Annotated in this window: 46 protein-coding genes and 3 pseudogenes (1 of these 49 running past the window's edge); 17 read left to right on the top strand and 32 right to left on the bottom strand. The window is 63.9% G+C overall.

The genetic code is table 11. The features are described from left to right. Positions 1-46: the final stretch of a cache domain-containing protein gene (locus tag WS46_RS02870; protein ID WP_059528996.1), read on the top strand. 1,334 nt of this gene lie to the left of the window's left edge; only the last 46 of its 1,380 coding nucleotides appear in the window; its start codon lies off the left edge, out of view; its stop codon occupies positions 44-46. Between the two features lie 31 nt (positions 47-77). Continuing rightward, positions 78-722, top strand: coding sequence for a response regulator transcription factor (locus WS46_RS02865; protein WP_059689224.1), 645 nt, complete (start codon positions 78-80; stop codon positions 720-722). A gap of 108 nt (positions 723-830) precedes the next feature. Here WS46_RS02865 and WS46_RS02860 read toward each other — a convergent pair whose 3' ends face one another. Then, positions 831-1,427: a phospholipid-binding protein MlaC gene (locus WS46_RS02860; RefSeq protein ID WP_059529002.1), complete on the bottom strand. Its 597-nt coding sequence runs from the start codon at positions 1,425-1,427 to the stop codon at positions 831-833. Positions 1,428-1,754: 327 nt separating this feature from the next. Between WS46_RS02860 and WS46_RS02855 the strand changes: the two are divergent. Both WS46_RS02855 and WS46_RS02850 read left to right on the top strand, forming a co-directional pair. Beyond that, a pseudogene (locus tag WS46_RS02855) lies at positions 1,755-4,386 on the top strand (MMPL family transporter); the annotation flags it as partial. Beyond that, on the top strand, positions 4,382-5,374 hold the full coding sequence (locus WS46_RS02850; RefSeq protein ID WP_059689222.1) for a VacJ family lipoprotein: 993 nt from the start codon (positions 4,382-4,384) through the stop codon (positions 5,372-5,374). The pseudogene WS46_RS02855 and the gene WS46_RS02850, both read left to right, overlap by 5 nt. Positions 5,375-5,484: 110 nt before the next feature. On the opposite strand, the gene tssM is transcribed toward WS46_RS02850, so the two are convergent. The 15 genes and pseudogenes from tssM to WS46_RS02800 form a co-directional block, all read right to left on the bottom strand. Continuing rightward, positions 5,485-9,438 carry a type VI secretion system membrane subunit TssM gene (tssM, locus tag WS46_RS02845; RefSeq protein ID WP_059689221.1) on the bottom strand — a complete coding sequence of 1,318 codons (3,954 nt, stop codon included), beginning with the start codon at positions 9,436-9,438 and terminating at the stop codon, positions 5,485-5,487. A 28-nt stretch (positions 9,439-9,466) separates the two neighbouring features. Further along, complete coding sequence (gene icmH, locus WS46_RS02840; RefSeq protein ID WP_059689220.1) at positions 9,467-10,390, bottom strand: type IVB secretion system protein IcmH/DotU; 924 nt, start codon at positions 10,388-10,390, stop codon at positions 9,467-9,469. A gap of 48 nt (positions 10,391-10,438) precedes the next feature. Next, positions 10,439-10,693, bottom strand: a complete 255-nt coding sequence (locus WS46_RS33310; RefSeq protein WP_082725247.1) for a PAAR domain-containing protein — start codon at positions 10,691-10,693, stop codon at positions 10,439-10,441. 227 nt (positions 10,694-10,920) lie between these two features. Continuing rightward, positions 10,921-11,121 (bottom strand): hypothetical protein, encoded by a 201-nt coding sequence (locus tag WS46_RS35030; protein ID WP_156443067.1) that lies wholly within the window; start codon positions 11,119-11,121, stop codon positions 10,921-10,923. 505 nt (positions 11,122-11,626) lie between these two features. Next, entirely contained in the window at positions 11,627-12,439 is an 813-nt protein-coding gene (locus tag WS46_RS02835; RefSeq protein WP_059689219.1) for a hypothetical protein, read from the bottom strand. Positions 12,440-12,949: 510 nt separating this feature from the next. Continuing rightward, entirely contained in the window at positions 12,950-13,183 is a 234-nt protein-coding gene (locus WS46_RS35910; RefSeq protein ID WP_179949112.1) for a hypothetical protein, read from the bottom strand. Positions 13,184-13,506: 323 nt separating this feature from the next. Further along, positions 13,507-13,700: pseudogene (locus tag WS46_RS36845) on the bottom strand (RHS repeat-associated core domain-containing protein); the annotation flags it as partial. A 46-nt stretch (positions 13,701-13,746) separates the two neighbouring features. After that, positions 13,747-14,202, bottom strand: coding sequence for a hypothetical protein (locus WS46_RS35025; protein WP_156443066.1), 456 nt, complete (start codon positions 14,200-14,202; stop codon positions 13,747-13,749). Then, complete coding sequence (tssI, locus tag WS46_RS02830) at positions 14,171-20,242, bottom strand: type VI secretion system tip protein TssI/VgrG (protein WP_059689218.1); 6,072 nt, start codon at positions 20,240-20,242, stop codon at positions 14,171-14,173. The genes WS46_RS35025 and tssI overlap by 32 nt, the downstream gene beginning before the upstream one ends. 70 nt (positions 20,243-20,312) lie before the next feature. After that, a complete protein-coding gene (gene tssF / locus WS46_RS02825; RefSeq protein WP_059689217.1) occupies positions 20,313-22,190 on the bottom strand; it encodes a type VI secretion system baseplate subunit TssF in 1,878 nt (625 codons plus the stop codon). 375 nt (positions 22,191-22,565) lie between these two features. Continuing rightward, on the bottom strand, positions 22,566-23,222 hold the full coding sequence (locus WS46_RS02820) for a phosphorylase (protein ID WP_059689356.1): 657 nt from the start codon (positions 23,220-23,222) through the stop codon (positions 22,566-22,568). Positions 23,223-23,276: 54 nt separating this feature from the next. Next, complete coding sequence (shc, locus tag WS46_RS02815) at positions 23,277-25,250, bottom strand: squalene--hopene cyclase (RefSeq protein ID WP_059529011.1); 1,974 nt, start codon at positions 25,248-25,250, stop codon at positions 23,277-23,279. Positions 25,251-25,261: 11 nt separating this feature from the next. After that, positions 25,262-26,515 carry a hydroxysqualene dehydroxylase HpnE gene (hpnE, locus tag WS46_RS02810; protein WP_059689216.1) on the bottom strand — a complete coding sequence of 418 codons (1,254 nt, stop codon included), beginning with the start codon at positions 26,513-26,515 and terminating at the stop codon, positions 25,262-25,264. Positions 26,516-26,519: 4 nt separating this feature from the next. Further along, positions 26,520-27,368 carry a presqualene diphosphate synthase HpnD gene (gene hpnD, locus WS46_RS02805; protein ID WP_059529130.1) on the bottom strand — a complete coding sequence of 283 codons (849 nt, stop codon included), beginning with the start codon at positions 27,366-27,368 and terminating at the stop codon, positions 26,520-26,522. Positions 27,369-27,625: 257 nt separating this feature from the next. Next, positions 27,626-27,958: a hypothetical protein gene (locus WS46_RS02800; RefSeq protein ID WP_059529016.1), complete on the bottom strand. Its 333-nt coding sequence runs from the start codon at positions 27,956-27,958 to the stop codon at positions 27,626-27,628. A gap of 207 nt (positions 27,959-28,165) precedes the next feature. Here WS46_RS02800 and WS46_RS02795 point away from each other — a divergent pair, with 207 nt between their 5' ends. Then, positions 28,166-29,050: an alpha/beta fold hydrolase gene (locus WS46_RS02795; protein ID WP_059529019.1), complete on the top strand. Its 885-nt coding sequence runs from the start codon at positions 28,166-28,168 to the stop codon at positions 29,048-29,050. 38 nt (positions 29,051-29,088) lie between these two features. On the opposite strand, the gene WS46_RS02790 is transcribed toward WS46_RS02795, so the two are convergent. Genes WS46_RS02790 through WS46_RS02780 form a run of 3 tightly spaced genes read right to left on the bottom strand, consistent with a single transcriptional unit; the run spans position 29,089 to position 31,023 of the window. Next, positions 29,089-30,039 (bottom strand): GGDEF domain-containing protein, encoded by a 951-nt coding sequence (locus tag WS46_RS02790; protein WP_059689215.1) that lies wholly within the window; start codon positions 30,037-30,039, stop codon positions 29,089-29,091. Next, positions 30,036-30,662 (bottom strand): chemotaxis protein CheC, encoded by a 627-nt coding sequence (locus tag WS46_RS02785; protein ID WP_059689214.1) that lies wholly within the window; start codon positions 30,660-30,662, stop codon positions 30,036-30,038. The genes WS46_RS02790 and WS46_RS02785 overlap by 4 nt, the downstream gene beginning before the upstream one ends. Next, entirely contained in the window at positions 30,655-31,023 is a 369-nt protein-coding gene (locus WS46_RS02780) for a response regulator (protein ID WP_011548759.1), read from the bottom strand. Before WS46_RS02780 ends, WS46_RS02785 begins: the two co-directional genes overlap by 8 nt. Before the next feature lie 442 nt (positions 31,024-31,465). Here WS46_RS02780 and WS46_RS02775 point away from each other — a divergent pair, with 442 nt between their 5' ends. After that, positions 31,466-33,709, top strand: a complete 2,244-nt coding sequence (locus WS46_RS02775; RefSeq protein WP_059529027.1) for a hybrid sensor histidine kinase/response regulator — start codon at positions 31,466-31,468, stop codon at positions 33,707-33,709. 45 nt (positions 33,710-33,754) lie between these two features. Here WS46_RS02775 and WS46_RS02770 read toward each other — a convergent pair whose 3' ends face one another. Next, positions 33,755-34,309 carry an NADPH-dependent FMN reductase gene (locus WS46_RS02770; RefSeq protein ID WP_059529029.1) on the bottom strand — a complete coding sequence of 185 codons (555 nt, stop codon included), beginning with the start codon at positions 34,307-34,309 and terminating at the stop codon, positions 33,755-33,757. 372 nt (positions 34,310-34,681) lie between these two features. On the opposite strand from WS46_RS02770, the gene WS46_RS02765 reads away from it, so the two are divergent. After that, positions 34,682-35,278 (top strand): RNA polymerase factor sigma-70, encoded by a 597-nt coding sequence (locus WS46_RS02765; RefSeq protein WP_059529031.1) that lies wholly within the window; start codon positions 34,682-34,684, stop codon positions 35,276-35,278. Next, positions 35,259-35,513 (top strand): zf-HC2 domain-containing protein, encoded by a 255-nt coding sequence (locus WS46_RS02760; protein WP_059689213.1) that lies wholly within the window; start codon positions 35,259-35,261, stop codon positions 35,511-35,513. Before WS46_RS02765 ends, WS46_RS02760 begins: the two co-directional genes overlap by 20 nt. A 217-nt stretch (positions 35,514-35,730) precedes the next feature. Here WS46_RS02760 and arsC read toward each other — a convergent pair whose 3' ends face one another. Next, complete coding sequence (gene arsC / locus WS46_RS02755) at positions 35,731-36,087, bottom strand: arsenate reductase (glutaredoxin) (protein ID WP_059689212.1); 357 nt, start codon at positions 36,085-36,087, stop codon at positions 35,731-35,733. 904 nt (positions 36,088-36,991) lie between these two features. On the opposite strand from arsC, the gene parA reads away from it, so the two are divergent. Continuing rightward, complete coding sequence (parA, locus tag WS46_RS02750) at positions 36,992-37,654, top strand: ParA family partition ATPase (protein WP_040138954.1); 663 nt, start codon at positions 36,992-36,994, stop codon at positions 37,652-37,654. 23 nt (positions 37,655-37,677) lie between these two features. Continuing rightward, positions 37,678-38,739, top strand: a complete 1,062-nt coding sequence (locus WS46_RS02745) for a ParB/RepB/Spo0J family partition protein (protein WP_059689211.1) — start codon at positions 37,678-37,680, stop codon at positions 38,737-38,739. A 90-nt stretch (positions 38,740-38,829) separates the two neighbouring features. On the opposite strand, the gene WS46_RS02740 is transcribed toward WS46_RS02745, so the two are convergent. Then, positions 38,830-40,194 carry a replication initiation protein gene (locus tag WS46_RS02740; RefSeq protein WP_059689210.1) on the bottom strand — a complete coding sequence of 455 codons (1,365 nt, stop codon included), beginning with the start codon at positions 40,192-40,194 and terminating at the stop codon, positions 38,830-38,832. A 1,821-nt stretch (positions 40,195-42,015) separates the two neighbouring features. Between WS46_RS02740 and WS46_RS02735 the strand changes: the two genes are divergently transcribed. Next, positions 42,016-43,197 (top strand): DNA-binding protein, encoded by a 1,182-nt coding sequence (locus tag WS46_RS02735; protein ID WP_059529045.1) that lies wholly within the window; start codon positions 42,016-42,018, stop codon positions 43,195-43,197. Positions 43,198-43,336: 139 nt separating this feature from the next. Here the strand turns inward: WS46_RS02735 and WS46_RS02730 are convergent, their stop codons facing one another. The 3 genes from WS46_RS02730 to WS46_RS02720 form a co-directional block, all read right to left on the bottom strand. Beyond that, on the bottom strand, positions 43,337-44,350 hold the full coding sequence (locus WS46_RS02730; protein ID WP_059689209.1) for a tyrosine-type recombinase/integrase: 1,014 nt from the start codon (positions 44,348-44,350) through the stop codon (positions 43,337-43,339). Positions 44,351-44,452: 102 nt separating this feature from the next. Beyond that, entirely contained in the window at positions 44,453-44,830 is a 378-nt protein-coding gene (locus WS46_RS02725; RefSeq protein ID WP_059689208.1) for a DUF2471 family protein, read from the bottom strand. Positions 44,831-44,959: 129 nt separating this feature from the next. Further along, a complete protein-coding gene (locus WS46_RS02720) occupies positions 44,960-45,571 on the bottom strand; it encodes a helix-turn-helix domain-containing protein (RefSeq protein WP_059689207.1) in 612 nt (203 codons plus the stop codon). A gap of 161 nt (positions 45,572-45,732) precedes the next feature. Between WS46_RS02720 and WS46_RS02715 the strand changes: the two genes are divergently transcribed. Then, positions 45,733-46,932, top strand: a complete 1,200-nt coding sequence (locus tag WS46_RS02715; RefSeq protein WP_059529057.1) for a glycine C-acetyltransferase — start codon at positions 45,733-45,735, stop codon at positions 46,930-46,932. A gap of 13 nt (positions 46,933-46,945) precedes the next feature. Next, positions 46,946-47,974 (top strand): L-threonine 3-dehydrogenase, encoded by a 1,029-nt coding sequence (gene tdh, locus WS46_RS02710; RefSeq protein ID WP_059529060.1) that lies wholly within the window; start codon positions 46,946-46,948, stop codon positions 47,972-47,974. Positions 47,975-48,498: 524 nt separating this feature from the next. On the opposite strand, the gene WS46_RS02705 is transcribed toward tdh, so the two are convergent. Next, a complete protein-coding gene (locus WS46_RS02705) occupies positions 48,499-48,900 on the bottom strand; it encodes a hypothetical protein (protein ID WP_059689206.1) in 402 nt (133 codons plus the stop codon). Then, a complete protein-coding gene (locus tag WS46_RS02700) occupies positions 48,897-49,535 on the bottom strand; it encodes a GNAT family N-acetyltransferase (protein ID WP_059689205.1) in 639 nt (212 codons plus the stop codon). Before WS46_RS02700 ends, WS46_RS02705 begins: the two co-directional genes overlap by 4 nt. A gap of 191 nt (positions 49,536-49,726) precedes the next feature. On the opposite strand from WS46_RS02700, the gene WS46_RS02695 reads away from it, so the two are divergent. Beyond that, on the top strand, positions 49,727-50,341 hold the full coding sequence (locus WS46_RS02695) for a TetR/AcrR family transcriptional regulator (protein ID WP_059689204.1): 615 nt from the start codon (positions 49,727-49,729) through the stop codon (positions 50,339-50,341). Positions 50,342-50,396: 55 nt separating this feature from the next. Next, positions 50,397-50,876: a nuclear transport factor 2 family protein gene (locus WS46_RS02690; RefSeq protein WP_012365039.1), complete on the top strand. Its 480-nt coding sequence runs from the start codon at positions 50,397-50,399 to the stop codon at positions 50,874-50,876. Between the two features lie 514 nt (positions 50,877-51,390). On the opposite strand, the gene WS46_RS02685 is transcribed toward WS46_RS02690, so the two are convergent. Continuing rightward, entirely contained in the window at positions 51,391-52,476 is a 1,086-nt protein-coding gene (locus tag WS46_RS02685) for a tartrate dehydrogenase (RefSeq protein ID WP_059689203.1), read from the bottom strand. 117 nt (positions 52,477-52,593) lie between these two features. Here WS46_RS02685 and WS46_RS02680 point away from each other — a divergent pair, with 117 nt between their 5' ends. Then, entirely contained in the window at positions 52,594-53,517 is a 924-nt protein-coding gene (locus WS46_RS02680; RefSeq protein ID WP_059689202.1) for a LysR substrate-binding domain-containing protein, read from the top strand. Between the two features lie 151 nt (positions 53,518-53,668). Here the strand turns inward: WS46_RS02680 and argC are convergent, their stop codons facing one another. After that, entirely contained in the window at positions 53,669-54,625 is a 957-nt protein-coding gene (gene argC / locus WS46_RS02675) for an N-acetyl-gamma-glutamyl-phosphate reductase (protein WP_059689355.1), read from the bottom strand. Between the two features lie 118 nt (positions 54,626-54,743). Here argC and WS46_RS02670 point away from each other — a divergent pair, with 118 nt between their 5' ends. Then, complete coding sequence (locus WS46_RS02670) at positions 54,744-55,628, top strand: LysR family transcriptional regulator (RefSeq protein ID WP_059680146.1); 885 nt, start codon at positions 54,744-54,746, stop codon at positions 55,626-55,628. 61 nt (positions 55,629-55,689) lie between these two features. Here WS46_RS02670 and WS46_RS02665 read toward each other — a convergent pair whose 3' ends face one another. The 3 genes and pseudogenes from WS46_RS02665 to WS46_RS35020 form a co-directional block, all read right to left on the bottom strand. Further along, positions 55,690-56,154: a hypothetical protein gene (locus WS46_RS02665; protein WP_059689201.1), complete on the bottom strand. Its 465-nt coding sequence runs from the start codon at positions 56,152-56,154 to the stop codon at positions 55,690-55,692. Between the two features lie 60 nt (positions 56,155-56,214). Beyond that, positions 56,215-57,432, bottom strand: a complete 1,218-nt coding sequence (locus tag WS46_RS02660) for a patatin-like phospholipase family protein (protein ID WP_059529084.1) — start codon at positions 57,430-57,432, stop codon at positions 56,215-56,217. Positions 57,433-57,561: 129 nt separating this feature from the next. Then, positions 57,562-57,671, bottom strand: a pseudogene (locus tag WS46_RS35020) (3-hydroxybutyrate dehydrogenase); the annotation flags it as partial.

Genomic DNA, 57,671 nt, shown 5'->3' with positions numbered 1-57,671 from the left:
CGGCCACACCGTCGTGGCCGCGCGCGTGCCGCTGCGCGCCGCCTGAGCACGCGCCCCATCACCGGAGACCTTTGCCCATGAGCGCCCCCGATACCGTCCAGCCCGCCGCCCGACTGCTGCTCGTCGACGATCACCCGCTGGTGCGCGACGGCCTGCGGATGCGGCTCGAGGCGGCCGACCTGTCCGTGGTCGGCGAAGCCGGCAACGCGGACGAGGCGCTCGCGCTCGCCGCGTCGCTCGAGCCCGATCTCGCACTGATGGACGTCGGCATGAACGGGATGAACGGCATCACGCTCGCCGGCGTCTTCCACGAGCGCTTTCCGGGGATTCGCGTGCTGATGCTGTCGATGCACGACAACATCGAATACGTGACGCAGGCCGTGCGCGCAGGCGCGAGCGGCTATCTGCTGAAGGATTCGCCCGCGAGCGAGATCGTGCGCGCGATCGGCGCGGTGCTCACGGGGCAGACGTTCTTCAGCGAAGGGCTCGCCGCGCGGATGATCCAGGCGAGCGCGGCCGCGTCGCCGCTCGACCGCCTGACGCCGCGCGAACGCGACATCCTCGACGCGCTGGCCGAGGGGCTGTCGAGCAAGCAGATCGCGCAGCAGACGGGGCTGTCGGTGCGCACGGTGGAAACGCACCGGCTCAATCTGAAGCGCAAGCTCGAGATCGAAGGGCAGGCGGAGCTGATCAAGTTCGCGGTCGAGCATCGGCTGCGGTAGCGCCCCGACACGGGTGCCGCGTCATTCCGAACCCGCAACGAAAAAGGGCGCCCGAGGGCGCCCTTGATGCATGCCGGCATGCTGAACATGCCGGCCGACCGGCGGCGATCAGTTCGTCCGCGCGTTGTGCTTCTGCAGATACGCGATCAGGCCGTCGATGCCGCCCGACGCGAGCTGGCCCTTGAACTGGCCCTGGTAGACCTGGATCAGCCACGCGCCCGACATGTCGATGTCGTAGATTTTCCAGTCGTTGCCGACCTTGCCGAGGCGATAGCCGACCGACTGGCTGTCGCCCGGCGTCGTGACCGTCGATTGCACCAGCGCATCGGCGCCCGACGCGCCGCCGGCCTTGAACGAGAACTTCGCGTCCTGGCCGCCGAGCTGCGCGAGCGACGCGGCATAGGTGCGCGTCATCAGCAGCTTGAACTGCTTGTACAGCTCCTGCTGCTGTTGCGGCGTCGCCTGCTTCCAGGCATCGCCGACCGCGATGCGGGTCGTGCGTTCGAAGTTCGTCGCGGGCAGGAAGCGCTGCTCGACGACTTGCGTGACTTTCGCCATGTCGCCGCCGCGCGCACCCGGATCGGCCTTCATCGCGTTGACGGTGCCTTCGACCGCATTGCGGACGATGTCGACGGGCGCGCTCTGCGCGAAAGCGGAAACCGACACGGCGGCCGCCGCGACGAAAGCAAACAGATGACGTTTCATACGGATATCGCACTCGATGAGAAAAAACGGCCGGCGGATTGCATCGGTGGCATCGGCCGGTGGGTCGAAGTATAGCGGCCCGGCGGCCGGCCTGCCGCGCGGTGACCGACTGTTACCTTTCAACCCCTTTTGTCACAGGCCCCGCCACGGCACGATGCCGGTCGATTATGTAAGTATCCCCATACGAATCGCCGGGCGCTGGGAGCCGATTCCTGCGCCGCGGAGCAAATATCCTTCCCGCCCCTTTACGCTCCATCGTCGCGACCGACGCCACGTTGCGCCGGTATACTCGTTGTTTTGTCCTTGCCAGCCCCTCCCCACCGCCACATGGTGACATCTCTCATCGTCCGACTCGTCGCATGGTCGGTACGCCGCCCCGTCTGGGTCGTCGTGCTGTCGCTCGTCGTCGCCGTCTTCAGCGGCGTCTACGTCGCGCAGCACTTCAAGATCAGCACGGACATCAGCAAGCTCGTCGACGCGGAACCCCAGTGGGCCGCGCTCGGCCAGGCCGTCGATAAGGCCTTCCCGCAACGCAACGGCACGATCCTCGCGGTGGTCGAGGCCCCGGCGCCCGAATTCGCGACCGCCGCCGCGCATACGCTCACCGAAGCCCTGCAGAAGCAGGCCGACGCCGGCCGCATCGGCCAGGTCGCCGAACCCGGCGGCGGCCCGTTCTTCGAGCACAACGGGCTGCTGTTCCTGTCGCCGCAGGAAGTGACGGACACGACGACGCAGCTCGCAAGCGCACGGCCGCTCGTCAACGAGCTCGCGAAGAACCCGAGCCTGACCGGGCTCGCGACCACGCTGTCCACGACGCTCGGCCAGCCGCTCCTGACCGGCCAGGTGAAGCTGCCCGCGATGGCGAAGCTGCTTGCGCGCAGCGCCGCGACGGTCGACGACGTGCTGGCCGGCAAGCCCGCCGCGTTCTCGTGGCGCGGGCTGGTCGACAGCGATGCCGCACGCCAGCCCGCCCGCGCGTTCGTGACGGTGCAGCCGGTCGTCAACTACGGTGCGCTGAAGGCCGGCGCCGAAACGACCCAGGTGATCCGCGACACCGCGAAAGCGCTCGGCCTCGAGCAACGCTACGGCGCGGTCGTGCGCCTGACCGGCGAACAGCCGCTCGCCGACGACGAATTCGCATCGGTGGAAGACGGCGCCGCGCTCAACGGCGCGCTCACGCTCCTCGCCGTGCTCGTGATCCTGTGGCTCGCGCTGCGCTCGAAGCGGATGATCGGCTCGGTGCTGGTCACGCTGTTCGTCGGCCTCGTCGTGACCGCGGCGCTCGGCCTCGCGATGGTCGGCTCGCTGAACATGATCTCGGTCGCGTTCATGGTGCTGTTCGTCGGCCTCGGCGTCGACTTCTCGATCCAGTACGGCGTGAAATACCGCGAGGAGCGCTTCCGCGATCCGCGCATCGATCACGCGCTGATCGGCGCCGCGCACTCGATGGGCATGCCGCTCGCGCTGGCCACCACGGCGGTCGCGGCGAGCTTCTTCTCGTTCATTCCCACGGCCTATCGCGGCGTGTCCGAGCTGGGCCTGATCGCGGGCGTCGGGATGTTCGTCGCGCTGCTGACCACGCTCACGCTGCTGCCCGCGCTGCTGCGCCTGTTCGCGCCGCCGGGCGAATCGAAGACGCCGGGCTTTCCGTGGCTCGCGCCGGTCGACGACTTCCTCGATCGCCATCGCAAGCCGATCCTGATCGGCACGCTCGCGGTCGTGATCGGCGCGCTGCCGCTGCTCGCGTTCCTGCACTTCGACTTCAATCCGCTGCACCTGAAGGATCCGAACAGCGAATCGATGGCGACGCTGCTCGCGCTGAAGGATTCGCCCGAAGCGGCCGTCAACGACGTCACGCTGCTCGCGCCGTCGCTCGCCGAGGCCGACGCGGCCGCGAAGCGCCTCGATGCGCTGCCGGAAGTCGGCCGCACGACGACGCTGTCGACCTTCGTGCCGGCCGACCAGCCGGCCAAGCGTGCGGCGATCGCCGCGGCCGCGAGCGACTTGCTGCCCGCGCTGACGCAACCGGCCGCGCCGCCCGCGACCGACGCGCAGCGCGTCGCCGCGCTCAAGCGCGTGTCGGACCTGCTGAGCTACGCGGCGGAAGATCACCCGGGCCCGGGCGCGGCCGCCGCCCAGCATCTGTCGGCATCGCTCGCGAAGCTCGCCGCCGCCGACAGCGCGACGCGCGACCGCGCCGAACGCGCCTTCTCCGACACGCTGCGCATCGCGCTCAATCAGCTCGCGACGCTGCTGCAGCCGCAGGACATCACGCGCGACGCGCTGCCGCCACAGCTCGTGCGCGACTGGATCGCGCCGGACGGTCACGCGCTCGTGCAGATTTCGCCGAAGGTGCCGAAGGGCGTCGACCCGAACGACGACACGATGCTGCGCCGCTTCGCGAAGGCGGTGAAGGCCGCTGAGCCGGGCGCGATCGGCGGCCCGATCTCGATCCTGCATTCGGCCGACACGATCATCAACGCGTTCCTGCACGCGGCGCTGTGGTCGATCCTGTCGATCACGATCCTGCTGTGGATCACGCTGCGCCGCTTCGGCGACGTGCTGCGCACGCTGGTGCCGTTGCTCGTGTCGGGGCTCGTCACGCTCGAGATGTGCGTCGTGCTCGGCATGTCGCTGAACTTCGCGAACATCATCGCGCTGCCGCTGATGCTCGGCGTCGGCGTGGCGTTCAAGGTGTACTTCGTGATGGCGTGGCGCGCGGGCCAGACGGGCCTGCTGCAGTCGAGCCTCACGCACGCGGTGCTGTTCAGCGCCGCGACGACCGCAACCGCCTTTGGCAGCCTGTGGCTGTCGCATCATCCGGGCACGTCGAGCATGGGCAAGCTGCTCGCGCTGGCGTTGACCTGCACCCTGATCGGCGCCGTGGTGTTTCAGCCCGTCCTGATGGGCAAACCGCGCGTCAAACGCGCCAAAGAACCAATCGCAAGGAAATAATGAACAAGGTGCGAATCATTGCGGCGACCGTCGCTGCCAGCGCGGTGCTGAGCGGCTGCGCGACGGGCCCGAACCGCAACCCCAACGACCCGCTCGAGCCAATGAACCGGGCGATGTACAAGTTCAACGACACGGTCGACACGAACATCGCCGTGCCGATCGCGAAGGGTTACCAGAAGGTCACGCCGACGCCCGTGCGCACCGCGATCAGCAACTTCTTCTCGAACCTCGGCGATCTCGGCAACATGGCCAACAACCTGTTGCAGCTGCGCATCACCGATGCGACGCAGGATCTGATGCGCGTGGCGATGAACTCGGTGTTCGGCGTCGGCGGCCTGATCGACATCGCCACGCCGGCCGGGCTGCCCAAGCATCACCAGGATTTCGGGCTGACGATGGCGCGCTGGGGCGTGCCGTCCGGCCCGTACCTCGTGCTGCCCGTGTTCGGGCCGAGCACGATCCGCGATGGCGTCGGCCGCGCGGTGGACGTCCGCTTCAACCTGCTCAACTACATCGAGCCGGCCGCGCGCAATCCGATGTACATCGCGCAGTTCATCAGCGCGCGTTCGGACCTGCTCGGCGCGACCGATCTGCTGAAGCAGGCGGCGCTCGATCCGTACTCGTTCGTCCGCGATGCGTATCTGCAGCAGCGCAAGTCGCTGACGTATCGCGGCCAGTCGGCATCGGCCGCGCCGCCGAACTACACCGAGCCGGGTGAATCGGGTGCGGTGCCGGCGGCCGCGCCGACCGTGCCGGGCTTGCCGAATTACGAGGATCCGGGCGAGTCGGGCGGCACATCGGGCACGGCACCGGGCAATGCGCCGGCCGCGCCGGGGTTGCCGCAGTACGAGGATCCGGGTGCGGACGGGGCGATGCCGGCGAGTGCGCCGGCGGCTGCGTCGGCCGGGGCGACGACTGCGCCGGCTGCCAACGGCGCACCGATCGCGCCGGCGATGCCGACGGTGCCCGCGAGCGGTCCGGCCGTGCAGTAACGCCAGCGGCCCCGGATCTGGCGCGCAGCACTCCAGCCCTCCAGGAGCGGGCCCGAAACCTCGAATCGGAAGAACGTGAGCGAATCGACTCCTGACCGCTCACGGCGCATTCAAAGCCTGCTCTTACTCGCTACTGGCAACGCGCCTTGTGGCAATCCCGGCGGCGGACCACTATCTGGCAGATTGAACGCAGGCATCGAGCCGGGACACCGGAACGTCGTCAGGACATCGCTCGTCAGCGGGTTCGCGACGCTTCCCGGGCTCGCGATGTCGAGTGCTGCCTCACGACCATCAAAGCTGAACGCGACTCGCGTGCGGCCCGGTGTGGCAGCCTCGACCACACGACCTTTCCGGAGCAACCGCATCAACGCCCACGGCCCGTCGGCAGCAATCGTCGACGTGTCCGGCCGGATGCGCGGGCTCGCGCTGATCTGAGCGTGGTTGCCACCGCGCGGTCCCGGCCATGTAACTGCGAAGGGCGCGACCGGGCCATGTCGATAGAGCGTTGTCTGTCCGTCGATATCGAGCGACAAGCGCAAAATCGTCGGGTCGAGTTCAGGAATTCGGATATCCGCTTTCCAGCTCGGCCGCCTGCGATCGGGATCGGTGAAGAAGATGTCGCGAATCGCCTTCGCATGCTCGAATGGCTCGAGGTCCGGCCCCTGAACGGGTTCGGTCGCGCCCGGCAGCGTCCGGTAGCGCCATGGCTTGGCGGCAGTGTCGACGAACGGTGCAAGCGTCTTCGTGAAGAAGTCATCGATCACACCGCCTGGCGCGAACATGCGCGTGAAATCGTCAATGCCGACGTCGCGCTTGCTGTCGGGTGAGAACGGGTAGTTTCCTTCGATCGTCATTCGACACGTGTCCACGACTGCCGTCTGCATCTGGCGTGACAGTAACTGGCCGATACCCTCATTCACCCCGCGCGAGCCATCATCAGCGAGTTGCCGCAAGACTGCCCGGAAAGGCGCGGGCATCGTGTCAGCCGTCATCTTGAGCTTCGCAGCGTTCTCGCTTACCGGTGGCATATTGTTGTTCAGTAGCGCATTGTCGGAAATCGTGAGCGTTTTGTAGTAATCATTCAACAAACCAGTGATGCCCTCCAGGCCCGATTTGCCCGCCGACGTCCCGGCCAGCGGCGCGTCCGATCGTGCATCAGCATGGCCCATCACCACTTCACGCAATGCCGCGAAATGGCTATCGACCAACTCGCGCTCAACGTGCTCCAATGCACGCGCGCCCAACATCTTCTCGGCCTTTTGGTTGACAACCCCAGTCGCTTTTTCCAGCAAGGAACCGTCCGGTCTCGTCATCGGCTGCGTCAGCGTCGTTTCGTTTGCCGCCGCCCGCACGAGACGGATCAGCGGCGAATCGGGTGCAGCGAGGGTTCGCAGTACCGTCAAGTTAAACGCAAGGCTCGTTCCGCTCACGACGCGAATGTCGTCAAGAAATGCGTCCCATTGCCGAGCGTATTCGGTCAGGTACTGACGCGTGATCGCTGTCGACAGCGCGTCGCCGTTTCGGATCGACACGTTCAATGCGCCAGCTGCATTTTTGGCGGAATCATCCAGCGTCCGGCGCCCCATCACCCAGGCATCGTCTTCGCTTGCCGTCTGAAGGAATTCTGGCAAGCGCTTGCTGAACACCGCCCGATAACCCTTCAGCGTAAAGATTCCCGGCACGCCACTGGATAACGGCGCTCCGCTGGCTCGAGTAAACACCACGCCCGCTCGTGGCCCCACCGCATGCAGTAGCGAAAACTCGTCCGGCGCATCGTTGGACATCGCCGCTTTAGCGCGCTGGTAAAGACGATCAATCGAATTACTGCCATCGAGAAATGCCCGCGCCTGCTGGATCAACCGCTCGTTACGGGACAGCGGCGACTGAACGACGTGTCCTTCGGAAAACAATCGCTGTACGTGGTCGATCATTGCGGCACGCCCTCCGAACATCGCCGCGCTGTCGTGCCGCGCCCAATCTTCCAGCACCCACATCTTGACGTCATTCGCGTGGAACCTTGCCCTGTCGAAAAGCATCAAGTACACGCGCAACGCGTCGTAAGCGGCCTTGGCATCACCGCTCGCAGCAGCATCTGCAATCACATGCTCCATCCGGCGGGCAATTTGCGGCAACACAACCTGCTCCGACAGGGCCTCGTACGCATGGCGGCTGTCGGACTCGATCATTTCGAGACGGTCTGCTCCGACACGAAGGGCGACGTCAGAATCGGTGGCGAGGCGCGTCGTGTCGCGCAACAGTTCATGCGCACTTTCCAGCGCCGTCGGCACACGCTCCGGATAAGTGGAAAGATCGCTTCGTGCCAGCAAAGCGGCCAGTGTGCGTACCTTTTGCCCCAGCGTGGCAAGGGATGTCCGTTGCGCAACGAAGCCATTCCAAAGATGCGCACACAACCCCGCCGCGATCAGCCATGCGAGCGAGTGTCCCAGCCACCGCTGCAGTCGCGCGCGATGCTCCCGATTCCGGTTCGGGTGTGCGAGATGCCCTTCACGAAATACGACCCCGAAAAACAAATCGCGCAGGAAGTAGCTGGTTTCTCCAAGGTCTCGTCTGGGGGTACTCCGTTGCACGCCGAATGCGCCAATCATGCGTTGCAACAGCGTTTGACGTTCCGCAGCAACCTGCCGGCCGGTCTGTCCCGCGCTCGTCAGGTAGACGCCGCGGAACATCGGATGCGGTGCGCCGGGGGAACCGTTGGCGGCTCCGGCGAACACTTGTTCGATCAGGTCAGCCAACGGGTTCGTGAGGGCGGCAAACGCCTCTGGCAGCATTGCCAGTTGGCGGCGACGCGTCACATCGGTTTCGTTGCGAAGCAGGCCACTCACTCCATCGGCAAGACGCGTGGCCAGCAGGTTCAGTTCTGTCCTGATCGCATCGTCCGCGCACACTTCCGCGTCGGATCGCAACGTCACGCCCCATATCTGCGCACGCTCCGGCTCCCCGAGCGAAGCGAAATAGTCAGTGAAGCCCGGAAGCCGGTCCGATTTCGTGACAATCAACCAGACGGGAAATCCGGTCCCGAACTCGGCTTGCATCTCATCGAGACGTGCCCGCAATGCACGGCCCTCGGTCGCACGTACGGTGAGATCGGCATGCGTCAAGGCAGCGACATTGACCGTCAACAGCACGCCATTCAGCGGCAGGCGGGGCCGGATACCGCGAAGCAGCCGAAGAAATCCTTTCCACTCCGCGGTATCAGCCTGCTCGCGAACGGCGCTCACGTCGGCCGATCGCTCGTGCCGTTTCCCGTCAATCGACATATGCGATGACTCAGCCGTCAGCGAGTAGCACGACGTACCGTGCTGTACGTAGTGGCCCGGCGTATCAATCAGCATCGCTTCGTTGGTCAACCGCCAACCCGGCAAGGTCCGAGCGTCATCCGGTGCGAGCGAATGCTGAAGTTGCGCATCGAGCGGAAAAGCCAGACCCGCGTTGAGCAGCGCCGTGGTCTTGCCTGCCCCCTTCGAGCCCAGCACGACATACCACGGCACGTCGTAGAGATACGCGGCTCCTCGAAACAGCCGCGCCAGCCTCCCGGCGCCTCCGCGCCGGGCCTTCAACTGCGTGATCGCCGCGCGACACATGTCTTCGATCTCCGCCAGACGCGATTCGGCCAATGGCCGATCGCCCCGCTTGCCGAGTCGAAGCAACCGTCTGAGCTGGCTCGGGTGCCGATGCATGCGCCTCCACCACCGAATCAACATAGAGGCCGCATAAACGAGCACAACACCGGCCACGGCAAGAATGCGGATCGTCACGGATGCGAATACCGGCTTGCCAGCCAGCGTCAGCAATGGAAAGACATGCCAGATCGCAAGGCAGAGCAGCGCGACGATCACGATGCTCGTCGACCAGTCGATCAACCACAGGATCCATGCGGAGAAAACCAATACGACCAAAGTCAGCCGAATGCCGGTCGACTCGAGCGGCTTCAGCCCACCGAAACTCAGCAGCGGGCCCGCAAACCAGATCACGACAGCGGCAACGATCACCGTCGCGATTGCCCATGGATGACGCGAACGTAGAAACGAGAGAATCTTCTTCATGTGTGCAGTGCATGGCGCCCAACTCGCACTACCGTGCTGGACTGGCCTTCGGCGGATCGATCGCGCTGCTTGTCGCTACGCGTGCAATGTTGGCGAGTTGTCGCTGCACGTCGTCCGCTTGCGCGCCCAACTCAATGCGACAAAAGGCATACAGTGCGCAGAGCGTCACTGACAGAAATGCCACCGACATCCACACCGGAATTTCGAAACAGGAAGTTCGCCGATCCGTTGAGATAGATTGCGCGTGGGGTGAAAGCGCATCGGGAACAGGTGGCAGATGAACGGCAATCGCGTTGTAAATTCGCTCTCGTACGCGGTCGTGCGCGCCGAACGTCCTGCCATGCGGATACCGACCTTCAAATCCCAGGCTGAAAATCCGGTAGATCACTTCGAGCAACGGCCAGTGGTCGGCGTCATCTTTCAACAAGCGTAGCGACAGCGCGTAGATCTTCGACCCGCCATGGTTGTCCTCACCGATTCGTTGAGTCAGCGCGTCTGAAGCCCATATGACACTCCTCGACGTGTCGCCTCGCGCCGCAAGTTCACGCATTGCAGCTTCGTCCAGCGCCGTGCATAGGCAATATCGTGCGCCGATCATGTGTTCATCGCGAATGCTGGCCCGCACACACAGGCGCTCGAACACGCGAACCTCGTCCATCAGCAGGTCGCGCAAGCGTTCGTCCTGGCCGATGCTAATTAGCGCTGGCATATCGACAAACGCTCGAAGCAACACTCTGCTTGCCTCCAGCAAGGCATTACGGTGACCAATTACCGTTGCCAGCCTCGTCTGCTCGTCTTCGGGCGGCGAAAGCGGTCCCAATAGGCGACCGCGGCGCGAGTTGGTGCGCCGGTCCAAATTCTTGTCGGAGAGAAAGGTGCCGTTCGGTCGTCGCGGTGGTGCGAGCGCGCGTCGAGCCGACACGATCCTGGGCATGCTAATGGCCTGGGTCATGCTCGGGTGAATTCAAAAGTCGATTCATTGCACTCAACATAAGGAAGATCAAACCGTAGGGCCGTCGTCGGACACCACCAGAGTCGCGCCGCAATTCGTGTCGCTGCCATGATGAGCAATTTGACGGCCGTTGATCGTGCCAAAGCCACCGTTGGTAATGACGCCCGGGCCATGCAGCGGGCACGACACGGAATCGCCCACGCATGCCGCGGGACGACCATTGATCGCGACACCAGCGCTAGCTGACGTGACTTCGCCGCCATGGGTAGTCAACGTGCCGAGGGTTGCAACGAAAGTTGACATTCGTAAACACCTCAAAATAAATTGTCCGCGGACAAAATTTCACACTTCAAAAACATAACGCTACTCACGCCCTCTGGGTTTCCCCAAAAAAATCGCCAAAACAGAACAGATACACATATAAATAACGGAGCAAATAACAAACAACACCCCACCCCCAAAATATCTCTTCACCGGATCATAAAAAAATGCAAGCGGCGCAAAAAATAATATATACAACCACATCCCATCTATTCTTTTTCGCACTTTTTCTCCTCACCAAACATACACTTCCCACCCTGCTTGATTCCCTGCCACGCTGCCTGCACAGTCAATTCTCGTTTGATCGATGCCTTTTTAGGGTCTACACGCGCCTTCAATTTTGTCGCACGATTTATCGCATAATCCGATTTTGCAGATAGAGTTTTAATAGCCTTGATGGATCCAGTCACGCTTTTTCTGGTTACCCCCAAGGATCCATGAGGCTTGCACGATCACCTTCCGCGTACGACAGCGACCTGACGGTCGCGAGGCGATGCTGCGGTGGAACTATTCATGGAAATCTAATTGGTGAACAACCGTTAACGGGCGCCGTGTGCTGACGAGACGCAGTTCAAAAATGTGGGGACACGCCCTACCCGACTGGCCACTCGAGGCGGAATCGCTTTATTCAGTGACGGCAAGCAGGCCCCGACCCTGACTGCGTTCCTTGCAAGCGGCTATCCCATCCCGAAGAGCGAATCAATAACGTTCTTTATCCATGCCTTGAAATCTCTCCACGTGAGTTTATTTTGATGCCAGCCATTCCTCAAAAAAAACAAATGAACACGCGACAGCAAAACTAATGGCCATACATATGCTGATGAATGAAAATATGCTCATTATAAAATCGTTTCGACATCCTTTATGATTTAAAGTCGCTTCTCTTTCGACTTGATGGCCCCGTTCTTCGACTGTCTACGGTTTCAGTTGCACGGGGGCCAGCAAGCCAAAATCAAGCCCCTTCGCCACGAGTTGCTGGACGATATCCTTCAAAAGACCTTTATCGTTAGTCAGGGAACCGATCGCCATCACAGCCTCGCGACATTTCTCGGAATCGGTAGCACAACTATGATCAGCAGGTAATCTGCTGGCGCGCGCCGCGATATTGACGGCCATCGTGACCACCATGATGTTCGGGACATATTTGCCTTGATAGAAATCGGCAAACCAAGTATCCAGGCGATCCCATTCGCGCCGGGCAACGTTGTCCGCGTTCTCGCAATCGTCAAAGGTGACGGCACGGGAGGTCCCACCGGCGCCAGTACAAACCAGCGCAACCTTGCCCCCCACCTGCCATGCGGTCATGCGCGATGTTTGTTCACCGTGGGCAATCGCGCGCACTTGCGTTGCCCCGGTGTCGGCATAGGCGAGCACCGTGCGATCCGGACCGTCGGCCCACACCGCCTCGATCGTGCCCGACACAAGCACACGCCTGCTCAGAAACCGTTGATTGGTTTTGGCGTCGTCTCCACTTTCGTAGAAGCGAGCAATTTCCGGTGCTGTCGCAACGTCGATATTGAAGGCCTGCGCGGCGTAGTTCTTTTGCCCCTCTGCGAAAGCACGTACATCGTCCCGTCGGATAAGCGTTAGAAGAGCAGTTTCACCTTCACTTGGAACATAACCTTCGGCAGCGCAGAGCGACGGAGCAAGCGCCGCAATCAGCACCGCGCAGAATTTAGCTCGAAGGCTCGCCTTCGTGGATTGAAACGAGGAAATGATGCCGAACATTGCTTCACCTAAATCGATTGACTTACCGCGCCTGATTTCTAGAAAGAGGAAATTCGCACCCGTTTCCCACACCCCATGCAGTAAGCGCAAATACCGTTAGAATCAAAATGGCCGAACCATACATACAAACCAAAATAGCTATGGAGAACGCCTAGCTCTCAAACATGAAGACGCGGCGATACATCTCAAACATGCCAGAGAATGTATTCATGTCGCCCCCCGCCTCTTACAAAAGTGAAACGCCAAAATAACGCCACCAACTATCATCACCGCGCAAACCACGAAGATAAGTACTCTGACGAACTGAATCAGCTCACACATAGACACCTCAAAATATCGGCACGGAAACAGCCGGCGATACCGGTGTCTTGATTTCTGGCCCTGCGCCAATGGTGGGGCCAATGTAAAGCTCGGGCCAGGTTGACGTTTGCCCAATTTCAATCCTGGCGATCCGTTACGCAGTGCTATGCACCTATCTGCCGACTGCTTCGGTGGATCTTCATGATCCCCTCAATAACATTTGCACTTGTAGTTTGCAGCGGTATTTCTAGTCGAATTTGGAAAAGGCGCCTCTAAAACCCCAAACATGCCGCGATCGCCGCAAGCCTTGAGGCATTGATCCTCTAGCTCGTTTATATTTGGCTCACTACATTTTGCCAACACAAACAACACCACCAAAACAGAAAGAAAAATATATACAATAACCTTCACCACCCGCTTCATCTCAGAGCCTTTTTCGTACAAATGAATTTCCTCTTATCCGCCCCCTTCACTGAGAATGTCTGCGTCAAATTTCCCCTCCTCACCTTACAAGTCAAATTTGAATCATCGGTCGGCTTGTTATTCCAAAATTCGTCGCCTTCGTAATATCCCGAAGCACAATACGTCTGCGGCTCCTGCCAAGGAAAATTCACGCCCACCCATTGTCCAGGAGGAAGTACCTCTGATGGAAAAGGAAGATTCGTTATGTTGTTAAGCGCACCCGCCAGATTGGAATTTTGCGTTATCGTTACTGACGGAAGAATTACATCTGATCGATATAGGTTTCCCATTCCCAATAACACGGGTCCCGTTGCCTGCAATCCAAGCGGATCAATCCAGATAAGCGGATTCTTGACGTAAGCGTAGACATTGATCCCGCCGCGCAGTCCGATGGGATCTTGAGATATGTACCGCCCGACCTCGAGTCGTAGTACCGAAATCGGTTGTAATGCGGCCCCGACTCCTCATCGTAGTACTGCCCCGGAAACCGAATCGGATTGCCAGTGGCATACACTCGCCTCTAGGGTCCGCACGTCCATACACACTCAGATCCGATTCTCCACAAATCTGATAACCGCATTCAAATCATTATGGCTATATAATTTTGCATTTAATACCACATCCCCACACCCAGAAACAAATACCAACCTAAACATCGGCTTAAATCTATCCACATATTTTTTCACCCCAACCTCCAATCTGACATCAGTCAACTCGGAAATCGATATCCTCCTGACGGAAAACATAGTTCTTACTACAATCGCATTATTCCCCAACGCAATTGAATTTCTCCTAATATAAACAAATAACACAAACTCAATTGCAATCGATAGCATCATGAATTTGTATGCCTGCCAGCCGCCAACAAATATTACACAGAAAGCGGCAATTAAAAACAGCCACCCTCCCACGAAAATCATTAATGAAATATACGCCGATCTATCTGGCACAATTTCGACAGTACAGTCATCAGTAGCACCTCTTTGGACATGCAGTTGCATCACCACTCCCGATTCCAAGCTTAGAAGCCCCCAAGCCCGCAACGGCCCCGGCGCCTACGCCTGGGAGCATCGCGGTATCAACAGCGCGCCCTGCAAACATCTTCATCGCTGTGGCACCCGAGATACTGGATGCAGTTCCATTTCTGGCCTTGGTGACCATTTGCCTAAATACCGAATTAAAACTACCTCTCCCAGCAGTAATCCCCGGGATTCTTACACCTGGGATAAAACCCGTTAGCGCACCAATGCCCGCATCAGAGGCCGTGGAAATGAAATCAAAACAACATTGCTTTCCAGTTAGATATTTCAGGCCCTGTTTTGATGTATTCGTTACCAAACCACCAACAGCACCAGCCGCCAAGGGCCCCGTATAAAGCAAAGCCTCCCCTCCCGCAGCCCCCCCGATAGCAGAACCCGCATAATCCTCCCAACCACTTAGCTGCCAGCCAAGAAGATCACTAACACCCTGCCCCACTCCCCCAACGACCGCTCCGCCGACGGAAAAGACCAAATCATCCAGTCCAAACCACAAACCAAAATAATCGGATTCTTGGTTAGGCAACGCACCAGCATATGCGTATATATTTATCCCTCCAGCCAATCCAATCGGATCCTGATTGATATACCGCCCCACCATCGGATCGTAGTACCTGAACCGGTTGTAATGCAGCCCCGACTCCTCATCGTAGTACTGCCCCGGAAACCGTATCGGATTGTCAACGGCATGCGCCAGTCTCCGGGCCGTACGCCCATACGCGCTCAGATCCGCCGCCCACACCACCTCCCGCTGTTCGTCGTACAACTCCTGCGGCGTTCCCAGATGATCCGTCACGTAATGCCATGCCTGCCCGTCCGCCAGCCGCGTCAACGGGCCTTCATGGTCCGGGTGCGGCACGTAGGTCACGGCGTTGTCCTCATGCGACGTGCGCCCCGTCCGCACTTCCTGCATCATCCAGTCGCCGTCCCACATGAACAGCGTCGTCTGTCGCGCGCCGCCCGCCTGCGTGTGATGCTTCGCCACCCGCCGCCCAAGCGCGTCGTATTCGTACTCGCTCCTCGCGCCATCCGCGTGTTCGATCGCGATCAACTGATGGCTGCCGTCGTACCGATACCGCGTCACGTCGGGCGCTTCTGTCGGCTCCTCGTACTTCGGCGTCCCCGTCAGCACTTCCATCACGCGCAGCAGGTTCTCCGTCCCGCGCTGGCTGCGCTGCTCCGCCTCCGTTAGCTCCGGCTTCGCCGGCAACGGCACCGTCCGTGCGATGCGGTTGCCGTGCCCGTCGTACGTAAAGTCCACCGGTCGATCCGGACGCGTCTGCGGCGCAAACCGCAGCAAGCGATCGCCGCTCGCCTTCCACGCCTGCACCCCGTCCAAACTCGGGGCAGCGCCCAGCAGGTTCCCGGCCGGATCGTAATGAAACGCTTCCGTTCCGCTTGCCGCCGTGACGTGCGTCAGCCGGGAAAGTGCGTCGTACCGATACGCCTTCTTGTCCCGCCACGCATCGTCCAGTGCCGTCAGTTGACCGGCCGCGTCATACGCCCACGCCCGCCACGGCCGCGGACGCTCCAGCGAGCGCCCTCGTTCATCGAGGTTCTGCCAGCGATGCGACGCCAGCAAACCATTCGCGCCGTAACCAAAGTGATGCGACGCCGGCCCCTGCGTTCGCTGAATCTCACGATGCAGCGCATCGCGCTCGAAGCTCGCCAGCGGATGTTCGTCCAGCAGAATGCCGTGCACATGCCCCGAGCCGTAGCGTTGCCACACCAGCGAGCCGACCTCCGGCACATGGGTCCATGACCGGTTGCCAATCTCGTCCAGCCCGTGCGTCAACCGCCATACCCGGCCGTGATGCGCCTGCACCTCCGCCGTGCGGCGCCCGGCCGCGTCATATTCGTAAGTGACCTGCACCGGCGCATGCCCCGGCGAAACCGCCTGCGCCTGCGTCAACAGTCCTCGCGCGTCGTACCGATAACTCGCCTGACTGCCGTCGCTCGATCTGCGCTCCACCGGGCGGCCGAGCACATCGTAGGTCACCTGCGTGGTGATCTGCCCATCCTGGCCGTGATCGATGCGCTCGACCAGTTCCCCCGCCGCGTTGTACCGATAGCTCTGCCGACGGCCGTCGAAACCGGTCTGCTCGATCAACCGGTTTCGGCTGTCGTAACGGAACGTCGTCGCTTCCTGGTTCGCATTGGTCAGCTTCGTCAGACGGCCAATCGCGTCATACCGGAACCGTTGCGTGCCGTCCGCCGGATCGACGACTTGCGTTCGCTGCCCGTATCCATCCCAGTCCACGCGCGTCACGCGTTTGAGCGGATCCGTATGCGCGACCGCCCGGCCCGCTTCATCGTATTCGACCTTCCACCAGCCCATGCCGGCCGGCTGCACCGCCGTCACGCGCGCGGACAGGCTGCCGCTGTGGCGGCTGACCTGACCCAACGCATCCGTGGTCTCGATCAACTGGCCGAATTGATCGTACTGGTAGGTCGTCGTGTGCCCCGAGCAATCGATACGCGCCACAAGCTGGCCAGCGTCGTCCCATTGCATCTTCGTCACGTTGCCCAGTGCGTCCGTGCGAGCGACCGGCAAGCCGTTTTCGTATGCGTAACGCGTCACGTTGCCGAGCGGATCGGTTTCGCTCGTCAGGTGGCCTTGCGCGTCGTAGCCGCGCTGCCAGATTTGGCCTGCCGGATCGGTGATCTGTTCCGGCAGGTTCCGGTCGTTGTAGCTGATGCGCGTGACCTGGCCGGCCGGGTCGATGATCGACGTCGGATTGCCCCGCGCATCGTTCACCATCCGCGTCGTGCGGCCGAGCGCGTCCGTATGGCCCGCGATGCTCCCCGTCTCGTCGAAATGCGTCTGCTCGATGCTGCCGTCCGGATGCACGATCTTCTCGACCGCCCACAGACCGTTGTAGTGGTATTCGGTCGTGTGCCCCAATCCATCCGTTACCCGTGTCGCACGCAGCGACGGCAGGTAATCGAAACGCGTCTCGCGCGTGACGACCCGCTGCCCGTCGGCGTTTTCGGTATAGGCGTAGGTACGCAGGCAATACGCATTCGGCGTGTCGTCGCTCCACTCCGATACGTGCGTCGCGCCTGCCGGCGTACGGTAGGTCGTCAGCAGATGGGTGTCGTAGCCGTAGCGCCACGTCAGGTTCTCCCGATCGGTGGCCTCGATCAGATCGCCGTGCTCGTCGTAGACGTAGCTCGTCAGGTGCAGCGGCTGATTCCCGAAACCCTGGTCGAGCAACACGCTCGTGATCCGGCCGGCTTCGTCCAGTTCGCAGCGTACGGCATGCCGATTGTTGCGAACGGTTTCCAGCCAGCCCTGTGCCGTATAGCCGAGCGTCAGACTCTGCCCGTCGCGTGTCGTGATGCGCTGCAACTGCCAGCGCGTCTCGTCGACCGGGTGACGGCCATAATGCTCTTCGACGCCGTTGCCGAAGCACAGCACATAGGTACGGCCCGAGGCATCGTCCTCACCGCGCGCCAGTGTGATCTTCTCGATCGGATGGAAGTGTTCTTCACCGGGGTTCAGCGCCGGAAACTGCAACTGCCGCCCGTCCGCATCGAAGTAGACCAATCCCGCCGAACTCGTGCGCACCTCGGTCGCATACGGCAACTTCCACGCCACGCCCAGACTGCCCTGGCGCTGGTCCGCACTTCGGTAGCTTCGGCTCCAGTGAATCGATACGCGGCCCGGCAACGTAAAGTCCGTATGCGACAGCACCTTCTGTCCCGTCGCCAGGTCGACCGGGTTCGCGCTGACGGTCTTCTTCGCACATTCCGCGCAATCGGCTTCGGTCACCGGCGCGAGGCCGCCGGCATCGCCGTTCGTCATGCTGATCGTCGGCGCTTTCAGGTAAATCGCCGTGCCTTTCAGGTGAATGCCGGACTCGTCGATCGTCACCGTCCCGCCCGGGCCCGTCAGTTGTGCCTGTTTCGCGCCCGACAGGCTGCTTTCGCCCGTGTCCGCGATGCGCAGCTGGTTGGCGTTCGAGCTCGATACCGGCGCAGGCAGCTGCGGCGCGAAGTCGGGCGACGGCTCGATCGGGTTCGCCTGATCGGCGCTCACCGCGTCGCCCACTGCCTTGCCGCGCACGGTCACCGTGTAGGTGTGTCCGACATCGGCCGTCCAGTCCCGCACGACGCGGTCGGTCCGGCTCCGGCCCACGGTGCTTGCCATGTGCAGCCCGACGTTACGCAGGTACAGCCCGCCCACGTTGACGTTGTATGCCATCCCGACGTTGAGCATGGCCCCCATGCCCACGCTCTTCACCGACGCGAGCGTCACCGTCTCGAACTTGTAGCCGCCGGTCGACAGCTTCCAGTGACGTCCGATCTGGTCGGTTTCGTCATGGCCGACCCGCTTCGTGCGGTCATGTCCCACGGTGTGCGTCTCGTCGGCCTCGATCACCGCATCCAGATTGCGCTCGGCCTGGATCCAGACCTGCTCCGCGCCTTTCTTGTCCTCGAAACGGATCGCATTGGCGTTGCCGTATCCGCCGCCCTTGGTCGAGCGCGTCAGGATCCCGCTTTGCGTCGCGTGCGCCGGCAACGACCACGGGGGCATCGTCATCGCGTTATAGACGCGCCCTGTCACGATCGGTCGATCCGGATCGCCGTTTTCGAAATCGACGATGACCTCGGTGCCCACACGCGGAATATGAATGCCGCCGAAGTTGCTGCCGGCCCACGGATACGACACCCGCACCCAGCAGGATGAATTCTGGTCCCTCACGTCGGACCGGTCCCAATGGAACTTGAGCGTCACCTCGCCGTTCTTGTTGGTCCAGATCTCCGCGCCAGCCGGACCGGTCACGATCGCCGTCTGCGGGCCGCGCGTGCGGGGTTTCGCGATGGTGCGCGGCGGGCGGAACACGGTGTTCGATGGCTGCACGGTGAACGTGCTGCGAATCGCGTAGGCGGAGAATCCCGTCGTCTCCCCGGTCTCCTTCACGTCCAGTTCCGACGCGATCACCAGATATTCACGGTTGGCGCTCGCCATCGGATGGCCAGCCAGTACAAACGTCGTGCCGCACACCACGTTGCGCAGCTTGCCCTCGCCCGTCGCGCGCTCGCCCTGCGCGTGAATCTCCTCCATGCGCACCTGTGCGAATGCGTGGCCGTCCTCCGTTTCCGTATAGTCGCCCGGCCACTCGTATCGTTCGAACTGGTTGTGCGCCGTGTCACGCGGCAAGCTGTTCCGCGCGGTCAGCGTCGCACCCGGCTTCTCGAAATCGAAATCGTCGGTGGTCCAGACACCCGACCGCAGGCGCTCCGTCGCTTCGAAGCGATCCACGTGCTCCCGGTCGATCTTCTGGCCAGGCGGGTAGTAGGCGAGCGTCTGGTACGCGACGCTTTCCACGGTCCGATAGGCGCCTGGACCGTCGACCAGCACCAAGCGATGCACGCCTTGCGAATGTTCGAAGAACCACGTGATGCCGTGTTCCTCCATCAATCGCTGGGCAAACGCGAAATCCGACTCGCCGTACTGGACCTGATAGCGCAGCGGCTTGTAGGTGCGGCCAACGCGCGTCTCGAACGAGTACAAGTACGGACTGAACACCTCGCGCAGAATGTCCAGCACGCTCTTGCGCTGGAAGATGCGATAGTCGGTTCGCTCACGCGCCAGTGCGAACCAGGGCTCCAGCACGACCCGGTAACGTGACTGTCGATTCAGTTGATCCACGTAGCTGGCTGCCGTCACGACGCCGCTGATTTCTCGCGTGCCGGCCCCCAGATTGGCCGCCCCCGTCTGCCCTGCCATCCCGGCAACGAAACTGCCCATGCCGTCGAGCTGGATCGTGACGGTCAGTTCCTTGCCGAGCATCGCCTTGAGATCGAGGTTGGCCAGCAAGTCGCCTGGCAGCAGCGGATCGACTGGAGTCGTCAGCCAAAGTTCGTACGCGTACAGCGTGGAGAGCTGTTCGGTGCCCCGGATCGCGCTCAGGTGCAGCACCGATGCAATGCCTTCCAGCTCCGGCAATGCCGGGCCGCTGACCGAGAACGTCCGGTTTGTCTTGAAATTCAACATGCGTGTTGGCCCTCGTACGCTTGATTGTTGTTATGTGTCACCGACTGCATGAACCGCTTTCCTCCGTGCGTCAGACTGCGCTACGCGTCCCGGTTCGAACCGGCCAGCGCATCAACTCGCCGCGCTGCGGCGAGCGCAGCACGGTCTGCATAAAAGAATGTGTCGAAACGTGACGAGCTACGTAATGCTCCAGAATCACCCCGAACAGATACGGGCTCATGCCATCAAAGCCGGCCTCATCCACCGTGAGCACGCACTCGATACCCCGACCGAACTGCAACTGGCTCCGGGTGGGCCGTTTCCTCGTCACAGGATGCGCATCAACCTGGATCAGGCTGTCGATCTGGCGGCGGTAACGCACATCGTCGGCGGCCGCGAACAAAGCCAGAATGTCGCGCAGTCCGCTTCCATCCTGAGCCTCCAGGATGCCGTGACCGAGATTCAACTGGCCGATCAGTCGCCAGGCAGCGTCCCGCTGTGCAAGCGGCGCACGAGCGACGCTCGGCGTGCGAATCAATCCGGTGCTGCGTACCGGCGCACTGATACCGACAGTCAGGTCCGTCGCGCCATCAAGTGCCAACAAGCTCGGCAGGTCGCCATTCGTCAACCACGCGTCCACCGACAGATATTTCATGGCCGGTGCATAAGGCTCCTCGTCCTGATCGACCAACGAAACGAAAACATCGGTACCGATGTACGGGGCACGAGCGCCATAGCGGCGATATGACGCCACCGCCATGCGATGTTGGCGGCGAGTCGTGAAATAGCGCCCGTGATTGGTTTCGTCGTTCGTCAGTGCTCGATACAACGGCCGAAACTCGAGCGATGCGACGCCTCTGCTCACGAAACCATGCAACGCCTCCACCGCGAACACCTCGTAGTCCGAGCCGTTTTGCTTGTCGGGCTGCAACAAAATTTCACCGCCCATGCGTGGAATCTCGGCGGGATCGGTCTTGCGACGAAACAGGTTGATGACTGGCGTACAGAAGAGTGCAAAGCGTGATGCGTCGACGTGCTCGACCAGGGTACTGTCGAAGCGATCCAGCAACACCACGATTTCGGCTTCACGATCGGTCACGTGTCGCAATCCCGCATGCAGACCGGTCAGCGTGAAAAACCAGAAGCGCGCTGGACACGCCGCATATTCGTGCAACAGGTTATGGCCATGAAACTTCGATCCGGCCAGTGGCAGCAAGGCTTCGTCGGTAGCCAGTCCGGTGTATTCGATCGCCCGATCCGAGACGATCCCAATTGCCTGACTGGGATCGGCAAAGCGGTTCGGCACCCCCGTCACGGATGACACGGCGCCGGCGTGGATCAACTCGAACAGACGTGACGCCACGCGTTCGTCGCCTGCCAGATAAACGGGCAATCGATCCAGGCCGCGCAACTCATCGAAGCGCGCCTCGCCCGTTGTACGGAGCCTGAGACGCAGCGCACCGCGAATCGGCCGATGTGCGACGCCGTATCGCTCTATCGATGGAATGTCCGGTGGAATCCCCGTCAACCTCGCGGAAACAATCTCCAATGGATACAACATCACGTCCAGACCGCTACGAAACGTGCAGGACGTGCGTTCGCCGTCCGGCACACGGCTCGCGAACTCGGTGCCTCGAGGCACACAAAACCCCTCGAGCAAATTGCCTTCCCGCTCATCGGGATGGAGGCGAGCTACCGCAATCGAAGGTGTCGGGGCGACGTAATTCGGGTAGACAGTTTCCAGCAGCCGACCGGTAAGCAAGGGAAATTCAGCATCCAGTTTCAATTGCAGTCGAGCGGTTGTGAAACTCGCTGCCTGCACCAGCCGCTCGACAAAGGGGTCGGCGATCTCGCCGGCATGCATGCCCAGCCGCCGCGCAATTTTTGGATGCGCCTGGGCGAACTCCTCCATCAGCTCCTTGAAATAGAGCAATTCCCGATTGTAGGCATCAAGAAGATGAGGGTTCATGTTAAGAGAAAATTCCGGATCCCGTACTAGACATTCGACAGCTTCACTGTCAGCAATGCGCTAAATGCTAGCGTCAAAGACCATCTCAAAAAATACCAGACAGAATTGAGAGGCCAGATCTACATACCGTATCCGCAAGCTTGTTTTTGAGATATGTGTCGTTATCCTTATCATTGACAAAACGATCCACCACTGGCTGCGGTGTCATGACGGCGCTAATTGCCGGGAAGGCGCACGAATCTCATTCTCCATACCGTCGTGCCGCTTGTGTCGGTCGGGAATGGTCAAAAGCGCTGCATCATGCAGCGCTCTTTTTTTGCGCGTACGCGAAACGAAAAGGGAAGGGGGGGAGAAGCGGAAAGCGGCGAGCGCCGCTCAGACGATCCGCATCGCGCCGGCACGCTCGAATGCGTGCCGCGCCTGGATCAGCGTCGTGCGCGCCGCGCGCGCGTCGCCCGCAACCTGCAGCAGCGGGCCGAGCTGCGACGGCTGCTTCAGCAGTTCGCGCAGGATCGGCAAGATGGCCGTGCTGCCGTCGTCGCGCAGGCCGGCCGTCGCCGCGCGCGGCAACGTGCGCCACGCAGGGTCGACGATCGCGCGGCACACCGCGAACGGCACGCCGCGCGACGCCGCGAAGGCCGCGGCGATATGCGACTCCATGTCGACGGCGAGCGCGCCCTTCGTGCGATGCAGCGACGTCTTTTCCTGCTCGCTGACCACCGGCGCGCCGACCGCCGCCATCGTGCCGCGCGTGACGCGCGCCCACACCGGCGTGTCGTGCAGCGCGGCGACGAGCCGCGCGCTCCAGCCCGGATCGGTCTGCACGCGGCCGAACGGCCCGTCGATCGCGTCCGCGATCACGAGTGCGCCGGGCGCGAGATCGGGTGCGAGCCCGCCCGCCGTGCCGAAACTCACGATGCCCGCGCAACCGCGCGCGGTCGCCTCGGCCAGCGCGCGCTCGAGCCGGTCGGCCCGCGCGGCGAACACGGCCTCGACGCCTTGGCCGCGCGCGATGCGTGCCTCGAACGCCATCCCCGTGACGGCGATGACGGGCAACGTGCCGTTGTGCTGCGCCGGTGCCACGCGTTACATCCCGACCGTCACGCGCGTCGCATTGGCGCGCTTCAGGTTGCGATAGCGCGCGAGCGCCCACAGCGGGAAGAACTTGCGATAGCCGTGATATCGCAGGTAGAACACGCGCGGGAAGCCGGTCGCGGTGAAGCGCGTCTCGTCCCACAGGCCTTCTTCGTTCTGCTGCGCGATCAGGTAGTCGACGCCGCGTGCAACGGCCGGGTTGTTCACCTCGCCGGCCGCCATCAGGCCGAGCAGCGCCCACGCCGTCTGCGACGCGGTGCTCGGCGCCTGCTCGAAGCCGCGGTAATTCAGCTTGTAGCTGTCGCCGTCCTCGCCCCAGCCGCCGTCCTTGTTCTGGATCGACAGCAGCCACTGCGCGCCGCGCTTCACGCGCGGATCGTCCGGCGTCAGGCCGGCTGCGTTCAGCGAACACAGGGCCGTCCACGTGCCGTACACGTAGTTCATCCCCCAGCGGCCGTACCAGCTGCCGTCCGGTTCCTGCTCCTTCAGCATGTAGTCGAGCGCACGACGGGCCGGCTCGCTGTTCAGCGCACTCTCGCCAAGCTGCGACAGCATCGACAGGCAGCGGCCCGATACGTCCGAGGTCGGCGGATCGAGCAGCGCGCCGTGATCCGAGAACGGAATGTTGTTCAGGTAGTACTGCGTGTTTTCCGGTTCGAACGCGCCCCAGCCGCCGTCGCTGCTCTGCATGCCGACGACCCATTCGCGCGCGCGCGCCATCGATTCGCGATACGTATCCGTCTGCTTGAGCTTCTGCGCACGGTCCATTGCCATCACGACCACGGCAGTATCGTCGACGTCCGGATAGTGCGCGTTCGCATACTGGAACGCCCAGCCGCCCGGCCGCACGTTCGGGCGGCGCGAGATCCAGTCGCCGCGCACGTCGAGGATCTGCAGCGGGCGCAGCCAGTCGAGGCCGCGCAGCACCGCTTCCTCGGCACGCGCGTCACCGGTTTCGAGCAGCGCATGCGCGACAAGCGACGTGTCCCACACCGGCGACAGGCACGGCTGGCAATACGCTTCGTCCTCGTGCACGACGAGCAGCTTCTCGACCGACTTGCGCGCGATCGCGCGGTTCGGATGATCTTCCGCATAGCCGAGCACGTCGTACATCATCACCGCGTTGGCCATGGCCGGATAGATCGCGCCAAGGCCGTCCTCGCCGTTCAGGCGCTCGTCGACGAACGACACGGCCTGGCGGATCGCGCGTTCGCGCGTGTAGCTCGGGAACAGGCCGTCGACCGCGCGCAGCGCGTGGTCGACCACGCGGAAGAACGCGAACCAGCCGGGGCTCTGGTGGCCCTGGCGCGGCAGGAGACCGGCGTTGACGGGCGGGTCGATGAACAGCTCGTCGATACGCACGCCGCGCGGGTTCTTCGCGATCGGACGCTTCGCGTTCAGCACCAGCAGCGGCACGATCACGGTGCGCGCCCAATACGACACCTTCGACAGGTGGAACGGGAACCACTGCGGCAGCAGCATGATCTCGACCGGCATCATCGGCACCGCGCGCCACGGGATCGCACCGTACAGCGCGAGCTGGATCCGCGTGAACACGTTCGACATCTCGGCGCCGCCCATCGCGTGGATCGCGCGGCGCGCACGCTGCATGTGCTCGGCGTTCTCGTCGTCGCCGATCACCTTCAGCGCGAAATACGCCTTCACGCTCGCGCTGATGTTCGGCGCGCCGTCGGTGAACAGCGGCCAGCCGCCGTCGGCCTGCTGGATGCGACGCAGATAGCGGCCGATCTTCTGTTCGAGTTCGAGGTTCGGCGTCTCGCCGAGATAGTGGACGAGCAGCACGTATTCGGCGGGAATCGTCGAATCGGCTTCGAGTTCGTAGACCCAGTGTCCGTCCGCGTTCTGCGCGGCCAGCAGCGCGTCGGTCGCGCTGGCGACGGCCGCGTCGAGCCCGGCCGGCACGGTGCCGGCGGACAGGGTAGCCATATCGGTGAGATCGTTCATCGGTCCCTCTCTTATTGTGTCTGGAGCACGTCCGCGGCCAGCTGGCCGGAACGGATCGCGCCCTCGATCGTGGCGGGCAAGCCGGTGGCAATCCAGTCGCCCGCCAGCACGAGATTGGTCCAGCGCGTACGCACGGCCGGACGTTTCATTTCCTGCGACGGCACCGCCGCGAACCCCGCGCGCGGCTCGACGACGAGCTGCCACGCGGGAAGGGTTTCCGGGTTCGCGCCGGTCACGCGCGCGACGTCTTCCCAGATGCGCCGCGCGAGCGCATCGCGCGGCATGTCGAGCCAGCGGCCCGCGTCGCGGATCGTCGCCGCGAGCGGACCATCGCCGGTGCGCACCGCGTCGACGATGCCGTTGACGACGGCCGTCTGCAGCGGGCTGCCGGCCGGTGTATCGACCGCGAAATACGCGGTCACGACCGCGCTGAACGTGTCGGGCGCGGTGAGATCCGGAACGAGCGGCTGCGCGACCTCGGGCGGCACCGCCAGCACGACCGCGTCGCCCGGCGCGAGATCGACGCGCTCGCCGCCGATCGCGACCGCATCGACCGCGTTGCCGTGCGCGCCGAATTCGAACGCATCGAGCCGCGAATTCAGCTGGATCTGCGCGCCGCCGTGCTGCAGCATCCGCAGCGCCGGTTCGACGAATGCGCTGCCGAGCCCGTGGCGCGCGACGAGCGGGCGCCAGCCGGGGCCGCCCGCGGCAAACATCCCGCACAGTGCCGCGCGCGCGAGCTCGGCGCTCGCGTGGCGCGGTTCGACGTTCAGCACCCCGAGCCAATACGGCCGCAGCCAACGATCCCACAGCACGCCGTCGCATCGCATCGTCTGTGCGAGTGAACGGCCGGTGCGCGCGAACGCGAGCGACGCCAGCGCGAGGTAGTCGAGGGGCGTGGTGCCCGGCGCACGCGATGCCGCGTCGAACAGCCACGACGGCCAGCGCCCGTTGCCGAAGCGCAGCGTCCAGCGCTGCTGCGACGCGACGTCGACCACCGGATATTCAGGCAGCGCAGGGCCCGTCAGCTGATCGGCCGCGCCGATCGCACGCAGGTAGCGCTGCGTCGCGGACTGCCCCGCGAAGACCTGGTGCAGCCCGCTGTCGAGCGTCGTGTTCAGCGTCCCGTCGAACCACGAGCGGCAGCGGCCGCCCGCATGCGCATGCGCGTCGTGCAGCACGATGCGCCGCCCGCGGCGTTGCAGCTCGACGGCGGCCGACAGGCCCGCGAGTCCTGCACCGATCACGTGGACGGTTCTGGGCATCGGCTCAGAACAGCGCGTAGCGCGCGGCGATCATCAGCATGCGCGCCTTCGGCTTGCGCAGCGGCACGCGCGGGGCGGCGAAGCCACGCGCGATCGCGGCTTCCAGAATGCAGCGGTACGCGCCCGACATGATGCGCGGCGCCTTGACCTGCGCGCGCGTGCAGCGATCCATCACGGCGTCCGCCGCGCGGAAGTGTTCGAGCGCGCGCTCGACGAGCGTCGCGCACACGCGCGGCAGCGCCGGGTCGCGCACGATCGTCGCCGGATCGGTGATCGCGATGCCTTCGCGCGCGAGCAGCTCGCGCGGCAGGTAGCAGCGGTTGATCGCCGCGTCGTCGTCGATGTCCCGCAGGATGTTCGTCAGCTGCAGCGCGCGGCCGAGGTGGTGCGACAGCTCGATGCCTTCCGCCTCCGGGATCCCGAAAATCCTCACCGACAGACGGCCGGCCGCGCTCGCCACGCGATCGCAGAACAGGTCGAGCGTCGGTTCGTCCGGCGCGCAGATGTCCTCGGCGGCGTCCATCGCCATCCCGTCGATCATCGCGTGGAAGTCCTCGCGCTTCAGGTCGAATGCGCGGATCTCGCGCTCGAGCGCGACCAGATGGCGCGGCGGCTGGCCGGCGAAGCACGCGTCGATGTCCGCGCGCCAGCGATCGAGGCCCGCGTTGCGCTCGGCGCGCGGCAGGTCGCTGTCGGCGATGTCGTCGACCGCGCGGCAGAACGCGTAGACCTGGAACATCGCGTCGCGCTGCACTGCCGGCAGGATGCGCATCGCCAGATAGAAAGAACTGCCCGATGTGACGGCAGCGGCGTCGGTTTCTTGTTCGTCCACGACGAGATTGGAAACGGCCAAGACGAGCTCCACGGAGACACCCACGCGGGGCGATTGAAGAGGCCATGCCCGGCTGGGTTGGTCAGGGCGTCAAATGCGTGCGAGATATGCGAACGATCGACGCAGACAGGCACAAATTACCGGCCGGAAGCCGGAATTGGGCGAAAGTATAGCAATCTTTGAAGTTCGATGGCGGACACACGCCGCGCCCGGCGGGCCGCCTCGGGGCCCGGTGCCGGCGTGGCCGGCCGCGACGGGGAACGGCGTCGCGCCGCCCGTCAGCCGTAGACGATGTCGCGCTGCAGATCGAGCGCGATGAGCCCCATTTCGCGGGTCAGCTGCAGCATCGAGCGGCGCTCGAGGCGCGAGCCCATGAAGCTCGTCACGCGCCCGTCGGGCTCCGCCGTGAACTGGAACGACGGGCCGCCGGTGCCGAACCACGCGCCCGGCACGTCGGGCGATTCGTGCCAGTCGATCTGCTCGAACACGCGCGCGATCCCCGCGCGCACCACGTCGCTCGGACCGATCGGCGGCGCGATCTCGCCCAGATCGTCGAGCGAATAGGGGCCAGGCTTTTCCGGCCGCCGGTAGAAGAGGTAGTCGACGTTCATGGAGCGCAATCGGTAACAAAGCGTCAAATTAGCGCGCTTCGGCGCAAATTCAAATCAGATCTGGACGAAATGTGGCCTGAACGAGACAAAAGGGCCTGATCGCGACAGCCGATCCGGGCGCGCGCACGGTCGGGCCGCGCGTTCATGCTTGGACGCGCGCGGCTTCGTCTAAGATGAACATCTTTCTCGAAAAAAGACACGGACACCATGGAGACGAACGTAACCGCCGCCGCGCAATCCGACCATCCCGTTTTCGTGCTGGTGCACGGCGCGTGGCATGGTGCGTGGTGCTACGCGCACGTCGCGGCCGCGCTGGCCGCGCGCGGCTACCTGTCGATCGCGCGCGACCTGCCCGCGCACGGCATCAATGCCCGCTTTCCCGCGTCGTATCTCGAACGGCCGCTCGACGAGGACGCGTTCGGCGCCGAGCCGTCGCCGGTTGCGAACACCACGCTCGACGATTACGCGACGCAGGTGATGCAGGCGGTCGACGACGCATATGCGCTCGGCCGCGGCAAGGTCGTGCTCGTCGGCCACAGCATGGGCGGCCTCGCGATCACGGCCGCGGCGGAGCGCGCGCCGGAGAAGATCGCGAAGATCGTCTATCTCGCGGCGTTCATGCCCGCGTCGGGCGTGCCGGGCCTCGACTATGTGCGTGCGCCCGAAAACAAGGGTGAAATGCTGGGCCCGCTGATGCTCGCGAGCCCGCGCGTCGCGGGCGCGCTGCGGATCGATCCGCGCAGCGGCGATGCCGCGTATCGCGAGCTCGCGAAGCGCGCGCTGTACGACGACGTGCCGCAGGCCGACTTCGAGGCGGTGGCGAACCTGATGACCTGCGACGTGCCGGCCGCGCCGTTCGCGACCGCGATCCCGACGACCACCGCGCGCTGGGGCGCGATCGATCGTCACTACATCAAGTGCCTGGCGGATCGCGTGATTTTGCCTGCGCTGCAGCAGCGCTTCATCGACGAAGCCGACGCGTTCGTGCCCGGCAACCCGACGCACGTGCACCAGCTCGACAGCAGCCATTCGCCGTTCGTGTCGCAGCCGGCCGTGCTGGCCGGCGTGCTCGCGGATATCGCGAAAAGCTGAACGGTGCGCATCGCGCGCGGGAAGCGGCGGCGCGGCGGTTACGCGTAGGCGATCGACCGATCGCGCCCGAGCCGCTTCGCGCGATAGAGCGCGGTGTCGGCCTCGTTGACGAGCGCGTCGAACCCCGACGCGCCCGCCGTCGCGCACGCGCCGCCGACGCTCGCCGTCACCGGCACGCTGACGCCTTCCGCGTCGACCGGCGTGCTGCCGATCGCGTCGCGTACCTTGTCGGCAACCCGCATCGCCTCGTCGAGATTCGTGCACGGCAGCAGCAGCGCGAATTCCTCGCCGCCGAAGCGGCCGAACGTATCCTGCGCGCGCACGATGGACGCGACGCGGCGCGCCGTCTCGCGCAATACCGCATCGCCGGCCGCGTGTCCGAACCGGTCGTTGATCGTCTTGAAGTGGTCGAGGTCGAACAGCAACACCGACAGGTCGCCGCCGTAGCGCTGCCAGCGCGCGAATTCGTCGCCGAGCCGCGCCTCGAAGAAGCGTCGGTTCGCGATGCCGGTCAGGCCGTCGCGATTCGCATGCTCGCGCAGCTTCGCGACCGCCTCCTCGCGCTCGCGCTGCATCACGCTCACGTGCGTGACGTCCGAGATCGTCACACAGACGGCCTCGACTTCGCGGCCGCGCGTGAGCGGCATGAACGTGCAGTCCTGCTGCATGTAGTCGACGCCGCCGGTGATCGGCCGGTCGTGCTCGAAGCGAAACAGGTAAGGCCGCTGCTCCCACGAACTGAATGCGAAGCTGCCGAGCTGGAACACGCTCTCGAGCTTGCGTTCGAGCCATGCGCGCGGCAGTTCCGGAAAGCGGTCGAACAGGTTGCGGCCGATCACGTCGGCAGCCGGGATACCGCTGTGGTCCTGCATGAAGCGATTCCACATCAGCACGTTCATCGTGCGGTCGAGCACGAACAGGCCGAAGCCGACGCGCTCGATCACGAGGTCGCTCAGCGACGCGGCGGTGGTGGTCGGGGTAGCGGTCATAGCGCGGACAGCAATGCGTCGAGCGCGTCGCCCATCAGCCGGATCGAATCCTCGGCCATCAGCATCACGAAATGTGCGCGGAATGCGTGATCCTCGAGGCCGAAGTTCACTTCGAGCAGCAGCGCGACGCTCCATGCGAGCGCGTTCGGCTGGAACACGTCGTCGAACGACACGTTCGCGCCGAGCAGCCCCGGCGGGAAGAACACGGGCTTGCGGCCGAGCTCGTCGAGAATCGATGCGACGCACGCGCTCATCAGCACGTTCGCGACATCGAACACGAGTTCGTCCTGCGTGGCCATGCCGGCGTACACGCCGTCGCCGAACGTGCGGTCCATCAGCGACATGAGCCGCGCGACGCCCGCGCTGCGGCACAGCACGATCGCCTCGCCCTTGATGTCGGAACGGAATCCCTGGCGCACGGCCGTCACGTTGTCGTGGATGCCCGTCATCTCGCGCAGCGCGTCGCCCGCATCGGCGGCCTTCACGACGCGCACGCGCGGTACCGACAGCTCGATGAAATGCCCGAGCAGCAACGCGAGCCGTGAGGCGGCGCGGCCCATCGCGAGGTTGGCGATCTCCTGCAACGCGTCGCGTTGCTCCGCCGTGAACACCGATTCAGGCATACAACCCATACTCCTTGAGAATGGGCAGCAACGCCTCCGACGTCACGGGCTTGGCAACGAATGCGATCGCGCCCAGCTCGCGCACGCGTGCTTGCGCCTGCGGCTGAATATCGGCGGATACCACGATCACGAACGTGTTCAGATCTTCGTGGCGCAGTGTCTCGAGCACCTGATAGCCGCTCATGTCGGGCATCGTCAGGTCCAGAAACATCACGGAAGCTTTGCCGTCACGATAGAGCGCCAGAGCCTCGCGACCATTCGCCGCATACGCGACGTCGACGTCCCAGTCTCCCGGCAGCGCCTTTGTCAGAAGTTTGCGAGCGAGCAAGGAGTCGTCGGCGATCACGATCGGCAAAGGCATGGCGGCGAAGCGGTATACGGAATGGTCTCTCTCGCGTTAACGACCGCGCGGCGCGCTTCTTGAGGCGCCGTGCAATCAAGCGCGGGCGGCGCGGCGCGAGGCACGCGACACACCGCGCCGCGAACGCCGGCGGGCGCATATATCTGTCATAGGGAAAGCAAGGCGCGATTCTCTGAGTAAACCGAAGGCAGTGCAACTCGCCATTTTCACCATTTCGAACAAAATCGGTTCGATCGGCCGGCATTCCGAAAACAGGCGCGACCATTTTCAAGATAAGCACGCAAAATTTTTCTTTGTGTACGTTTGCGCTGCCGGATTCATAGCGTTTTCAAACTTTCACTTCGCCCTGTCGGAACCATCAGGTTGCACATCCGCGCGCGGGTACGGCGAGCAAGCGCAACTCGTTTATGATTGAACATCTCAGCTTGGCCCGCCTTCCTCGATGACGTCCGAACGTCCCGCCGACTCCCGTACACCCGTCTCCCCGCCCGCCGACGACTGGCAGGACGACGGCAGCTATGCGTCCGGCGCACCCGAGCACGATTTCGCGGTCCGGCGCGTGACGCTGATCGTGCTGCTGGTCGCGGCGATCGTGCTGCCGTGCATCTACGTGTCGGTCATGGCGTACAACGACCTGAAGGCACGCGAGGCCGCGGCGAGCGACGTGACGATGCGCACGGTGCGCGTCGCCGAGGAGCATGCGCTCAAGGTGTTCGACCTGAGCGAGACGCTCGACGCGCGCATCGTCGACCTCGTGCAGGACATGGACGACGCCACCGTGCGCCGCCACGAATCCGACATCCACGAAGCGCTGAACACGATCGGCGGCGGCTATCCGCAGGTGGCGGCGGTGTCGATCTTCGGTGCGAGCGGGATGCTGCTCGCGAACAGCCTCTACTATCCGGCGCCCTATGCGTCGATCGCGTATCGCGACGACTTCGCCGGCATCCGCGACGGCAAGGTCATCGAACACATCTCGAAGCTGATGATGGGGCCGCTCAAGCTCGAGAATATCCCCGTGTTCAACACGGGCGTCGCGCGACGCCACAGCGACGGTTCGTTCGCCGGAATGGTCTCGATCGCGCTGAAGTCTTCGTATTTCAATGCGTTCTACCGCGACCTGCTCGGCGGCGCAGCCACGCCGATGACGATGGCGCTCGCGCGCTCCGACGGCGCGGTGATCGCGTCGTATCCGCCGCCGCCGTCGCTCGCGCACACCGATCTCACGGCCACGTTCGGCAACGCGCGCAACGATCCGCGCGCGGGCGTCGTGCGCGTGCGCCACGACGGCGCCAGCAGCGAGATCGTCGCGTACCGCCAGGTCGGCAGCTACCCCGTGTACGTGACCTGCGCGTACCGCACCTCCGCGATCTGGCATGAATGGTACGAACACCTGAGCGTGCTGTTCATCTCGATGTTCGCGCCGTCGATCGCGCTGTGGTCGGTGATCTGGCTGTCGCTGAAGCGGCTGAAGGCGGAAGAGGAGGCGTGGGACCGCTGGCAGGCCGAAGCGTCGATGCGGCGCTCGATCGAATCGGCATACCGGCAGTCGCGCAAGATGCAGGCGCTCGGCAACCTGGTCGGCAGCGTCGCGCACGACTTCAACAACCTCCTGATGATCATCTCGAGCAACGTGCAGATCGCGCGGCGACGCGGCGTCCAGCATCTCGACAAGGAACTCGGCGCGATCGAACGCGCGCTGAAGAACGGCCAGTCGCTCACGCGCCAGTTGCTCGGCGTCGCGCGCAAGCAGCCGCTGCACAACGAGACGATCGACGTCGGCCAGTGGCTCGGCACGTGTCGCGAACTGCTGAAGACGTCGCTCGGTTCGAAGTCGTCGCTGGTCGTCGCGATCGAGCCCGGCATTTGGCCGATCCGGGTCGATGTCGCCGAGCTCGAGCTCGCGGTGATCAATCTCGCCGTCAACGCGCGCGATGCGATGACGGCGGGCGGCCGCTTCACGGTCGGTGCGCGCAACGTGACGCTGCGCCGCGAGGACGGCTTTCCGCTGATCGGCGACTTCGTTCAGATTTCGCTCGACGATACGGGCTCGGGCATGGCGCCCGACGTGCTCGCGCGCGCGTTCGAGCCGCTGTTCACGACGAAGGCGCAGGGGATGGGAACGGGGCTCGGGCTGCCGCAGGTGTTCGCGTTCTGCGAGCGCTCGGGCGGCCTCGCGACGATCGACAGCGCGGTCGGCGCCGGGACGTCGGTGCGCCTTTACCTGCCGCGCGCACGCGTCGAGGACATCGTCGCGCGCTCGCAGCCCGTCGCGCACGACACCGGCGCGCTCGCGGGCCTGCACGTGCTGCTGGTCGAAGACAACAGCGAAGTCGCGGCCGGCACCGAAGCGCTGCTGACGCTGCTCGGGCACCGCGTCACCTACGCCCCCACCGCCGACGACGCGTTGCGCCTGATCGAGGGCGCGGCCGCGAACGACGCCTTCGATCTGGTGATCTCGGATATCCACATGCCGGGCCGCCTGAACGGCATCGATCTCGCCGAAGCGATCGACAAGCGGCCGGGGAAGCTGCCCGTGATCCTGGTCACGGGATATGCGGAGGAACTCGACCGCACGCGTACCGTCAACGTGCGCGTGCTGTCGAAGCCGTTCGACATCGCGCTGCTCGACGAGATCCTGCTCGGTATCCGCGAAGCGCGCGATGCGCGGCATGCCGGCGCCTGACCCGCGGCATGCGGGCCGGTGCCGGCGGCGGGAAGGGGACGGCGCTCAGGCCGCCTTCAGCACGCGCACCCAGTCGACGTAGCGGTCGACGAAACCCTGCAGGAACTTGCGGGTGTCCTCGCTGACGATCTGCCCCTCGTCGTCGATGCGCGCCGGGTCATGCTTGATGAACATTTCCGGCTGCCCGAGCGTCTTCACGTCGAGATACGCGAGCACGTTGCGCAGGTGCTGCTGCGCGAGCGCGGTGCCGACCGCGCCCGGCGACGTGCCGAGCACGGCGCCCGGCTTGCCGGACCACGAGTTGTGACCCCACGGGCGCGAGCCCCAGTCGAGCGCGTTCTTCAGCACGCCCGGGATCGACCGGTTGTATTCGGGCGTGACGAACAGCAGTGCGTCGGCGGCTTCGATCGACTGCTTGAAGCGCTTCGCGACTTCCGGAAAATCCGCGTCGTAGTCCTGGCTGTACAGCGGCAGTTCGCCGATCTCGACGAATTCGAACGAGAAATCGGCGGGGGCGAGCGAAATCGCGGCATGCGCGAGCGCGCGGTTCCAGGAACCGCGACGCAGGCTGCCGACGACGACTGCAACACGATAGGACATGGCTTTCTCCTTCCGGTGGGTGAGGAATCGGATCGATTGATTCCGAACAGGCGACAAAGGTCTGTTTATAGGCAAGCCAGCCCACGAGCCGTCCCACGGGGCCGACCGGCCGACTTTCCACAAGGTTTTCCACAGAAATTGTGGATAACTTGGCCGCTATGATCTGATGTTACAGACCGCCCGCGTCGCGATTTCACGACGCGCGGTGCGGGGCTCCGGCAAGCATAGCGCAGCGCGCCGGCCGGCTTCGCGAATTCGTGACGGAACATCCGTTGCAGCGCGGCGTCTCGACCAGTAAGCTGCTCGCACCGCGATGCGCCCGCCCGACGGCGCGCCATGATCGCCTCTGCTCCGTAAGGCTCCCGACCCGCCATGCCGTCCGCATACGACGACCCCACCTATCTCGCGCAACTGCGCCGCGACCTGTTGCGCTTCGCGCGACTCCAACTGCGCGATGCCGATGCGGCCGAGGATGCCGTGCAGGAGGCGCTGACCGCTGCGTGGACGCATGCGGGCGAGTTCGCGGGACGGTCGGCCCACAAGACCTGGGTGTTCGGCATCCTGCGCAACAAGCTGATCGACATTCTGCGTGCACGGCAGCGGACGGTGAGTCTGTCCGCACTCGATGCGGAGCTCGACGGCGAATCCGTGCTCGATCGCGAGTTGTTCAAGGAAAACGGGCACTGGGCCGCGCACACGAAGCCGCGACCATGGGCACGCCCCGAAACGCTGCTGCAGCAACGGCAGTTCTGGACGCTGTTTCAGGTCTGCCTCGACCACCTGCCGGAACACATCGGACGCGTATTCATGATGCGCGAATTTCTCGACGTCGAGATTGCCGATATCTGCAGCGAACTGACATTGACGACGAATCATTGCAGCGTGCTGCTGTATCGGGCGCGCACGCGCCTGCGCACCTGCCTGAGCGAAAAAGGACTAACGACCGAAGATGCTGCCGGGGAAATGTAGAGACGTGACGCGACTGCTGTCGGATGCGCTCGATCGAGCGTTGACGCTCCATGAGCGCATGCAGGTGCACGTGCATCTGCCGGCTTGCAGCGGATGCCGCGCATATCGCGGGCAGATCGCGATGCTGCGGACGGCGGCGCATGCAGCGGCGGCGCATGCAGCGGCGGGGCGGGGGATGGTGGATGAGGCGAGGGGTGATCGGGACGAGCCGTCGGGCGACGCGCCGAAGGGCTAAGTTGCCGATGTCAGTCTGTGGTTGCGCGTCGCAGTTGGCGATGGCGTTGTTGACGTCGTAGGGGCGACGCTGGAGGCGGCTTGTGGGGCGAGCGCGCCGAGTACGGGCTGTCTGCTGCGTGGCGTCGGGGATCGGCTGGCGGTTGCGAATTCTGTCGGTCGATCCCGGCGCGCTCGCGCCGGGATCGATCCGATAAGAAAAATACGCCGAACTAAAATTATTCGAACAGCGCCCGCACCGACTCGGGCGGGCGGCCGATGGCGGCCTTACCTCGATACACGACGATCGGACGCTGCAGCAAAATCGGATGCGCCGCAATCGCTTCGTAGGCTTCCGCGTCCGTCAGGTTCGTACGGGCCAGATCCAGCGTCTTGTACGGCTCCTCGCCGTCGCGAAGCATGTCGCGCGCCGAGCGCCCGAGCTGACGATGCAGCGCTTCCAGTTCTTCGACCGTCAGCGTCGTCTTCAGGTATTCGACGACGTTCACCGGCGTGCCGGTGGTGTTCAGCGTCTCGACCAATGCGAGCGTCTCGCGGGACTTCGAGCAGCGGGGGTTGTGGTAGATCGTGATCATCGTTCGGGCCTGGATGAGAAAGGCCCGTATTGTAGCCAGTCTGGTTGCGGGTGTTTCGGCGGGGTGTCGGTACACGGGTGGAAGGGGATTGGAATCTCGGGGTGGCGTGCAGGGGCGAGTGAGTTGCGCCGACGAGTGCCTAGTCCGCTTGGTGCGTTTATGCGCATAAAGTGAGTGCGCTGCATGGGCAATCTTGCGACGCCATCTTCGGTGGAGAACAACTCAGGGGATCAGACTCATCGTCATGTCGTGTTGACGGCGCCGACGCAGAGCCACCACCTCATGTATCCGTCGGGGGGGTTATGCGCATAAAGCTATCGCGTCCCCTAATGGAAAGGACCGCGGATATCACGGTCGGCGCGGGCACTTCGATGCGCCGAACGATCATCAGCGCAATGCGAGATGGAGTCTGGGGCGTGTGACCTCCGAGAACGGCCGAGCCTCCCGGTGGTTTATGCGCATAAACACAGTGGGGACGGCCAGCGCGCTTCGTCACTGAACATGGCATGTATCGCGTCGCATCGGTCTGAGCCGCGCAGCGTTTGTCATCGGGGAGCACGCTCAAGCGAGAACTCAGAGTCGTCGGTGCTCTCCGGCACTGCCGAAGTTTATGCGCACAAACTCCGCGACACCACGGCAGCGCCCCCTTCAACGATGAATAGGGCAGTGCCGATCAGTGTGCCAAACGTGGAACCGAAGCCGCCCGTCGTCACGAGCATCACCATTCATCATCCACCGCAGCGACCTCGCTTCCTCCACCGGCACCAGCCATCCGACATCCCCAGCTCGTTTATGCGCATAAACCAATCGCCCGAATGGCTAACGCGTAGTTGGCGAACGACAATTTCATTGAAATATAAATATCGTCCTGTAGAATTCCAACGACCAAAAACAGGAGTGAAAATTGGCCGCGGAAATCATTGCAGTCACTCAACAAAAAGGTGGCGTCGGCAAAAGCACGATTGCCATGCACCTCGGCGCGGCATTCCATGAGAAAGGGAAGCGCGTCCTCGTCATCGACGCAGACGGTCAAAACACACTGGTTCACTGGTCGAGCGCATCCGGTGACAGCGACGCCGGGATCCCGTTCCCGGTCGTCAACCTCGCCGAAGCCGGCGGCCAGATCCATCGCGAAATCAAGAAGTTCATCAACGACTACGACATCATCGTCGTCGATTGCCCGCCGTCGATCACCGAGAAGGTCTCCGGCGTCGTGCTGCTGGCCGCATCGATCGCCGTGATCCCGACTTCGTCGTCGCCGGCCGATTATTGGTCGAGCGTCGGGCTGGTCAAGCTGATTCAGCAGGCGCAGGTGATGAACGAAGATCTCCGCGCCGTCTTCCTGCTGAACAAGACCGAAGAGAAGCGCATGCTGACCCGCGAGCTCAAGCGCGCGCTCGAGGAACTCGGCTTCCCGTTGCTGAAGACGCAAATCCCGACCCGGGAAGCGTACAAGCAGGCGATGGCGCTCGGTCAGACCGTGCTGCAGATGAACGATCGTGGCGCGAAGCTGGCCGCCGCGGAAATCCGCGCATGTGCCGACGAAATCGTCGCCATGCTGCCCTGACTTTATGCGCATAAAGGAGTCGCATGAAACCCTCCCAATTTGCAAAAGGATTCCAGGCGCGCCCGGATATCACGACGAGCGAGAAGCGCACGGCGCTTGATCGGCTGAATGCCATCGACGGCATCGTCAAGTCCGAGACGGCCACGCCGGCCCCGACGAAATCCGCCAAGAAGGACATCGCACCGCCACCGGCTCCGGACGTCCTGCTCGATCCGTCGACCGACGAGTCGCCGCAATATCGCGCGTGGCGCCTCGAGAACCGCTATGCGCCCGGCCAGGTGATCGAGCTGTCGCTGAAGGCGATCAAGCATAGCCCGTTCAACCCGCGGCACTTCTATCTGAAGTCGTCGATTGCCGAACTCGCGGTCAACCTCGCGAAGCAGGGGCAACAGCAGGCGATTCACGTGATTCCGGACTACGACAATCCGGGTTCGTATTTCGTCAGCGACGGCGGCCGTCGTGTGCGTGCGTTGAAGGAAGCGAACAAGGAGTCGGTGAAGGCGATCGTGATCGATGTGCCGATCGGAATCCAGAGCTACAAGCTCGGCTACGACCTGAACGTGCAACGCGATTCGCAGACGGTGTTCGACAACGCCGTCGTATGGCGCCGTTTCCTCGACGACAAACATTTCCAGAGTCAGAAGGAACTGTCCGAGCATCTCGGCCTCGACGAGTCGACGGTCGCGGTTGCGCTGTCGATCGGCAAGCTGCCGGAAAGCGTGATGCAGGAGATGGTCGCGCGCCCCGATCGCTTCGGGTCGAACATGGCGTATCAGGTCGGCCGTTATCACAATGCGCGCGGCACCGAGGCGACGCTGCGGCTGATCAACAAGATCGTGTCCGACGATCTCAGCACGCGCCAGGTGTCGGACATCGTGAAGGGCCGCGTCGCGGCGCAGGAAACGCCGAAACCGGCAGGTCGCCAGCGCTATGCGCAGCGTCTCGAGATCAAGCTCGGCGGCAAGTCGGTCGGCGACCTGAAGTCGTATGGCGAAGACCGCATCGAACTGCGCCTGCGCGGCCTCCCGAAGGACAAGCGCGACGCGATCCTCGAGCAGCTCGAGCGGATGCTGTTGTCGGAGTGATGGAAACGGCCGGCAGGGCCTGGTGAGGCGCCGGGCCCGCCCGATGGCGGGCGGCCGGCGACGGCCCCGTCAGAGGGGCCTGAACGGGCCTCAGGCGGCCCGAGATTGATTCAGGGTGAACGACAGCAGGTCGCCGTCGGTCGGCTCGCCCCAGGTCTTCTGGGCGAGCCAGTCGAAAAAGGCCGTCTCGGCCAGCTTCGAATCGAGACCGCGCTTGCGCCAGTCGTCGCGCAAGTGCGAGCCCATCGTCGGCAACACCTCCGACTCGAACGACTCGCGCGCCACTTCGCGCTCCGCGTCGCCCTGCTCCTCGTACAGCACCTTCGCTTCCTTGCGGCGGAACGCCGCGAATTCGCTCAACAGACGCGCCTTCAGATCGTCCGGCTGCGCCGAGACGGCCTTCGCGGCAGGCATGCCGGAAGGCAGCGCGTCGACGGACTCGACCGGCGGCGCATAACCCTTCTTCAGCGCGTCCTTGAACAACGCGGGCGCGCTGCGCACCGGCGGCAGCGTCGTGCTGCGCATCCGCTGCTCGGTCATCTGCAGCGCGGCGCGAATCCGGTTTTCTTCGCTGTCCGCGTAGAGCGTCTGCGCTTCCTTGAGCGGAATCCCGAGCTTCACCATCCGGTCGACCAGCGTGCTGTCGAACACGTTCGGATGCTCGTCGAGCGCGAGCATCGGCTGCTTGCGCTCGGTCACGCGGAACTGGATCTCCGCGACCCGCCGCCCTTCACGATGCTCGATCAGCTCGACGAAGATGTTGGTGACCGCGTTGACCTCGGCGATCGCCGGACGCAGGTAGTCCCGCTTGAAGTACTTGTACTCGCGCTTCGCCTCGTCGCCGGCTTCCGTATCGGGCGTGCCCGACAGGATCGGCCGCCACCATTCCCACGGCTCGCGCATCGTCAGGTGGCTCGGGTTCGTCAGGTAGCGCACGCAGATTTCGTAGAGTGCAAGACCAGCGCTGCTACGCAGCTGGCTCTGGAACTGCAGGCTCAGACGCGCGTACTGGACCGGGTCGAGCAGCTTCTTCTTGATCTTCGGTGCAAATGAAAATTCGACCCACACGCGGCGGGTGGCCGGATCCTCGAGAATTTCGGCATCGGCGATCAGCGTCGAAATCCCCCACTTGCGGCCCGGCTTCTGGCTCGACGTCCCCGTGCTCCATTCGACCTGGACCGACACCATACGGCGCAGGTGTTCCTTCACCAGAGCGGTGTCGTTCGAATCGAAGGCGGAGTTGGCGACGATGTCCGACAGCAGCGCGCGATAGGTATCGCCCGAGTCGTCGGCCTGCTGCGCGACGGCGAGCAGGACGTTGAACAGCTTGCGGGTCAGGAGCGTGATCTTGCCGCTCTTCGGCTGAATTGCGATCGCCTCGACGGCCTTACGCAATTCGGCTGAACTGGCACTCACCACATCCACATCGGTTTTCTTGGCGCGCTTCGTGGCCATGCGTCTGGTCGGAGGAGAAGTTTCACGGAAGGATAGCGCCTGTGGTGATGTGCGTCCAGAACGACATGCTCACCATAGCCGGTGAAGTGCGCGCGCAAAACGGCACTCACCCCAACCCTCTCCCGAAAACCCTCACCGGTCCGAATTTAAAGCGTTTCGGACTCGTCCAGACGTGTCGCGGGATGCGCGGATTCACAGATTTTTGCCTGTGCTCGATACGTGCGAAATTTGCTCCCGTATCGGCTCACCTTTCGATTTGTCGTAATTTTACGACTGCGCTTCCGGGTGCTCGTCACAGCGCCACCACTGGCCGTCGCGGCATCGAGCGGACAGGCCCGCAACGCCCTGTATGCATGTACAGGCGCGGCTGATGGGGCAATCGCGACCGCGCCCCGCATCCGGAAACCGGCACCGAAAAGCGTGTCCGCAACGTCGATCGAAACCGTTTCACTGGCCCGGACGCGCATTGTACAGCGCACAGAATCCGTTCGGTCCCGAAAATTCTCACCTTGTCGGCTCGAAATTCTGTGACCTCGATATCGATGAATCCCCGACCCACGCGGGATCAGCAGTTCAAGGCTCCCGAAAAACCTCACCTTGACGATAAAAACGACGTTCCAACGAACGCGGAAGCTGCTCCCGAAAAATCTCACCGTAACCGCCGCGGTATCAAAAATGTCAATGACATCCGATACTTATGTGCGCCAGGCGTTCCGCTGTGTCCGGCGATCATCCCCCGAAAAGCCTCACCTTTACGGCGGTCGGGCGGATGCGGCAGCTGTGTGCTGCCTCCTGAAAAATCTCACCTGTGCCAAAAAGTGGCACAGCGAAAATCAGATTTCCGCCAGTCCCGGTGGGCTTTTCAGCGAATTCGCTGCACTCCCGATCCCGGAAACCCTCACCTTTCGCCAATCTTCGAGCAAATGGCGCTCCTGAAAAACCTCACCTGTGAGGCGCCCGGCAGCCTGTGATCGATGCCCCGAAAAAGCTCACCTTATCGGGATCCGTGCAGGAAAACCCGGATTTTGCTCCCGAAAAGCCTCACCTTTCGGGCCTCACTGGCTTCACAGGGCACTTTTGCTGTGCAAAATGACGGTCGTTTCCCGGAAATCCTCACAGCAAATCCCTGTGGAGTCCCGTGAAACCTCACCTTTCCCGAAAACTGCCCAAAAGATGGGCAGAATAGGGGCGCGAATAAGGTCCCGCAAATTCTCACCTGTGTCTGCACAGGCAGAAAACTGTGCGCGTAGGCACCGCATGGGTTCTGTGGCTGTGTGGCCCCGAAAAACCTCACCTTTGGGGAATCTCATGTTTCACTGTGATCCCGAATCCGCTCACGACCTTTCCTGCATCGGCTCACGCAGATCCCCGAACCCCATCACTTCAGCTCCCGCAGAAGATCACCTTGGTTCCCGTAAAACTTCACCTTGTCGGCCGGAAAGCCTTGCTACATAAGGCTGTGCCGTGGCGTTAACGTTTTTAACTAAGGGTTCAAGGGTGTTTACTTCTAATACTCTCAAGACATCGGTCGTCGAGTTTTCCACAGAGACCCAACGCCTGAACACCGACCGGCTGCGATGACGTCGGTCATGTGAAACAAATGCACTTTTTCGGGGCCTACTCAAAAATGCTTTCGGGACAAGGACTTGCCTTGTTTTCTTCGCTTTGTTTCACGGAATCGAAGAGCTGGTTCGTCCGGATTGGCCCACAGCGCTGGTTTCTCTGAACGGCGACGTAAATTCACGACACTCCGCGAAAACAAGTATCAAAAAATACGTATTTCGTTATGATCGCAACATATCAATGTCTGTGAGTTCTCCCATGACGCTGGATGAAATGCGTGAAGTCATCCGAGAAGAACTGGAATCGCTTCGCGCGAGCGGCGCGCGCCGCCAGGAGTTGTCCCTACATGCGTGCAAGCGGTTGTTCTTCGATCTCGGTATCCGACCATCGGCCGCCAACGTTCGCGACCTGACCCAGACCGGCAGCGCCAGCGACATTCCAAAGGACATCGATCATTTCTGGGAACGAATCCGTTCCGCATCGAAAATCCGGCTCGACGGTGCGGCGATCCCGAAAGCGGTCGAAGAAAAGGCAGGCGCGTTGCTCGGCGCGCTATATGAAGAGGCCTTGAAAGCGGCCAGGGAAAGCCTCGATGTCGATCGCGAACAGGTTCGCGCCGGCCTGACCGATGCGGAACAACGGCTGCGCGATGCCACGGTTCGCCAAGAAACCCTCGAGGGCGCCCTGACGCGCAGTGAAACCCGCAACGAGCAGCTGCAGGCGCGTGTGACCGAACTCGAGGTGCAGCTGGCTTCGCAGTCGACGCACGGTTCGGCGAACGAGGCGACACTGCTCACCACAGTCGCTCGACTTGAAAAGGAACTGGCCGTCATGGCCGGCCGCGTCGACACCGAGCAGACGCAGAATGCGACGCTGCGCGACCGCATCGACACGCTGCAAGCCGAATTGCAGCAGCGCACCGAACACTACGCGCAGCAGATCAAGGATGCGGTGGCCGAAGCCGAGCGCCGTGTCAAACCGATGCTGGTCGAGCTGGACTCGCTGCGCAGCATGGCGTCGACCTACCAGAGCGGTCTGCGCGACGTGCAGCGCAAGGAATTCGATTTTCTTCAGCAACTGAGTTCGGCCAAGGCCCGCGCAGACCGGCTCGAGGAACAGTTGCGCACCCAGAGCGACGAACTGGACCGCGCGACACGCGACGTGAATACGCTGCGCGCGAGCCGCGGGATGAATCCGGAGATCTCCGCACTGATTCGCCGCCTGGCCGACGCAGGTCAGCTCGATGCGGATGCGTTTTCCGCAATCGGGACGTCACTGGACCACGAAATTCCGGTGCCGACCCAGTGCCCGCATTGCGACGGGGAACCGGAGTTGTCGCATGGCGATGACGGATTCGAAGTGTCGTGCCCCGAGTGCGAACATGCGTCGGGGCCGTGGCCTTCACGATTCGAAGCGATCGCGCGCTTTGCGCGCGACTGACGTGTCGCCCGACACAGGGATCGCACAGGTGAGACGATTCGGGACGCGTGAGGTGAGGCTTTCCGGGAGCTGTGAAATGGTGAGGCTACGCCGCACAAGGCTGCTCACGAGTCATGTCGTGTGAGCAGCCGGCTCGGCATCAGAGCGTTTCGTCTTGCTCAGACGCGTCACCATTCGCGAGATCATCGCGCCAGTTTTTCCATGCGCGGTGCAGACGGTTCGACGAAATCGGTCGCATGAAGCCGAGCCATTTGCCGACCCGCTCGGGCGGCACGTCATGTTCGAACAGTTCCGCTGCGTAAGTGTTGCGCAGCGTTTGCGGGCTCGCGCGTGCGGTGCGTGATGACGTGAGCCCCGCAGATTCGACGATCGCATTGATCGCGCGCAGCATCGTCGCCTTGTGCATCGGCCGCCCGGCGTGCGATGCCGGAAACACGAGCTCCCCCGGAATCTCCTGGCGCTTGCGCTCCACGAGCCATGCTTCGAGCAACGCGATCGCGAACGAGGCCAGATGGGTTTCGCGCGCGAAATCGGGATGCGTCGACGGGATCTGCAGCGACGTTCCACTCGTATTGATGCAACTAATTGTGAGCACGCGTGCTTCGCCGGTTTTCACGCCGGCCCCGAGAAATGCGGCGACGAGTGCGCGGTCGCGCCGCTCCTTCCAGTATGCGGAGCCGGATACACCAATCGGCGAAAACAGGTAGGCCAGCAACTTCGCGCGTTCGGCCGGTGTCAGGAAACCGGTCGGCTCATTGTCGCGTGCCTGGCGCCAGTTCGCTTCGCCATCCTGAGCAATGAAGCGGGCCGGGTTGGTGGACGCGAGCTCGGTGCGCCGGATGTGGTCGAGCACGCGTTCGATCAGCCTCAAATAGCGCATTCGCTGAGTTTTCCGGATAGGAAGCTCGCTGACGAAATTCGCGATCGTTGCGGTATCGACCGTGGCCAGATTTTTTTGATGTGCACGTAGCCATGCGAGAAAAGCGCCCCATTGTGCGCGGTAGACGTCGGCCGACGAACGGCGGTAGTCCTGCATGGCAAGCCAGGCGTCGAACGCGGCTTCGGGCGAGACGATCCAGTCGGACGCACCGCGGTCGAACAGATCCTTTTCTTCCGGGCGTGCGGGCGTGTCGGAGGATGTGGGAAGGGACATGTCGTTTATTCCGTTAGTTGCGTATATGGTAGCCCTATCCGCAACGTCGCGGGCAGCAGGATGCGGGAGCTGGCCGCCGTATCGAACGGCCGGAGCCGGGTGTCAGTCGCCCCACGCCTTGGACGGGCGATGATTGCGCTCGCGGGGTGCTGCTTCCTGCGATCTGGCTGCGGCTTCATACGCGAGGACCGCGAACGAGAAGACAGCGGGTAGTGCATTCGATCGTCCGAAGTCGATCGGATCATCCGTTTCGGGAAAGGTCATGTCCGACGGCCGTTCGAACAACTGGCGCATGCCGGCTTCGTGCCGGCTGGCAAAGCCGAGATCGGCGAGCGCTTCGGCTTCGATGGCGTGCAGCAGACGCCACGACAGCGGGACGCGCTGATGGATGTAGCGCCCGGCTATATGACGCACAATCAACTCGAGGTCGTGCGCGGCAGCCTTGAAGCTGAGCGCGGCCAAATCTTGTTCTTCTATCATCGCAGGCTCCTGTCGACCGGAGCAGGCGCCTCGGTGCGCCGGCCCGGCCAATGCATGGCGGAATGTCCGTATACTGTACAAACATACAGTATTTTCCGCAACTGGCCTTTCGGCCAGCTATTCGCATCGTCAGCGATGAATCACGATCAGTAGTGCGCGCGCTTCGGCCTTGCCGGGGTTGCGGATGGCGTGAGGTGTGTCGGCCGGGTAGCGCGCGGTGTCGCCGGCCTTCAGGCGCCGGCTCGCCGCCGCGGCTTCGATTTCCATCGCGCCCTGCAGCACGGTGAGGTGCTCGCGCGTGCCGGGTTCGTGCGCGTTCGACACGAGCGCACCGCCGCCCGGCAGCGTCAGCTCGTACCACTCGAACTTGCCGGCCAGGTCGATCGGGCCCCATACGCGCAATTGATAGCGGCCGTCGTGGCCGGCGAGCGTCGGGATGTCGTGCGGGCCGTCCACGCGGATCGTTTCCGGCGCTTTCGGCTGCGAGAACAGCTCGTCGAGCGTGATGCCGAGCGCATTCGTGAGCCGCCATGCGACCGCGATCGTCGGATTGGCTTTGTCACGCTCGATCTCGGAGAGCATCGACTTCGATACGCCGGCTGCGCGCGACAGGTCGTCGAGGGTCAGCTTGCGTTCGTTGCGCAGGCGCTGGATTTGCTCGCCGACGCGCGGCGGCGTCACGCCCGGCGGCTGCAGTGCGGCGCCGGCACGCGTGCGCCGCGACGCGGAGGAACTTGCCATTTGGTTTCCGTTCGCTTAGAGTTGTTCGGTATTTCGAATTCTAGTTCGGAATATCGGATAAATGCGGTCAACCGAACGACCGACTATAACAGTAGCAGGCCGTTGCGCTGCCGCCACGAGCGGCGCGCGGCGGATTGCGAACCCATGTCAGGAGCTTTGCGATGCGTGATGCCTTTCTCGCCCAGGTGCGCGGGACGCTCGACCAGATCCGCGCGGACGGTTTTTACAAGACCGAGCGCGAGATCGCGAGTCCCCAAGCGGCGGCCGTGCGGCTCGCCAGCGGTGCCGGCGTGCTGAATTTCTGCGCGAACAACTATCTCGGTCTGGCGAACGATCCGCGCCTGATCGCCGCGGCGCAGGCCGGTCTCGACCAGGATGGCTTCGGCATGGCGTCGGTGCGCTTCATCTGCGGCACGCAAACCGTGCACAAGCAGCTCGAAAGCGCGCTGGCGTCGTTTCTCGGCACGGAAGACAGCATCCTCTATTCGAGCTGTTTCGATGCGAACGGCGGCCTGTTCGAGACGCTGCTCGACGAGAACGACGCGGTGATCAGCGACGAGCTGAACCACGCGAGCATCATCGACGGCATCCGCCTCTGCAAGGCGAAGCGGTTCCGCTACAAGAACAACGACCTGTCCGATCTCGAGGCGAAGCTGAAGGAAGCCGACGCAGCGGGCGCGCGCCACAAGCTGATCGCGACCGACGGTGTGTTCTCGATGGACGGCATCATCGCCGATCTGAAAGGCATCTGTGACCTCGCCGATCGTTATGGCGCGCTCGTGATGGTCGACGATTCGCACGCGGTCGGCTTCATCGGCGCGCATGGCCGCGGCACGCCCGAGCACTGCGGCGTCGACGGTCGCGTCGACATCATCACCGGCACGCTCGGCAAGGCGCTGGGCGGTGCATCGGGCGGCTATGTCGCGGCCCGCCGCGAGGTCGTCGAATTGCTGCGCCAGCGTTCGCGCCCGTATCTGTTCTCGAACACGCTGACGCCGAGCATTGCCGCGGCGTCGCTGAAGGTGCTGGAACTGCTCGGCAGCGACGAAGGGGCGAAGCTGCGCGCACGCGTGCGCGAGAATGGCGCGCGTTTCCGCGAACAGATGACCGCTGCGGGTTTCACGCTCGTGCCGGGTGCGCATCCGATCATCCCGGTGATGCTCGGCGACGCGCAGCTCGCGACCAACATGGCCGACAAGTTGCTCGAAGAAGGCGTCTACGTGATCGGCTTCTCGTTCCCGGTCGTGCCGCGCGGTCGCGCACGGATCCGCACGCAGATGAGCGCCGCGCATACGCCTGAACAGATCGATCAGACGGTCGCCGCGTTCGTGCGCGTCGGCAAGTCGCTCGGCATCGTCTGAAGGAGGCGCGACCATGAAAGCACTGGCAAAGCTCGAGCGCGGCCCGGGTCTCACGCTCACGCGCGTGAAGCGCCCCGAAGTCGGACACAACGACGTGCTGATCAAGATTCGCCGCACGGCGATCTGCGGCACCGACATCCATATCTGGAAGTGGGACGACTGGGCGCAGAAGACGATTCCCGTACCGATGCACGTCGGCCACGAATACGTCGGCGAGATCGTCGAGATGGGGCAGGAAGTGCGCGGCTTCGCGATCGGCGACCGCGTGTCCGGCGAAGGCCACATCACGTGCGGCTTCTGTCGCAACTGTCGTGCCGGCCGCCGGCATCTGTGCCGAAATACCGTCGGCGTCGGCGTGAATCGCGAGGGCGCGTTCGCCGAGTATCTGGCGATTCCCGCGTTCAACGCGTTCAAGATTCCGCCCGAGATTTCAGACGATCTCGCATCGATCTTCGATCCGTTCGGCAACGCGACGCACACGGCGCTGTCGTTCAATCTCGTCGGCGAGGACGTGCTGATCACGGGCGCGGGCCCGATCGGCATCATGGCCGTCGCGATCGCGAAGCACGTCGGCGCGCGCAACGTCGTGATCACCGACATCAACGACTACCGGCTCGAACTCGCGCGCAAGATGGGTGCGACGCGCGCGGTCAACGTCGCACGCGAGTCGCTGCGCGACGTGATGGCCGACCTGCACATGACGGAAGGCTTCGATGTCGGCCTCGAGATGTCGGGCGTGCCGAGCGCGTTCACCAGCATGCTCGAGGCGATGAATCACGGCGGCAAGGTCGCGTTGCTCGGCATTCCGCCCGCGCAGACGGCGATCGACTGGAACCAGGTGATCTTCAAGGGGCTCGAGATCAAGGGCATCTACGGGCGCGAGATGTTCGAGACCTGGTACAAGATGGTCGCGATGCTGCAAAGCGGCCTCGATCTCTCGCCGATCATCACGCATCGTTTTGCGGCCGACGATTACGAACAAGGCTTCGCCGCGATGCTGTCCGGTGAAAGCGGCAAGGTGATCCTCGACTGGACGGTCTGAGTGCCGGCGGGGCGGCTCGGCGCGTTTGCCGACTGCCCCGTTCGTGTCGGCATGAGCGTTTGTCGAGGCAGGGCAGCTTCGACGAACGCGTGAGGTGAGATTATTCGGGAGCTGTGTTTGCGTGCCGAATGACGGTTCGATCGTGCATTCGCGAGGCGTGCAGGCAAGTAAGTCAATGGGCTGCTCGTCGTTTCTCGTTGGCGATATGAGCGCGATCGTGCTTCGATTCCTCAGCAAGCCACGCATCGGTGACATGCAATCGCGCGTGCACCTCACCTGTCAGCGTCGCTCTCCCGTCCGCGTCATCGCGTCGTTCGGCGCGTGTCATTCTTCCTGCCCTTCCGTTTCGTTTGCCGCGCCTCAATAGCGAGCCTCTGTCGCATTGCCCGCATGCCACGATGTGCTTCCGCGCCAGCACGTCATCACGCAACGCCGTCACGGTACCGCCTCGACGCGTGAGCCGATCAACCACATGCGAACTCACCTGTCAGCATGCCCGGCTGCATTGATCGGTGCGCTGCCCGCTATTTGATCCGCTCACCGTTCAACCATCGCGGTTCGAGTTGCAGACTCAACACGACGAGCCAGCGTTTCGGGCATTGCGGTGCGATCTCGATCAGTTCGCCATGCGCACCGGACACCGTCACGAACCCGTACTGCGCCGCATGCCGATACGCGCGGGATGCGTCCGCCTGAAGCCAGAAGCTGACGAGCGCGCACGTGACGAAACGGAACAGCAGCAACGTCGCGGCTTCCGGCGCGTAGCCGGCTGCGGCGAGCAGGGCGTCGAACACGAACGTCAGAATTTGCGTGACCGCGATCGTGATGACAGTCAGCTTCACCAGCCCGCGCATGCGCAGCGCTGCCCGCGTGCGGGCATGCGTCAGTGCGAGCCGCGCGCGGTCGTCGTCGGCTTCGTGTTTCATGACGCCGCTCCGGCGCGCCGCGCGACGTGGATCGACGTCATGTCGGATGCAGGTATCCGCCCATCGAACGAGCCAACGGCCTTGCACAGGATCGCGCTGTCGTAGCTGTGCCCTGCAAACCGCATCACGTCGATCAACTGAAATCCTTCGCGTCGATAGAAGTCGACGAGTCGGATAGCCGCATGCGGCGCATCGAGCGCGAGGTGCGTCGCGCCACGCGCAGCCGCTCGCTGTTGCGCGAACGCGAGCAGCGCACGGCCGATGCCGCGATCCTGCCACACCGGATCGACAGCCAACTGGCCGAGCGTCGCGACGCGTCGGCTGCGGTACGGATCGCACCGCGAATCGGGATCGTGCGGCTGCATCGTGATCGTCGCGACCAGATGCGCGTTCCCGAGCGCGACGAAACACTCGCCGGTGAGCATGCGCTCGCGCGTCGCCGACGCCGGCTGGTCGACACCCGGACAGTTGAAGCCCGCGGCGCCGAGAGGCGCGTACGCGCGATGCAGCAACGCGGTCAAAGACTCGTACGAATCGCTGCGCGGATCGAAACGCCGTACGACGACACGGCCATCGAGCCGCTTCGCATAAGCCGCGTAGGCACGCTCGGAGCGTGCGGATTCCGGTCGCTGCATGATGTCCTTTCGGCCAGACAGGTTGACCGAAGTGTAGTGAGCACCCTGCGCCAGCTTCAAGAAAAAATGTCGTAAACGCCGCCTGCAATGCGCTGCCCGCCATCGAAACCAGGCGGCGCTCGGCCCTTCGGACGACAGGGCCTTTTCACGTGGAAGTTGACGATGGAGAACGATCGTTCTACCGTAAACCCATGAACACACATGATGACTTCTCCGGCGAACCGGCCGTTCGCGACCGGCTGCTCGACGCGGCCGAAGCGCTGATCTACTCGGGCGGCATCCACGCCACGGGCGTCGATGCGATCGTGAAGCGATCCGGTGCCGCGCGAAAGAGCTTTTATTCGCATTTCGAATCGAAGGAGGCGCTGGTCGTCGCGGCGCTCGAGCGCCGCGACGAGCGCTGGATGCACTGGTTCGTCGACGCCACGCTGGCGTGCGGCAAGTCGCCGCGTGCGCACTTGCTCGGCATGTTCGACGTGCTGCGCGACTGGTTCTTGCAACCCGATTTTCACGGCTGCGCGTTTCTGAATGCGTCCGGCGAGATTGCCGACACCGACGATCCGGTACGCGTCGTCGCGCGTATGCACAAGGCGCGCTTGCTTGCGTTCGTGCGCGAGCGGCTCGACGCGTATGCCGACGACGCCGGCATCGAGCGCCGCGGCCTGGCCCGCCTCGCGCGCCAATGGCTGGTGTTGATCGACGGCGCGATCGGCGTCGCGCTCGTCAGCGGCGATGCGACCGCGGCGCGCGATGCGCGCGCAACCGCCGAACTCTTGCTCGATACGGTGTCTCGAGCGTCGAAGTAACGCATCCCAACCGGCTGCGTTCGTGCGCAGCCCCAACCTTGAACAGGAGCATCCCATGTCCGCGTCCCCGGAAGTTCGTCCGCCCGTTCCGCCCTTCACGCTCGATACGGCGCGCCAGAAAGTGCGTGCCGCGGAGGATGCGTGGAACACGCGCGACCCGCAGCGCGTCTCTCTTGCCTATACGCCGCAGAGCCGGTGGCGCAATCGCGCGGAGTTCGTGACGGGCCGCGACGAGATCGTCGGACTGCTGCAGCGGAAATGGACGCGCGAGCTCGACTACCGGCTGATCAAGGAGCTGTGGGCGTTCGGCGGCAATCGCATCGCGGTGCGATTCGCGTACGAATGGCATGACGACGCCGGCAACTGGTTCCGCTCATACGGGAACGAAAACTGGGAGTTCGACGAAAACGGCTTGATGGCGCATCGCCACGCGAGCATCAACGACCTGCCGATTCGCGAAGCGGATCGCCTGTACCACTGGCCGCTCGGTCGCCGTCCGGACGATCATCCCGGCCTGTCCGATCTCGGGCTGTGACGCATCACGATGGCGTCGCGCGAACGCGCTCGATCATGCATCGAGCGCGACGCCTGTGCTGAACGGTGAGGGAATACGGGAGCCGCAGGTTGAGGTGAGCGTTTTCGGGAGTGGAGGCATTTCGTGCGGGACGGTGTGATTCTTCACGCCCTGCATCTCACCGATCGATCTTCGCAGGAAACGGTGCGGTTGCACTGATCGAAGCGCGGCACGCGACATCGTCGGCGCACTTGCTGCATACATGCATGACGGTGAGTTTCAAGTTTCAATCGGTGTATATCGATGCGCGATGCAACTCACCGCTCGACTTCGACATGACGCTGGTCACCGCGATGAATCGACACGTAACCGGGCGTGCCGCCGAATCGCGTTGCTCACCGTTCGACATCGACACGCACGCCTCCAGGCGCGCGCGTCGGAATCGACGAAGGTGCGCGGCAGTCAGTCGTGCTGCTCACCATTGAGCACGACATCGATCGAACCCTTCCGAGCCGCGCGCCTTCGGATCGTTCCGTCAGCCGGCGATCCGCACCGCGATGGCCTCTCCCACTTCCTGCGTCCCCGCATGGCCGCCGAGATCGCGCGTGCGCGGCCCGGTGCGCAGCACGTCCTCGATCGCCGCGACGATCGCATCGTGCGCCTCGCGTTCGCGGCCCGCGCCGTTGCCGAGGAAGTCGAGCATCATCGCCGCCGACCAGATCATCGCGATCGGATTCGCGATGTACTGGCCCGCGATGTCCGGTGCGGAGCCGTGCACCGGTTCGAACAGCGATGGAAACGTGCGGTCCGGGTTCAGGTTCGCAGACGGCGCGATGCCGATCGTGCCCGTGCAGGCCGGCCCGAGGTCGGACAGGATGTCGCCGAACAGATTCGACGCGACGACGACGTCGAAGCGGTCGGGCTGCAGCACGAAGCGCGCGCACAGGATGTCGATGTGCTGCTTGTCGACGGCGATCTCGGGATAGCGTTCGCCCATCTCGGCCGCGCGCGCGTCCCACCACGGCATGCTGATCGCGATGCCGTTGCTCTTCGTCGCGACGGTCAGGCGCTTCGCGCGGCGCTGCGCGAGCTCGAATGCGAACTTCAGCACGCGCTCCGTGCCGTGACGCGTGAAGATCGACTGCTGCATCACCACTTCGCGGTCGGTGCCTTCGAACATCGTGCCGCCGACCGACGAATATTCGCCTTCGGTGTTCTCGCGCACGATCATGAAGTCGATGTCGCCCGCTTTGCGGCCGGCGAGCGGTGACGGCACGCCGTCGAACAGGCGCGCGGGCCGCAGGTTGATGTACTGGTCGAATTCGCGGCGGAATTTCAGCAGCGAACCCCACAGCGAAATGTGATCGGGCACCGTCGCGGGCCAGCCGACCGCGCCGAACAGGATCGCGTCCATGCCCGACAGCCGGGCCTTCCAGTCGTCCGGCATCATCTTGCCGTGCTGCGCGTAGTAGTCGCAGCTCGCCCAATCGATCTGCTCGAACTGGAAACGGATGCCGAAGCGCGCCGTCACGGCGTCGAGCGCGCGCAGGCCTTCGGGCATCACTTCACGGCCGATGCCGTCACCGGGGATGACGGCAATCTTGTACGTCTTGTCGCTCATGCAAGCCTCCTTGGCTGGTCGGGCCGCCGGCAGCGTGCGCAGCGGAACACGACGCCATTTTATTTATTTCCATTCAGATTAAAATCGTGCGAAAGGTTAATCGACTTTCCACGAATCGTGAATAAATCACCGAATCTCGACGACCTGCGCGTCTTCAGCCTGGTCGTCCGTCTGACGAGCTTCAGCGCGGCGGCCGAGCAGCTCGCGGTCTCGCCCGCCTATGTGAGCAAGCGCATCGCGCTGCTCGAGGCGCAGCTCGGCACGCGGCTGCTGCATCGCTCGACGCGCCGCGTGACGGTCACGGAGGCCGGCGAACGCGTGTTCGCGCGTGCCGAGAAGATTCTCGACGACGTCGATCATCTCGTCGAGGACGTGTCGACCACGCGCACGGTGCCGCGCGGCACGCTGCGCATCTCGAGCAGCTTCGGTTTCGGCCGTCATGTCGTCGCGCCGGCGTTGCTCGACTTCTCCGCGCGCTATCCGCAGCTGAACGTGCGGCTCGATCTGTTCGACCGGCTCGTCGACGTCGCGGGCGAAGGCTACGACCTCGACGTGCGCATCGGCGACGAGATCGCCGATCACCTGATCGCGCGCCGCCTTGCCGCGAACTATCGCGTGCTGTGCGCGTCGCCCGACTATCTCGCACGGCGCGGCACGCCGCGCACGCTCGCGGATCTCGCATCGCACGACTGCCTCGCGATCAAGGAGCGCGACCATCCGTTCGGCGTCTGGCGGCTGAACCTGCGCGGCGAAACGGCAACGGTGAAGGTCGGCGGCGCGCTGTCGACGAACCACGGCGAGGTGGCCGTGCAATGGGCGCTGGCCGGGCGCGGGATCGTGCTGCGCTCGATCTGGGAAGCGGGGCCGCTGATCGAACGCGGCGCGCTTCGTCGCGTGCTGCCGGACGTCATTCAGCCTGCGAACATCTGGGCGGTGTATCCGGAACGCGTCGCGGCTTCGGCGAAAGTGCGCGTGTGCGTCGATTTTCTCGCGGAGGCGCTTGCCGGGTTGAACGCCGCAGCGGGGGACGATGCGGCCTGAAATCGGCCAAAGGTGAGCTTTTACGGGGGCATGTGAAAGTGTTGGCGGACGCCCGTCGTTGGCTCGCAACCGCGTCGCGATCCGGTAGCGTGTCGCGCGCACCGGCGGCCGCGATGCGCCGGACCGGCCAATGATGACGCCCGCCCGCGGCTCACGCCGCCTTCGATGTGCTCGCCGCGCTCGCCGCACCGAGCATCAGGTCGAGATTCTGCACGGCCGCGCCGGATGCCCCTTTGCCGAGATTGTCGAATACGGCGGACAGCAGCACCTGACCGTGCTCGGCATTCACGAACACGCTGAGCCGCAGGTCGTTCGTACCGTTCAACGCTTGCGGATCGAGATGCGTGATCGTGCGCGTATCCGCGAGCGGAGTGACCTCGACGTGGCGCGCGCCGGCGTAATGGTGCGCGAGACACGCATGCAGCGACTCACCGGTCACGCCTGCCGGGAGCAGGCGCAACTCGATCGGCACGGTCAGCACGATGCCTTGCCGATAGGCGCCATAGGCCGGCACGAACAGCGGACGATGCGCGAGCCCGGCGTGCAGCTGGATTTCGGGCGCGTGCTTGTGCGCAAGCGCGAGGCCATAGACCTGCAGCGGTTTCGTGCGTGCGGCTCCGTTCGATTCGAATTCGTCGACGGCGGCCCGGCCGCCGCCCGAGTAACCGGACACGGCATGGATGCTCACCGGATAGTCGCGCGGAAGCAGGCCGGCTCGTTGCAGCGGCCCGAGCAGGCCGATCGCGCCCGTCGGATAGCAGCCCGGATTGGTGACGCGCCGCGCGTGCGCGATCGTCTGCGCATGTCCGTCGATCATCTCGGGAAAGCCGTAGACCCATTCCGGATCGGTGCGATGGGCCGAGCTCGCGTCGATCACGCGTACCGCCGGATTCCGGATGAAGCCGACCGCTTCGCGCGCGGCGGCGTCCGGCAGGCACAGAATCGCGATGTCGGATGCATTGATCGCCTCGGCGCGCCGCGCGGGGTTCTTGCGCTCGGCATCGGGCAGCGTGACGAGCCGCAGGTCGGTGCGATCCCGCAGGCGCTCGTGGATCTGCAGTCCGGTCGTACCTTGGTCGCCGTCGATGTAGACAGTGGAGAGGCTCATGATGGTCGCGTTCCTCGCTTCGGACGTCGGGAAAGCCATATCGTCCATCGAACGCCTAGAATAGGAAAAGTTGAATTTCCTGATTGCGAGATTCAGATTTCCTGAACGAGAGGTGGAAATGCGCGAGATCAGTCTGGATCGACTGCGTACGCTGGTCGCGATCGCCGACCAGGGATCCTTCGTGGCCGCCGCGCAACTGCTTCATCTCGCGCCGCCGACGGTCAGCCTGCATGTTGCCGAACTCGAAAGCCGCATCGGTGCGCCGTTGCTGTCGCGCACGCGCGGCAACGTGCAGCCGTCGACCATCGGTGCCGTGCTGGTGGAGCGGGCGCGCCGTCTGCTGGCCGAGGTCGAGTCGACCCTCGACGACGTGGAGCGACAAGTGCAGGGGCTGACCGGGCGGGTGCGTCTCGGCGCATCGACCGGCGCGATCGCTCATCTGTTGCCGCAGGCGGTGGCCCGGCTGCGCGAGCGGCATCCGGACATCGATGTCCAGATCGCGGTACTCACGTCGCACGACACGCTGGCGCGCATCGCGCAGGGCACGCTCGACGTCGGCCTGGTGGCGCTGCCGCAGCCGGCGGTCGCGGGGCTGTCGATCCGCGCGTGGCGGCGCGATCCGGTGCTCGCCTTTCTGCCCGCGGACTGGCGGCTGCCGGCGCGTGTGACGCCGGCCTATCTGGCCGCGCGTCCGCTGATTCTCAACGATGCGACCACCCGCCTGTCGCGGCTCACGACGGAATGGTTCGCGCTCGGTGGCCACCGCCCCGAGCCGCGCATCGAACTCAACTACAACGATGCGATCAAGAGTCTGGTCGCCGCGGGCTACGGCGCGACGCTGCTGCCGCACGAGGCGGGCGCCCCGTTGCCGGACGCACGCATCGTCATGCGGCCGCTGCGTCCGGCGTTGTGGCGCGAACTGGGCATCGCCCATCGGGCCGGCCCGGTCGAGCGGTCGACCCAGCACGTGCTCGACGCGTTATGGGCGCTCGGCGCGCGCTAGGAAGCGGCCAGCGGCATTCCGGTTCGTCGGGCGTCAGGCGTCGGCACGTGGCCGTGACACGTCACAGCCGGTTGTCCCGCGCGAGCATCAGCACGCGCGCCCAGCGCTGCGCATCGCGCTTGTCCATCATCGGCAGCTTCCATTCGCCGCGTACGGCGTCGCGCACGCGCACGACCAGATGCCAGCGGCCATCGATCGGCGCGGCTTCGCAGCCGTCGAGCTGCGACAACGTATAGCGGCCGTCCGCGCCGTCATGCGACAGCCACAGCAGCCCCTGCGTCGCGGACACGCGCACCTCGCCCCACGCGCGATGCACGATGTGGGTCCAGCCTTGTTCCTTCGTGTTCGGTGCGATGTCACGGCGACGCTTGATCCACCACGCGACCAGCGCGATCAGGATCGCGGCGGCGAGCACGGCGGCCGCGATCGCGACCGGCTGGCCGAACTGCGCGGCGATGACGTGAAACAGGTGAACCGCGCCCCATCCCAGGGCGATGAGCGCGAACAGCGCAATGAAAATCGGCATGTCGAATCGGAAAGGAGGACGGACCGACGCAGGCAGCGCGCCGGTCCGCCGCACGCGGCATTACCGGCGGCGGTGAATGTCGTGCGTGACGAAGCCCGCGTCGTTGGTGGGCAGCGCGAGGCCGTCCTTGACCGCGAGCGTCTTGCGGATGTCATCGAGCCCCGCGCTCCAGTGGTCGCGCATCGTCGACAGACCGAACTGATAGTCCTTGTAGTGGTGCTCGTACGCCTTCTGCTGATAGATCAGGTGCTGGATGTTGTACTTCTTCCCGCTCGACATCGCTTCGGCCTCGACGCACCACGGATCGTTCTTGCGCTGCTCTTCCGGCACCTGCTCGAGCACGTGGCGTAGCACGTTGCGGTAGCGCTGTTCGCGCTGCAGCGTGTCGGTGACGAAGCGCGTGCGGCTCGAATACTGCACGTCCTTCGTACGTTCCGCGACGTCGGCCATCGTGCGCGGCAGCGGCCCGCGTGCGCTCCACAGGTCGACCTGGAACGCGAGCGTGTCGCGCCGCGGACGCGCGCGCAGCACTTCCATCAGCGGCGTGTTCGACACGACGCCGCCGTCCCAGTAATACTCGCCGTCGATCTCGACGGGCGGGAACGCGGGCGGCAGCGCGCCGGACGCCATGAAGTGCTCGGGCTCGAGGCGGATGCGCGAGTTGTCGAAGTACACGAAGTTGCCGGTGCCGACGTTGACCGCACCGACCGATACGCGCGTCTCGCCCGAGTTGATCCGGTCGAAATCGCACAGCTTGAGCAGCGTCGCGCGCAGCTGCGACGTGTCGTACCAGCTGATCTTTTCCGGATGATCGGACACGCCCGGCAGCGGCGGCGGGAAGCGCGGCACGAAGAAGCCCTGCTGGCCCTGCATCATCGCGCTCGCGGCCTGCGACGCGGTGAAGAACGTGCGGATCTGATCGATGCTGTTGAACAGCGCGAACTCGAACGCGGCCGGAATCGCGGGAAAGAACGCCGGCTGGCAGATCGTTTCCCAGAATTCGCGCAGCCGCTCGACGCGATGTTCGGGCGCATTGCCGGCGATCAGCGCGGTGTTGAGCGCGCCGATCGAGATGCCGGCGATCCAGTCGAGCGGAATGCCCGCTTCGTGCAGGCCCTCGAACACGCCGGCCTGATACGCGCCGAGCGCGCCGCCGCCCTGCAGGACGAGCGCGATCGTTTCGTAAGGCAGCGACCGCGCAGCGGCCGGCGCGCCGGCTTCGTGATGCAGGTCCGCCGCATCGACGGCCTGCTTTTCTGTACGCGCGTGCGGTTTCATCAGTTGCTCCGAGAAATCCCGCCGTGGACGGCGGAGACGGATGGCGTGCCGTCGCTCGACGGTACGCCATCGTGAGTCGTGAGAATGGACGTGATGCGGGAATCGCCTCCCGTCAGGGAGGCGAGGACGTTACTGCATGAACCAGCCGTGGCTGACGATGAACGACTGGCCCGTGAGCGCGGCGCTCGGGAACGCCGACAGGAACAGCACCGTCTGCGCGACGTCCTGCACCGTCGTGA

It is taken from the genome of Burkholderia sp. RF4-BP95 (assembly GCF_001521985.1).
Classification (GTDB): Bacteria; Pseudomonadota; Gammaproteobacteria; order Burkholderiales; family Burkholderiaceae; genus Burkholderia; species Burkholderia diffusa.
This window is presented reverse-complemented; position numbering and strand designations above follow the sequence as displayed.

Excerpts from the sequence above, each read along its gene's own strand:
- hpnE (WP_059689216.1), bottom strand. The coding sequence starts at position 26,515 with ATGCCCAGAACCGTCCACGTGATCGGTGCAGGACTCGCGGGCCTGTCG.
- WS46_RS02665 (WP_059689201.1), bottom strand. The coding sequence starts at position 56,154 with ATGCCGATTTTCATTGCGCTGTTCGCGCTCATCGCCCTGGGATGGGGC.
- WS46_RS02695 (WP_059689204.1), top strand. The coding sequence starts at position 49,727 with ATGAACACACATGATGACTTCTCCGGCGAACCGGCCGTTCGCGACCGG.
- shc (WP_059529011.1), bottom strand. The coding sequence starts at position 25,250 with ATGAACGATCTCACCGATATGGCTACCCTGTCCGCCGGCACCGTGCCG.
- WS46_RS02740 (WP_059689210.1), bottom strand. The coding sequence starts at position 40,194 with ATGGCCACGAAGCGCGCCAAGAAAACCGATGTGGATGTGGTGAGTGCC.
- WS46_RS02660 (WP_059529084.1), bottom strand. The coding sequence starts at position 57,432 with ATGAAACCGCACGCGCGTACAGAAAAGCAGGCCGTCGATGCGGCGGAC.
- WS46_RS02790 (WP_059689215.1), bottom strand. The coding sequence starts at position 30,039 with ATGACCGCTACCCCGACCACCACCGCCGCGTCGCTGAGCGACCTCGTG.
- WS46_RS02850 (WP_059689222.1), top strand. The coding sequence starts at position 4,382 with ATGAACAAGGTGCGAATCATTGCGGCGACCGTCGCTGCCAGCGCGGTG.
- tssI (WP_059689218.1), bottom strand. The coding sequence starts at position 20,242 with ATGTTGAATTTCAAGACAAACCGGACGTTCTCGGTCAGCGGCCCGGCA.
- WS46_RS02765 (WP_059529031.1), top strand. The coding sequence starts at position 34,682 with ATGCCGTCCGCATACGACGACCCCACCTATCTCGCGCAACTGCGCCGC.
- WS46_RS02835 (WP_059689219.1), bottom strand. The coding sequence starts at position 12,439 with ATGTTCGGCATCATTTCCTCGTTTCAATCCACGAAGGCGAGCCTTCGA.
- WS46_RS02670 (WP_059680146.1), top strand. The coding sequence starts at position 54,744 with ATGCGCGAGATCAGTCTGGATCGACTGCGTACGCTGGTCGCGATCGCC.
- WS46_RS02760 (WP_059689213.1), top strand. The coding sequence starts at position 35,259 with ATGCTGCCGGGGAAATGTAGAGACGTGACGCGACTGCTGTCGGATGCG.
- WS46_RS02730 (WP_059689209.1), bottom strand. The coding sequence starts at position 44,350 with ATGTCCCTTCCCACATCCTCCGACACGCCCGCACGCCCGGAAGAAAAG.
- WS46_RS02690 (WP_012365039.1), top strand. The coding sequence starts at position 50,397 with ATGTCCGCGTCCCCGGAAGTTCGTCCGCCCGTTCCGCCCTTCACGCTC.
- WS46_RS02735 (WP_059529045.1), top strand. The coding sequence starts at position 42,016 with ATGACGCTGGATGAAATGCGTGAAGTCATCCGAGAAGAACTGGAATCG.
- tdh (WP_059529060.1), top strand. The coding sequence starts at position 46,946 with ATGAAAGCACTGGCAAAGCTCGAGCGCGGCCCGGGTCTCACGCTCACG.
- WS46_RS02800 (WP_059529016.1), bottom strand. The coding sequence starts at position 27,958 with ATGAACGTCGACTACCTCTTCTACCGGCGGCCGGAAAAGCCTGGCCCC.
- tssF (WP_059689217.1), bottom strand. The coding sequence starts at position 22,190 with ATGAACCCTCATCTTCTTGATGCCTACAATCGGGAATTGCTCTATTTC.
- tssM (WP_059689221.1), bottom strand. The coding sequence starts at position 9,438 with ATGAAGAAGATTCTCTCGTTTCTACGTTCGCGTCATCCATGGGCAATC.
- WS46_RS02745 (WP_059689211.1), top strand. The coding sequence starts at position 37,678 with ATGAAACCCTCCCAATTTGCAAAAGGATTCCAGGCGCGCCCGGATATC.
- WS46_RS02720 (WP_059689207.1), bottom strand. The coding sequence starts at position 45,571 with ATGGCAAGTTCCTCCGCGTCGCGGCGCACGCGTGCCGGCGCCGCACTG.
- icmH (WP_059689220.1), bottom strand. The coding sequence starts at position 10,390 with ATGACCCAGGCCATTAGCATGCCCAGGATCGTGTCGGCTCGACGCGCG.
- WS46_RS02725 (WP_059689208.1), bottom strand. The coding sequence starts at position 44,830 with ATGATAGAAGAACAAGATTTGGCCGCGCTCAGCTTCAAGGCTGCCGCG.
- arsC (WP_059689212.1), bottom strand. The coding sequence starts at position 36,087 with ATGATCACGATCTACCACAACCCCCGCTGCTCGAAGTCCCGCGAGACG.
- WS46_RS02780 (WP_011548759.1), bottom strand. The coding sequence starts at position 31,023 with ATGCCTTTGCCGATCGTGATCGCCGACGACTCCTTGCTCGCTCGCAAA.
- WS46_RS02715 (WP_059529057.1), top strand. The coding sequence starts at position 45,733 with ATGCGTGATGCCTTTCTCGCCCAGGTGCGCGGGACGCTCGACCAGATC.
- WS46_RS35025 (WP_156443066.1), bottom strand. The coding sequence starts at position 14,202 with ATGCAACTGCATGTCCAAAGAGGTGCTACTGATGACTGTACTGTCGAA.
- WS46_RS02685 (WP_059689203.1), bottom strand. The coding sequence starts at position 52,476 with ATGAGCGACAAGACGTACAAGATTGCCGTCATCCCCGGTGACGGCATC.
- argC (WP_059689355.1), bottom strand. The coding sequence starts at position 54,625 with ATGAGCCTCTCCACTGTCTACATCGACGGCGACCAAGGTACGACCGGA.
- WS46_RS02865 (WP_059689224.1), top strand. The coding sequence starts at position 78 with ATGAGCGCCCCCGATACCGTCCAGCCCGCCGCCCGACTGCTGCTCGTC.
- WS46_RS02860 (WP_059529002.1), bottom strand. The coding sequence starts at position 1,427 with ATGAAACGTCATCTGTTTGCTTTCGTCGCGGCGGCCGCCGTGTCGGTT.
- WS46_RS02705 (WP_059689206.1), bottom strand. The coding sequence starts at position 48,900 with ATGAAACACGAAGCCGACGACGACCGCGCGCGGCTCGCACTGACGCAT.
- WS46_RS02785 (WP_059689214.1), bottom strand. The coding sequence starts at position 30,662 with ATGCCTGAATCGGTGTTCACGGCGGAGCAACGCGACGCGTTGCAGGAG.
- WS46_RS02775 (WP_059529027.1), top strand. The coding sequence starts at position 31,466 with ATGACGTCCGAACGTCCCGCCGACTCCCGTACACCCGTCTCCCCGCCC.
- WS46_RS02770 (WP_059529029.1), bottom strand. The coding sequence starts at position 34,309 with ATGTCCTATCGTGTTGCAGTCGTCGTCGGCAGCCTGCGTCGCGGTTCC.
- WS46_RS33310 (WP_082725247.1), bottom strand. The coding sequence starts at position 10,693 with ATGTCAACTTTCGTTGCAACCCTCGGCACGTTGACTACCCATGGCGGC.
- WS46_RS02820 (WP_059689356.1), bottom strand. The coding sequence starts at position 23,222 with ATGGCGTTCGAGGCACGCATCGCGCGCGGCCAAGGCGTCGAGGCCGTG.
- WS46_RS02795 (WP_059529019.1), top strand. The coding sequence starts at position 28,166 with ATGGAGACGAACGTAACCGCCGCCGCGCAATCCGACCATCCCGTTTTC.
- WS46_RS02700 (WP_059689205.1), bottom strand. The coding sequence starts at position 49,535 with ATGCAGCGACCGGAATCCGCACGCTCCGAGCGTGCCTACGCGGCTTAT.